Below are 54,390 nucleotides of genomic sequence, written 5' to 3'. Positions count from 1 at the left end.
CCGCCCACCGCCACCCCTTGGCGAGAGGCTCGTGCCGCAGCACCCCGGCCATGTTCAGGCCGACGAGGAAGACGGGCGAGACGAACGCGATGCCGAACGCCAGGACCAGCCGCATGACGAAGCTCAGGTACCCCTGCGCGTCGGTGAAGTTCACGGCCCCGTCGGGGACGAAGCCCGCCAGGATGTCCACCGCGTGCGGCAGCACCCACCAGGCCAGGGCGGCGCCGCCGAGGAACAGCGGGACCGCGGCGCCGAGGAACCCGTACGCGTACCCCTTCTCCCGCCTCGTCAGGCCCGGGGTCACGAAGGACCACAGCTGGTAGAGCCACCACGGGCACGTGACGATGACGCCGAGGAAGAGCGAGACCTTGACCTTCATGTCGAGCGCCGACGCCATGCCCGTGAAGTTGAGCGCGATCGTCTTGCCCTGCTCCTGCGCCGCGACCTCGAGGGGCGACTGGAGCGCGGAGAGCAGCGGTTCGTACAGGACCCATCCGATGACGGCACCCACCACGAGGCCGCACGCGGCGAGGAAGAGCCGCTTGCGCAGCTCCAGCAGGTGCTCGCGCAGGGGCATGCGCCCCTCCGGGTCCCGGGAGTCTCCGGGCACCGACTACGCCCGCGGCTGCTTCGGGTCGATGAGACCCGGGATCTGTTCGCCGCCGTTGTCCGCCCCGGCGTTCGAGGCGCCTGGCGGCGTCGACGGGGTGGTCGTCCCGGCGGAGGGCGCGGTCGGCGTCTGCGCCGTCCTCTCGTCCGACGGCTCGTTCGAGTCGTTGAGCTTGCCGTCGTCCGTGAGGTCCTTGACCTCCTTCTTGAAGATCTTCAGCGACTGGCCGACGCTGCGCGCCAGGTCAGGGAGCCTGCGCGCCCCGAACAGCAGCAGGATCACGACCACCAGCACGATGATGTGCCAGGGCTTGAGCATGCCCATGAGAATGGCTCCTCGTTCTCGTCCGCCCGTGGGCGGGGTGTGTCGGGGTCAACCCTAGTGGGTCCCCGGGGCAGCGAAGGTGACGTTCAGGTGACGACCCGGCGCGCGGCCGTCAGATCGGTCGCCGTCGGGACGGTGGGGCGACACTACCGCCGCCGCCCTGGCGTGCGAGACCGCAGGTCGGCGTGCGCCGCCTTGTCCGCGGTCCTGGCGGCGAGCCAGCCCTCCGAGTCCCACCGGCGCCACGTCGCGGCCTGGCGCTCCCGGCGGACCGCGACGCGCTCGGCCTTCAGCCGGCGGCGCTCGGCCACGCGCTCGCGCAGCAGCACGGGGTCGTCGAGGAGCGTGGGCGACGTGTCGGCGCGGTGCGCCTCGGCCTCCGCGACCGCGGCGGACATGCGGTCGGCGGCCGACCCGAGCACCTCGCCGGCGCGGGACGCCTCGCGCAGCGCGCGCACGCCGGCGCGCCACAGGTGGCGGCCCAGGAAGAACGCGCCCACCAGCGTGCCGACGACGAGCCCCGCCCAGATCCAGCCCCACATGCCGGTCAGCCTACGGGTCCGGGCGGCGCGGTGCGGCCGGCGCCGGTCGGGCTGCCGGCGGCCTCGTCGGCGCTGTCGACGGGGCCCGTGGCGGCGTACGCGTCGAGGGCGGCACGGGCGGACTGCCCGACGTCGCGCGCGACGTCGGGCGGGTCGACGGAGACGACGTCGGGAGCGTTGGCGAGCAGCAGACGACGTAGCCACGCCGGATTCGTGACCCGCAGCCGCACCTCGACGGTCCCGTCGGGCAGGTCGCGCACCGACTCCGCCGGGACCTCCTCCGCGACCCACCGGGCCGCGGACGCGAGCCGCAGCGTCGCCGCGGGGGCGCCGCGGTGCGCGACGGACGCCCACACGTCCGCGCCGAGGTCGCCCGCGACCTCGACGTCCCGCTCGGCGACCGCCGCGTCGAGCACACGGGCGTCGAGGATGCGGTCCACCCGGAAGGTGCGGCGCCCGTCCACGCGCAGGCACCAGCCGACGAGGTACATCGCGCCGTCCTGGGTGAGCAGGCGCAGGGGGTCGACGTCCCGCTCGGTGGTGACGTCGGCGGCGTTGACGTACCGCAGGTGCAGGCGGCGGCCCTCGGCGAGCGCGGTCGTGACGGCGGCCACCACCTGCGGGTCGCCCTCGCCCTCGAGCTGCACGTCGACGGCGCCTGCGGCCTCGCCGGTCGCGGCCGTCAGCTTGTCCAGCGCCGACGCGACGACGGCGGCCCGCCGCCGGTCCGACTGCACCGCGGGCGAGGCGTGCATCGCCCGCAGCGCGGCGACCAGCGCCACGGCCTCCCGGGTGCCCAGGCGCAGGGGCCGCGTCATGCCGCGTGCCCGCGTGAGCGACACGACGCCGTCCTCCAGGGAGAACGCGTCGAAGTCGATGAGGTCGTCCGGCATGTACCCCGGTGTGCCGGACACCCACAGGGCGTCCACGTCCTCGCGCACCTGCCGCGGCGTGACCCCGAACCGGTCCGCGAGCTCCTCCACGCGCACCGGGCCGGCGCCGTCGAGGAACGCCACCAGCCCCAGCAGTCGCACCAGCCGGTCGTCAGCCCGTTCAGCCATCCGTCCCCTCCCTCGCACCGTCGCCGAGATCGTCGAGATCGTCGAGATCGTCGTCGTCCAGCGCCGCGGCCGCCTCCAGGCGGCGCAGCACGTCGGCGCGCAGGTGCGGCGGCTCCAGCACCACGACCGCCGGGCCGTACCCCGCCACCTCGTCCGCCAGCGCGGACAGGCTGCGGAACTCCACCTCGAGCAGATCTCGCCCGTCCGTGCCGTCGCCGCGGGCGGGAACCGCACGCGCCCGCAACGCCTGCGCCCGCTCCGCCACCACGGCAAGCCGCGCCCGCTGCAGCACCCCGACCCGCTCGCCCAGCATGGCGTCCACGTCCACCGCCTCGGGCACGTCGAACGCGCCCGGCCGTGACCCCACACGCACCTTGCCCGCGATCCGCGAGAGGCGGAACACCCGCGCCGCGCCCCGCGCCCGGTCGAAGCCCACCAGGTACCAGCCGCTCCCGCGCGCCGCGATCCGCCACGGCTCCACGTGCCGCATCAGCTCCTGGCCCGTGCTCGCCGCCCGGTACCGGAACGACACGTCGCGCCGCTCCGAGACCGCCTCCAGCAGCGGCACGTACGCGTCACCCGCCGCCCGCACCCGCGGCGCCAGGCCCGCCACCGCGTCCGCGGCGACCTCCCCCGCCCCCGCCGCCCGCAGCTTCGTCATCGCGCGCGACATGTCCGTGCGCAGCGTCTTGTCCGACCACAGCTGCGCCGCCAGCGCCACCACGCCGAGCTCCGCCGGCGTCAGGTCCACCACCCCCAGCGCGTACGCGTCGTTGTCGATCCGGTAGCCGACCTCGTCGCTGTGCCCGCCACCGTCCACCGTGACGATCGGGATGCCCAGCGCCCGCAACGTGTCCTTGTCGCGCTCGAACATCCGCTCGAACGCCTCCGTCGACGGCGCGTCGCCGTACCCGGCCACCCCGGCGCGCACCTGCTGCTTCGTCATCGACGCGCTCGTGTTCACCAACGCGATGACAAGGTTCAGGAGGCGCTCGGCCGGAGGGGTGCCCCGCGACGACGGCGCGGGATCAGCAGGGGTGGCGGCCGCCCGGGCGGCCGGGTCCACGGGGTTCGCAGGCATCGGCACCAACCTAGTCGCCGGTAGCCTCGGACGGGTGACGACAGCGCCGAACCGCACAGACGACCGACGACCGGACGACGGGTCTCGACAGGCTCGACAGGCTCGACCGGCGAACGGTGGTGGGCACGTCACCTGGCGCACCGGCACCGTCACCGCCCGCGGCGCCACCTGGACCGGAGCCCGCGAGGTCTCCCTCCGCCTCGACACCCCCCTGCCCGCGCGCGACCTCACCACCGCACCCTGGGAGGTCCGCGGCCTCGCCTACACCGCCCTCGTGGGGGACCCCGACGTCGGCGACCGGCTGCTCCTCAACGTCTCCGCCCTCGCCCGCGGCCTGGGCACCGGCGGGTACGCGCTCGTCGTCGGCCCCGCCGGCGACGCCCCCACCGCCCTGCCCGCCGACCCCCACTCCGGCCCCGGCCACCTCGTCAAGGCCCGCTACACCCCCCTGCAGGCCATGGTCCTCGGCGTGGACGAGCAGGAGTCCCCCCACCACGACACCCTCCGCGACGCCGACGACCTCACCGGGATGCCCGTCGTCGTCGCCGACCTGCACTCCGCCGTCCCCGCCGTCGTCGCCGGCGCCCGCCACGCCGCAGAGCTCGCCGGCCGCCCCCACCCCCGCGTCGCCTACGTCATGACCGACGGCGGCGCCCTGCCGGCCGCCTTCTCCCGCACCGTCGCCACCCTCCGCGACACCGGATGGCTCGACACCACCGTCACCGTCGGCCAGGCCTTCGGCGGCGACCTCGAGGCCGTCACCGTGCACACCGGCCTCCTCGCCGCCCGCCACGTCGCCGGCGCCGACCTCGTCGTCCTCGCCCAGGGACCCGGCAACCTCGGCACCGGCACCCGCTGGGGCTTCTCCGGCGTCGCCGCCGGCGACGCCGTCAACGCCGTCGCCGCCCTCGCCGGCCGCCCCGTCGCCTCCCTGCGCGTCTCCGGCGCCGACCCCCGCGACCGCCACCGCGGCGTCTCCCACCACAGCCTCACCGCCTACGGTCGCGTGGCGCTCGCGTCCGCCGACGTGCCAGTCCCCCACCCCACCGGGGACCTCGAGGCCCTGCCCGCGTGGGGCGCCGAGCTCACCCGCCAGGTGCACGACCAGGCCGCCGCCCTCGCCGACACCGCCGCCCGCCACCGGATCGTCGACGTCCCCGCGGACACCGCCCTCCTCGACGCCCTCCGCGGCTCCCCCGCCCGGCTGTCCACCATGGGCCGCTCCCTCGACGGCGACCCCGCCGCCTTCGTCGCCGCCGCCGTCGCCGGCGTGCACGCCGCCCGGCTCGCCCACGACCAGCCCCGCACCGAGCCCGCCACCCGATAGCGTCAGCGCATGGCCCCACCGACGCGGACCCGCCGCGCCGCAGCGTCCCGCACCGTCGCACCGCTCGCGGCCCTGCTGCTCGCCGCCCTCGTCGTCCTGGGCGCCGCCACCGCCACCCCCTGGCGCATCCGCATGCCCAGCGTGACCGTCCCCGAGCCCACCGCCAGCGTCCCCGTCCAGCCCCAGGCACCCGGCGAGATCCTCCCCGGCGACCAGCCCCCGCCCTCCTACGACGTCATCACCTGGATCGTCGTCGCCCTCTCCGTGGCCGGCGCGGTCCTCGTCGCCGTCCTCCTGTGGCTCCTCGCCCGGCGCGTCCTGCGGGCCCTCGCCGTCCCCGAGGACGACGACGTCGACGACCTCGCCCCCGGGACCGCCACCACCGGCACCCAGACCGACCTCCCCCTGCCCGAGCTCCAGGACGCCGTCGCCACCGCCCTCGACCGCGTCGACCGGGCCGCCACCCCGCACGACGCCGTCGTCGCCGCCTGGGTCGCGCTCGAGGACGCCGCCGCCCGCCACGGCACCCGGCGCGACCCGGCCCAGACCGCCACCGAGTTCACCGCACGCCTGCTCACGGCACAGCTCCCCACGACGCCCGGGGACGACGGCGCCACCATGCCCGCCGCAGACGTCGACACCCTCCGCCGCCTCTACCAGCGCGCCCGGTTCACCGACCGCCCCGTGGGGCCCGACGCCGTCGACACCGCCCGCGCATCCCTGTCCCGCATCGCCCGCGCCCTCGACCCCGCCGGCCGTCCATGACCCGCACACCGACACGGCGGGCACCGGCACTGCGCACCCTCCTCACCGTCGGCCTCCCGGCGCTCGCGGCCTGCGCCGTCCTCACCGGCACCGGGGTGCTGGACCTGCTGCACGCCGTGCTGCTGGTGGTCGTCGTCGTGACGGCCGTGGCGCTGTGGCGGCGGCTCGACGACGGCGAGGAGGCCCCGTGGCCGGACGTACCCCAGGACCGGCGCGAGGGCGCGCGCAACGACGTCAGCGAGCTGGGCTGGGCGACGTTCACCCGGAGCGGAGCCGTGGGCGACCGCGTGCTGCGCCGGGTGCGGGCTCTCGCGGCCGCCCGGCTCGCGGACCGGGGCGTCGACCTCGCCGCCCCCGACGGCCCCCGGGAGGCGGCGCGGATCCTCGGCACGGAGGTCGTCGAGGGGCTCACGTCCCGACGGCAGGTGGGCCGGGCCGAGGTGCACGGCTGGCTCGACGCGATCGACGCCCTCCTGCCCGCGACGACGGCCCCGACCTCCGCACCCTCCGCACCCCACCCCGCAGGAAGGCCCCAGCCATGACCGTCGACCCGTCCGTCGACCCGCCAGCCGGCACGAACCCGAGCACCCCGCTGCCCGTCGCCGAGGTGGCGGCGCTCGGCCGGCGCGTCCTGGACGAGGTCGGCACCGCCGTCGTCGGGATGCGCGACACGCTCGAGCTCGCCCTCGCCACCGTGCTCGCCGGCGGGCACGTGCTGTTCGAGGACGTGCCGGGGCTCGGCAAGACGCTCGCGGCCCGGTCGCTGGCCACCGCCCTCGGACTCGACTTCGCCCGCCTGCAGTGCACGCCCGACCTGCTGCCCAGCGACATCACCGGCTCGTCCGTCTTCGACCCCGCGACCCGCGAGTTCGTGTTCCGGCCGGGGCCGGTCTTCACGGGCCTCTTCCTCGCGGACGAGATCAACCGCACCCCGCCCAAGACCCAGTCCGCGCTCCTCGAGGCCATGGCGGAGCGCCAGGTCTCCGTGGAGGGCGCCAGCCGCCCGCTGCCCCGCCCCTTCCACGTGATGGCCACCTCCAACCCCGTGGAGTACGAGGGCACGTACCCCCTGCCGGAGGCGCAGCTCGACCGGTTCATGGTGCGCCTCGCGGTGGGCTATCCCGACCGCGCCCAGGAGCAGGACGTGCTGCTGCGCCGCGTGGCCCGGCGCCAGGAGGCGGCCCCCGTGCGCCCGGTCGTCGACGCGGCCACCGTGCTCGGGATGCAGGCCGGTGTCGAGACCACCGAGGTGGACCCCGACGTCGCCGTCTACTGCGTCGACCTCGCTACCGCCACCCGCACCCACGGTGCGCTCGAGGTGGGCGCCTCCCCGCGCGGCTCGCAGAACCTCCTGCTCCTGGCGCGCGCGGTCGCGGTGCTCGACGGGCGCGACTTCGTGCTGCCGGAAGACGTCAAGCGCGTGGCGGTGCCGGTCCTGGCGCACCGGCTCACGCTCACGCCGACCGCGTGGGCGTCGGCGGTCCGGGCCCAGGACGTCGTGACCGAGCTCCTCGCGTCCGTGCCCGGCCCCGCCACGGTGGGCCGGGAGGGGTGACGCGCGGATGACCGGCACCACCTGGCGGCGCAGCCCGCAGGCCGCGGCCGGCCTCGGGGCCGGGGTGCTCGTCCTGGGCCTGGGCCTGCTCACCGGACGGGCGGACGTCGCGCTGCTCGGGGTCGCCCCGCTCCTCGGCGCGCTGTGGACCGGCCGTCCCCGCGCACGGCGGGCGGGCACGCCCGGACGGGCGACCGGGGTCGTGATCGACCCGACCCCGGGTGCCGCCCCGACCGGTGAGCTCACCGCCACCCTGCGGCTCGACCCGGCGCCGGGGGCCGAGCTCGTCCACGCCCGCGTCGCGGCGCCCGGTCACCGCGCCACCGGCGTCGTCGTCCCGGCGACGACCCGGCACCTGCCGCTCACCCTGAGCACGGTCCGCACCGGCCCGCAGCGCACCTTCCACGTCGACGCGCGCGGCTACGGCGCGGGCGGGACGACGGCGGAGGACCCGGTGTCCGTCACCGCGCCCGACCGCCTCGTGCTGCCCACCGCGATGCCGCTCGGGCGCGTCCCGGTGCCCCGGCGGCTGCGCGGCCTCACCGGTCCGCACACCTCCCGGCGCCTCGGCGACGGCGACGAGCTGCGCGACGTGCACCCGTTCACCCCCGGCGACCGGCTGCGGCGCATCGACTGGCGCACCACCGCCCGCCGGTCCCCGGACCTCGCCACCCTGTACGTGCGCCGCACCTATGCCACGGCCGAGGCGACGGCCGTCCTCGTCGTCGACTCGCGGGACGACGTCGGCCCCGACCTGCGCACCTGGCGCGGCACCGGCCCGCAGCGCGTGGACGAGCCGACGTCGCTCGACCTCGCCCGGCACGCCGCGGCCTCCGTGGCCGGCGCGCTGGTCGCCGCCGGCGACCGGGTCGGGGTGGACGACCTCGGCCGGCGCCGTCGCCCCCTGCCGCCCGCCGCGGGCCGCCGGCACCTGCGCCGCGTGCTGCACGCGCTCGCCCTGAGCAGCCCGCGCGGCACCCCCCAGCGCCGGCTGCGTGCCCCGCAGGTGCCCGCCGACGCCATCGTGTACCTGTTCAGCACCGTGCTCGACGACGAGCCCGTCTCCCTCGTGCGGGCGTGGCGTGCCGTCGGGCACCCGGTCGTCCTCGTCGACACGCTGCCCGACGTCCGCGGCGCACGGGAGGAGCACATGCGCCTGGCGTGGCGCGTCACCCGGGCCGAGCGGGACGATCGCCTGCGCCGGATGACAGCCGAGGGGGTACCGGTCGTGCGCTGGGCCGGCGACGCGCGCCGGGAGGCGCCGCTCCGGCTCGAGGCGCTGGTCCGGGCCGACGAGCGGCACCACCGGGGCGAGGTCGGGGCACGATGACCCGCCCACCGGCCCGCACCCTGCCCGCGCGCCTGCGGGCCTGGTGGCGGTCGCGCTACGAGACCGGCCGGCCGCTGCCCGTCGTCGGCGTCGAGGTCGGGCGCTGGCTGCCCGGCGGGGTGCTGCGGGCGGCGTTCGTCGTGGCCGTGGCGGTGCTCCTGCTCGCGTCCGGAGCACGCACCACCCTGGTCTCCGAGCTGGTGGTGGTGATCACCGGCGTGCCGGTCGTGTGGGCGGCGGTCCGCCCGGGCCCGGGCCCCGCGCACGTCGCTCTGGTGACCGTGGCGCTGCTGCTGCTCGGCTCGACGTCCGCGCCGTTCGACCCCGCCGTGCTGTGGCTCGCCCCGCTCGGGTACGTCGTGACGCGGCTCGGGTGGTGGGCGTCCCACGTGGGCGTGACGGAACGGGTGGAGCTCGCCGCCTTGCGGCACAGCCTGGCGCGCGACGGTGCCGTCGTCGCCGGCGCTCTCGCGATCGGGGGCGCGGCGTGGACCCTGGCGGGGCGTCCGGTGCCGTGGCTGGTGGCGCTCGGTGTGGTCGCCCTGGCCGCGCTCGCGTGGACCGCCGTGCGGCGCGACGATGGCGAGGCGGGCTGACCGACCGGCCCGCACGGACCCGACGAGGACGGAGACCCCCGATGGCCGACCGCAGCACCCCGCGCTACACGGTGCCCTCGCTCACGACGCAGCAGGGCGCCACGGTGGCCGCCATCCTGCAGGAGCGGCTCAACTCCCTGACCGACCTGCACCTGACCCTCAAGCACGTGCACTGGAACGTCGTCGGCCCGCACTTCATCGCGGTGCACGAGATGCTCGACCCGCAGGTCGACGCCGTCCGGGCCATGACCGACGCGGTCGCGGAGCGCATCGCGACCCTCGGTACCTCCCCGGTGGGCACGCCCGGCGCCCTGGTCGCGGCCCGCACCTGGGACGACTACGGGCTCCGCCGGGCGTCGGCCATCGAGCACCTGGGAGCCCTGGACGAGGTCTACGAGGGTGTGATCACCGCCCACCGCAAGGCCGCGAAGGACACCGAGCCCCTCGACGACGTGACGAACGACCTCCTCATCGGCCACCTGCACGAGCTCGAGCTGTTCCACTGGTTCGTCCGCGCGCACCTGGAGAGCGCGGGCGGGGAACTGTCGACCGCCGGAGAGACCACCGAGAAGGGCGCGGCCCGGAAGGCCGCCGCCGCGACCGGCTCGGCGGCGTCCGGGAGCTCGAGGACGAGGACCACGACCACAGCCGCCAAGAAGAAGTAGCCGCCGCGCCGACGTCGTGGCCGAGGGCTGCTGTCCGCGCCGGCGGACGGCAGCCCTCCGGCATGATGGCCTCCGTGATCCGTACCTTCCGACCCACCGACCGCGCCGCCGTCGCCGAGGTCTGCGTCCGCACCGCCGCGGGCGGGGCCGACGCCCGCGGCCTCTACTCCGACGACCACCTCATGCCCGAGGTGTTCGCCCTGCCCTACGTCGAGTACGCGCCCGACCTCGCGTTCGTCGTCGTCCGCCCCGACGACGAGCTCGAGCCGGCGCCCGCCGACCCCGCGGACGACGTCCTGCGCGTCGAGGACGGCCGCCTCACCGGGTACGTCATCGGGGTCGCGGACACGCGCGACTTCGTCTCCTGGTGGGAGCGGGCCTGGGGCCCCGGGTTCGCCGAGCGCCACCCGGCGGCCGGCGGCTCCCCGTCGGGGCGCGAGCCCGGCTTCCCCGAGCCCGCCCTCGTCGACGCCGGCAAGGACCCCGGCCGCATGGTGCGCGGCCTGACGGACGACGAGCTCGACCGGTACCCGGCGCACCTGCACATCGACCTGCTGCCCGAGAACCAGGGCCGCGGCCTCGGCCGGACGCTCATGGACACGCTGCGCGCCGCGCTCGCCGCGCGCGGGGTGCCCGGGGTGCACCTCGGGATGGACCCGAACAACACGCGCGCCCGCGCCTTCTACGACAGGTACGGCTTCCACGAGCTGCCGTCGCACTCCCCCGGCGCCCCCCTGCTGGGCATCGCGACCGCCTGACGCACCGCGCACCACACCGGTCCACCCTCCCCGCACGCCCAGGGCCGGCCTCGCGGGCAGCGAGGCCGGCCCTGCTGTCCGTGCTCTGCGGTGACAGGTCTGCGGGAGTACGTGCGCCTGGTTCCGGACGCTTGGCACACTATTTTTCTCGAGGATCGCCATCGGTCGGCAGCAGCTCCCGGCCGAGGTCCGGCACGCCCGCGTCCACCCACGCCCGGCGCACCTGCTCGAACCGTGTCGGGAGCGGCGCCCGCACCGCCCCGTACCGCGCGTTCGTCCGGTGCACGAAGCGTCGCCACGAGAGCACCAGCCCCTGCTTCGTGATCGGCAGCCCGCTCGCGACGGTCGTGCCGTGGTCGTGCGTGTGGTGCACCGTGAGCAGCAGTGCCCGCGGTACCGAGCCCTCCAGCTCGGCGGCCAGCTCCTCCCGGACCACCATCCAGTGCCGCAGGAGCAGCACCGCTTCCGGGGGCAGCCGGTGCTCCCGCACCGTGCGGTGCTTGCCGTGCCGCAGCACGACCCTCCCCTCCCCCGCATCCCGCGAGCCCCCGACCCGACCGCGCCGGCTCGCGGCCTCCGGGTCGGGGCCGAGGTCCAGGTCCTCCGCCCGCACGCGCAGCAGGTCCCCGTACCGCGCGCCCGTGGCCCGGGTCAGGCCGGCGATCACCGCGAGGCGTACCACCTCGGGCTTGCCGCCCGGGCGCAGCGCCTCCACGGACAGCTCGCGCCACACCCACTCCGCCTCGTCCAGCGTCACCGTGGGCCGCGGGTAGCGAGCGGCAGGCTTCGCATCGTCGGACAGGGGCTCCCCCGTGCTCTGCGTCATGCGGTCGATCCTGGCGCTTGGCACACTTTTTCGTAGGGAGGCGGCCCGGCGTGTCGACCTGCGTCGTAGCCTCGTGCGGTGAGCCGACCCGACGCCCCCGTGCCCGCAGCGCTCCCGGGCACGCTCGCCCTCCCCGTCGACCACGAGCTCGTGATCAAGAAGTCGCGCTTCCTGGCGCACCTGGCCCCCGCCCGCACGGTCGAGGAGGCGGACGCCGTGGTCGCCCAGCGGCGCAAGGAGCTCTGGGACGCGCGACACCACTGCGTGGCCCTCGTCGTCGGCACCCACGCCGACCAGCAGCGCTCCTCCGACGACGGCGAGCCGTCGGGCACCGCCGGCGTGCCGATGCTCGAGGTCCTGCGCCGCCGGCACCTGACCGACGTCGTCGCGGTGGTGACGCGGTACTTCGGCGGGGTGCTGCTCGGCGCGGGCGGCCTGGTGCGGGCCTACTCGGGCGCCGTCGCCGAGGCGCTCGACGTCGCGGCGGACCACGGCGTCCTCCGACGTCGCGAGATCCTCACCGAGGTCACCGTCGACGTGCCGCACGCGGACGCCGGCCGGGTGGACCACCTGCTGCGCGACTGGGCCGGGACGCACGGTGCCGTGCTCGAGGAGCCGACGTACGCCGCCGTCGCAAGGCTCGCCCTGCTCGTGCCGCCGGCCGCGCTCCCCCGGCTGCGCGACGACCTGGCCGCCGCCTCGGCGGGCACCCTGACGCCGGTGCCGGGGGCCGACCGCGTGGTCGACGTCCCGGCCTAGCGTCGCGGGCGGTCAGGCCCGGACGCCCTCCGAGGTCACGGTCGCGCCGTCGGGCACGGTGGCGGGCTCGCCGGGGTCCGGCAGCGCGGCATCGCCCTCGGCGGTCACGGCGGCGCCGAAGGTCCAGTCCCCCTCGACCGTGAGCGACGACGCCCCCCGCAGCGACGGCGCCCCCGCGGCGAAGCGCTCGTCGAACGCCGTGATCGCCTTGTACGTCTTCGACAGCTTCACCAGCGGCGCCTCGACCTGCGCGACCAGGCGGTACTCCTCGGTGAGCTCGTACACGTCGGAGCGCATCAGCAGCAGGTCGCCGGTGGTCTTCACCGGCAGGAAGCGCTCGCGCCCCACCTCGATCGCCGTCGCGCCCTCGAACACGGCCACGGCGGCGCCCATCGCGGACTCGATCTGCACGACGGCGGGCGACGACGGGTCCGTCGGGTCCACCGTCTTCTCGTTGCGGATCAGGGGCAGCTCGAGGACCCCGCCGGTGCGGTCCAGCTCGGCTGCGAGCGCCTCGAGGTCGAACCACAGGTTGTTGGTGTGGAAGTACGGGTGCACCGAGGGGTCGAGCGAGACCGTGACGTCGTCCGGGTGCGTCTGCGCGGTCTCCCGCTGCACGATGCGGCCGTCGCGCTTGCGCACGACGAGCTGCCCGCCCTTGACGTCGGCCGGCGACTTGCGGCACATCTCGGCCGCATAGGGGGCGCCGGAGGCGGCGAACCACGCCGCGATCGCGCCGTCGGGGGCGGCCCCGAGATTGTCGGAGTTGGACACGCTCGCGTACCGGAAGCCGGCGTCCAGGAGCGCCCGCACGACGCCCGAGGCGTGCAGCGCGGGGTACAGGTCGCCGTGCCCCGGCGGGCACCACTCGAGCGACGGGTCGGCGGGCCACTCGACGGGCTCGAGCGTGTCGGCGCGGAGCTTGGGCTCGCGGTTCTGCAGGAAGTCCACGGGGAGCCCGTCGACGGCCAGGTCGCCGTACGGGGCGAGCGCGGCGAGCGTGTCGTCGCGGGTGCGGAAGGAGTTCATCAGCACCAGGGGCAGGCGGGCGCCGGTGGCCTCCCGCGCGGCGCGCACCTGGCGGACGATGACGTCGAGGAAGGTCAGCGAGCCGTCGCCCGCGTCCTCCGCGGGCGCGTCGGCGCGCACCGTGAGCAGCGACTTCGCCTTGTCCATGCCCATCGAGGTGCCGAGCCCGCCGTTGAGCTTGATGATCGCGGTCCGGGCGAGGGCCTCCTGCGCGTCGGCCTCGGAGACGTCGAGATCCGCGTGCCGCGGCAGGTCGACCAAAGGCTCGACGTCGGCCTCGCGCACCAGTCCGGTCTCGCCCGAGGAGAGCAGGTGGTAGAAGCGGGTGAAGGTCTCGATCGCGGCGGGGGCGACGCCCTCCGCCTGCATCTTCTCTCGGGCCAGGGCAAGTCCGCGGTCGCTCATGGGCAGCACCCTAACCGGGCCCCGCGCCGCGCGGGCGGGTGTCCGAGCGGGCCGGGAGGTTATTCGAACCGGGTCGTGTCGCCCGCCCCGACCCGGACCACCTCGGGATACCCCTCGGACCAGTCGACGACGGTCGTGGGCTCGGCCAGCACCTCGCCGGCGTCCACCACGGCGTCGACCAGGTGGTCGAGCTCCTCCTTGACCTGCCAGCCGTCGGTGAGCGGCTGCTCGGAGCCCGGCAGGATGAGGGTGGACGACAGCAGGGGCTCCCCGAGCTCGCGCAGCAGGGCCTGCACCACCGGCGAATCGGGGATGCGGACGCCGATGGTCTTCTTCTTGGGGTGGGCGAGGCGCCGGGGCACCTCGGCCGTGGCCGGGAGGATGAAGGTGTACGGGCCAGGGGTCGAGGACTTGATGGCGCGGAACGCGTTGTTGTCGAGTCGGACGAGCTGGCCGAGCTGCGCGAAGTCGCAGCACACGAGCGTGAAGTGGTGGTGTGCGTCCAGGTGCCGGATCTGCCGGATCCGCTCGGTGCCGTCGTGCTGCCCGACCCGGCAGCCGAGCGCGTACCCGGAGTCGGTCGGGTAGGCGATGAGCCCCCCGTCGTTCAGCATCGCGACGACCTGGGAGACCGCCCGGGGCTGCGGGTCGACCGGGTGCACGTCGAAGTAGCGGGCCATGCCCGGCAGCGTATCCCCGGGACCACGTCGTCCACCCGGGGAGCGGCGTGGGCTCAGGCGCCGATCGCGCGCCGGAGCTCGGCCTCGCTGGCGTTGCCGCCGGAGCACATCACGCCCACGCGGTGCCCGGCGAACTCTGCCGGACGGGCCAGGACGGCGGCCAGCGCCGCGGCCCCGGCACCCTCGGCGACCGTGCGGGCGCCGGTCAGGTAGAGGCGCTGCGCCGCGGCGATCGCGTCGTCGTCCACGAGCAGGAAGTCCGCCAGCCGCTCGCGCAGCACCGCCTGGGTGAGGGCGAAGCCGCACCCGACGGCGAGCCCTTCCGCGCGGGTGGCGTTGACCGCGGTGCGCAGCTCGCCCGCACGCCAGGAGTCGTGGGCGGCCGGGGACGCCGCGGCCTGCACCGCGACCACGCGCAGGCCCGGGGCCAGGGCGGCCGCGACGAGACACGCCGCCGCGGCGCCGGATCCGCCGCCCACGGGCACCACGAGGACCTCCAGGTCGGGGGCCTGCTCCAGGAGCTCGAGCGTCGCGGTCGCGACGCCCGCCACGAGGACCGGCTCGTTGGCGGCGCCCACGAGGCGGGCCCCGGTGGCGGCGGCCACCTCGCCGGCACGGGCGCGGGCGTCGTCGAACGTGGCGCCGTGCAGCACGACGTCGGCGCCCAGGTCGCGCACCGCGCGCTCCTTCAGCGGGTTCGGGTGGCGCGGCATGACGATCGTGCAGGCGGTGCCCGTGCGCCGGGCGGCGTGGGCGAGCGCCTGGGCGTGGTTGCCGGTCGAGTACGCGACGATGCCGCGGCGGCGCTCGGAGTCGTCGAAGCCGAGCAGGAGGTTCAGCGCGCCGCGCACCTTGAACGCGCCGGTGTGCTGCAGGTTCTCGTGCTTGACGACGAGGCTCGCCCCGGTGGCACCGGCCGCGGCGGCGGCCCGGTCGAGCTCGGGGTGGCGCAGGGCGGGCGTCCGGACGACGAGCCCGTCGATCCGGCGGGCCGCGGCGAGCACGTCCCGCATCGTCGGGGGCGCGGGCACGTCGGCGGGCTGCGGGGTCGTCGTCGTCATCACCTCAGGATCACCGCCGCCCGACCCATAGGTCCAATGCCTGTTCCGACTACCCGCCATCGAAACGGCCGATGGGTGGCCGTAGGCTGGTCGGCATGTCCGTCGAGCCCGCTCCCCCGCCACACCTGGACCTCACCCGCCTGCGCGTCCTGGCGGCCGTCGCGCGCACCGGCTCGGTGACGGCCGCGGCGCGCGAGCTGCACTACGCGCAACCGTCCGTGAGCCATCACCTCGCGCGCCTGGAGTCGGAGGCGGGGATCGCCCTGCTGCAGCGCGCGGGCCGCGGCGTGCGACTCACGGAGGCGGGCCGGCTGCTGGCCGCCCGTGCCGAGGAGATCCTCGGCCGCGTCGAGGGCGCGCGGCGCGAGCTGGACGCCCTGGTCGGCCTGCGCGCCGGGCGTGCCCGGCTGGCGTCGTTCCCCTCCGCGCTCGCGACCCTCGTGCCCGCGGCCGTGGCCGGGCTGCGGTCGGCACACCCCGGCCTCGGCGTCGGGCTCGTCGAGGCCGAGCCGCCCGAGGCGGTGGCCGCGCTCCAGGCGGGCGACGTGGACGTCGCCCTCGTGTTCCGGCACACCGACGCCCCCCACGCGCGGCCCGCCATGGACCTGGCGCGCTTCGAGGTCACGGTGGTGCACTCCGAGCCGATCGCGCTGGTCCGGCGGGCAGCCGACGTCGGGGGCGCGGGCGACCTCCCGCACGCCCTCCCGGACGACGCGCAGGGCGGCCCACCGCAGCTCGGCGACCTGCGCGACGCGGCATGGATCGCCGGCTGCGAGCGCTGCCGGGCCGACCTGGTCGCGCGCTGCGCGACCGCCGGGTTCGCGCCGCGCATCGCGTTCGAGACCGACGACTACGTGGCCGTGCAGGCGCTCGTCGCGTCCGGGGCCGGCGTGAGCCTGCTGCCGTCGCTCGCCCTGCGCGCGCACCGGAACCCCGACGTCGTCGCGCAACCCCTGCCCGGCGCCACCCGGCAGGTGCTCGCGCTCACGGTGGGCGCGCCGACCCCGGCGGCGCGTGCGCTCGTCGAGCGCCTCGTCGAGGCGGGTGCCGCAGCGCGCGACTAGCGTGGAGCCGTGCCTGAGCAGCTGGGATGGCTCGACGGCTGGTGGGCCAGCGCCGACTACGACGTCGCCCGCGAGGTGCTCCAGCGCGGGGTCGGCGCCCTGCTGTGCCTGGCGTTCCTGCAGGCCCTGGGCCAGTTCCGACCCCTGCTCGGCGAGCACGGCCTCCTGCCCGTGCCGCGGTTCACCGCGCGGGTGGCGTTCCGGGACGCCCCGTCGCTGTTCCACCTGCGGTACAGCGACCGCCTGCTGGTCGTCGTGGGCGGTCTCGGCGTGGGCGGCGGTGCCGCGATCGTGGTCGGGCTGCCGCAGGCCGGCCCGTGGTGGGTCACGACCGCCGTCCTCCTCGTGCTGTGGGCGGGCTACCTCTCGGTCGTGTCCGTGGGGCAGCGCTTCTACGCGTTCGGCTGGGAGACGCTGCTGTGCGAGCTGGCGTTCCTGGCCGCGTGGTTCGGTTCGCCGGCCGTGCCCGTCCCGTTCCTGCTGGTGCTCGCCGCCCGCTGGCTGCTGTTCCGGCTCGAGCTCGGCGCGGGGCTCATCAAGTGGCGGGGCGATCCGGCCTGGCGCGACCTCACCGCCCTCGACTACCACCACGAGACCCAGCCGATGCCCGGCCCGCTGAGCTGGCACGCGCACCACCTGCCGCGCTGGTGGCACCGGGCCGAGGTGGTGGGCAACCACGTGACCCAGCTCCTGGTCCCGTGGCTGCTGTGGCTGCCGCAGCCGCTGCCGAGCGTGGCCGGCGGTGTGGTCGTGCTCACCCAGGGCTGGCTCGTGCTCACCGGGAACTTCGCCTGGCTCAACTGGGCCGCGATCGTGCTGGGCGCCGCGATGGTGTCCGACGACGTGTGGCGAGCCCTCGTCGGCGGGCTCGCGCCGGGCGCAGGGTCCGGCGCCGTCCCGCCCCCGGTCCCCGTGCCCTACCTCGTGACGGCCACGCTCGTCGTCCTGCTCCTCGCAGCGTTGTCCGTGCGCCCGGCGCTCAACCTCGCCTCGCGGCACCAGAAGATGAACGCGAACTTCGAGCCGCTCCGCCTGGTGAACGCGTACGGGGCGTTCGGCAGCGTGACGCGGCGCCGGGACGAGGTGATCCTGGAGGGCACGCTCGCCGACCGTCCGGGCCCGGACGACTGGCGCGAGTACGCGTTCCGCGGCAAACCGGGAGACGTGGGCAGGCGCCCGCCGCAGGTCGCGCCGTACCACCTACGGCTGGACTGGGTGCTGTGGTTCGTGCCCCTCGGGGCGTCGGGCCCGTGGATCCCCCGGCTGTGCGAGCGCCTGCTGGAGGCCGACCCCGCCACCCTGCGCCTGCTACGGCTCGACCCCTTCGACGGCGCCCGGCCGCGGTGGGTGCGGATGCGCCTCTTCCGCTACCGGTACACCACCCGGGACGAGCGCCGCCGGTCCGGGGACTGGTGGGTGCGGCGCGAGCTCGAGGTGATCGTCGAGCCGGTCCGGCTGTCCCCGCGGCCCGGGGGCGGGTTGGCGCGATGACCGCGCGGACGCACGACGCCCCGCCCTCGGGCGAGGGCGGGGCGTCGTCGGACCGGTCCGGCCGGAGAGGGTCAGACCAACGAGTCCTGCCAGGCCGCGTTGAGGGCGGCGTAGTGCCCGTCCCCGGCGGCCAGCTCGTCGGGGGTGCCGTCCTCGATCACCCGCCCGTGCTCCATGACGAGCACCCGGTCGGCGATCGCCACCGTCGACAGCCGGTGCGCGATGATGATCGCCGTCCGGTCGGACAGCAGGGTCTGCAGGCCGTGCTGCACCAGCCGCTCGCCCGGGATGTCGAGCGACGATGTCGCCTCGTCGAGCACCAGCACCGCCGGGTCGGCGAGGAACGCCCGCGCGAACGAGAGCAGCTGGCGCTGCCCCGCCGAGACGCGACCGCCGCGCTTGTTCACGTCGGTGTCGTACCCGTCCGGCATGTCCATGATGAACTCGTGCGCCCCGACGGCGCGGGCCGCGGCCTCGATGTCCGCCTGCGGGGCGCCGGGGCGCCCGAGGGCGATGTTCTCCCGCACGGACCCGCTGAACAGGTACGCCTCCTGCGTCACCATGACCACGGCGCGCCGCAGGTCCGTCGTCGACAGGTCGCGCACGTCGACGCCGTCGAGCTGCACGCGCCCCTCGCTCGCGTCGTAGAAGCGGGTCACGAGCTTGGCGAGCGTGGACTTGCCCGCGCCCGTCGTGCCCACCAGCGCGACCGTCTGTCCCGCCGGGAGGGTGAGGTCGAGGTCGGGCAGCACCACGGGCCCGTCGCCGTAGCGGAACGTGACGTGGTCCAGGCGCAGGGCGCCGCGCGCGTGCGGCAGCGCCACGGGACGGCGCGGCTCGACGACGGTCGGCTCCTCGGCCAGGAGGCCGGACACCTTCTCCAGGGCCGCCGTGGCGGACTGGAACGAGTTGTAGAAGTTCCCGAGCTGCTGGATCGGCTGGAAGAACCGCTTCACGTACAACAGGGCCGCCACCAGCACGCCGACGTCCAGCCCACCGGAGTAGACCCGCCAGCCGCCGAGCGCGAGCGCGACCGCGACCGCGACGTTCCCGATCAGCACGAGGCCCGGCTGGTAGCGGCCGTTGAGCCCCATGGTGTTGAGGTTGGCGTCCCGGTACTGCTCGCTGAGCCGGCCGTAGTCCGCCTCGGTGGTCGACTCCCGGCGGAACGCCTGCACGGCGCGCATCCCGGTCATCGTCTCGACGAACTTCACGATGAGCCGCGCGGAGGTGGTGCGCTGCTCGCGGTAGAAGACCTGCGAGCGCTTCTGGAACCAGCGGGTGAGCAGCCAGGCCGGCACGAGGGCCACCGCGAGCACCAGGCCCGAGCGCCAGTCGAGCAGGAACAGGCTCAGCCCGGTGAAGAGCATGAGCATGAGGGAAGAGACGACGCCCGTGAGTCCGCCGTCGAGCAGCTCGCGCAGCGCCTCGAGGTCGGACGTCTGGCGGCTGATGATGCGGCCGGAGGTGTACGACTCGTGGAACTCCAGGCTCAGCAGCTGCGTGTGCCTGAAGACCCGTCGGCGCAGGTCCAACAGCACCCCCTGGGCGATGCGCGCGGCCTGACGGACGTAGGCCCCGGCGCACAGGCCGCCGACGACCGCGGCGACCAGGTAGGCGGAGCCGACCAGCACGAGGGTGTCGACGTCGCCGTCCATGAGGTCGGGCACCGCGGAGTCGATGGCGAGGGACACGAGCCACGGGCCCGCCACCTGGCCGAGCGTCGAGACCACGACCAGGAGGCCTGCGAGTGCGAGGGCGCCACGGCGCGGCCGCAGCAGCTCGCCCAGCAGGCGCAGCGACCGCGACCTGACCTCTCGGGAGGCCTCGGCGTCGAGCTGGGTGGTGTCGTCCGCGGACGCGTCGGTGGGGCGACGGCGGTCGTCCGGCCGAGACGTCGCGGGCTGGGACGGTTCCGGCTTGCTGGGGCGGCTCACCGCTGGACCTCCTCGGTCTGGGCCTGCTCGGTCTGGTCCGGCTCGGAATCCTCCCGGTCGGAGTGCTCGGCGCACTCCTCCCAGTCCTGCTCCAGGCTGGAGATGACGTGCCGGTAGTGGGCGTCGGTGGCGAGCAGGTCGCGATGGGTACCTACGGCCGTGATCCGGCCGTCCTGCAGCACGGCGACGCGGTCCGCGAGCGCCACGGTGGACGGGCGGTGCGCGATGACGAGGCTGGTCGTGCCGTCGAGCACCTCGCGCAGGCGTGTGGTGACGGCCTCCTCGGTCGCGACGTCGAGCGCGGACAGCGGGTCGTCGAGCACGAGCACGGCCGGCCTGGCCGCGATGGCGCGGGCGAGCGCGAGCCGCTGGCGCTGCCCGCCCGAGAGGGACAACCCCTCCTCGCCGATGCGCGTCTCGACGCCCTGCGGCAGGTCGGCGACGAACCCGGCCTGGGCCACCTCGACCGCCTCGTGCAGCCGCCGCTCGCGCTCGGCCTCGGGGACCGCATCCGGGCCCGACTCGGGGACGCCGAGGAGCACGTTGTCGCGCACCGACGCCGAGAACAGCGTCGGGTCCTCGAACGCGACCGCGACCGCGCGGCGCACGTCGTGCCGGCGCATGCGCCGCAGGTCCACGCCGTCGAGCAGCACCTCGCCGCCGGTGACGTCGAAGATGCGGGGCACCACCATCGCCAGGGTCGACTTGCCCGACCCGGTGAGCCCGACGAGCGCCGTCGTCGTGCCGACGGGCAGCTCGAGGTCGACGTGCTCCAGGACCGGGCGCGCCGAGTCCTCGTAGCGGAAGGTGACGTCGCGCAGCTCCACGTGGCCGCGCGCGTCGGGCGCGTCGACCGGGTCGGCGGGGTCGGCCAGCGGGTTCGGGGTCTCCATGACCTCGAAGAAGCGGTCGACGGCGGTGCGGGCGTTGAGCGTCATCGACAGGGTCATCCCGAGGTCGACCACGGGACCGTTGATCACGGCGGTCGTGAGGAAGAACGCCACGAGGCCGCCGACGGTGATCTGCCCCTGTGCGGCGAGCACCGTGCCGAGCACGAGGCAGACGGCCAGCGTGACCTCGGGGATGAGCTGCAGCGACGTGGTGACCGTGGCCTGGTTGCCCGCCTTGCGGATCTCCGTGCGGCGCAGCTCCTCCGCCTGGTCGGTGAACGAGTCGAGGGCGTCGCGTCCCCGGCCGAACGCCTTGAGCACGCGGATCCCGTGCACGGACTCCTCGACGGTGGTGGCGAGGTCGCCCGACTGGTCCTGCGACAGGCGCGCGATGACGCGGTACCGCCGCGAGAAGCGGAACGCGATGACGGTCACCGGGATCGCGCCCGCGAGGTACACGAGGCCGAGCCAGCCGGCGGTGGCCAGCAGGATGCCCACCCCGACCACGATCGTCACGATGCTGACGATCAGCTGCAGGAGGCCGAAGACCAGCCAGCGTCGCAGCAGGCCGAGGTCGCCCATGATCCGGCTCAGCAGCTGGCCGCCGGGCCAGCGGTCGTGGAACGCGACGGGCAGGTCCTGCAGGTGGCGGAACAGCGCCATCCGCAGCTCGGCCTCGACCCGGGTGCCGGGGTACATCACGAGGTTGCGGCGCAGGAGGACGAGCCCGGCCTCGGCGACGCCGAGGCCGAGCACGAGGAGGACGGGCACGACGAGGGCGCCCAGGTCGTGGGCCGCCGCGCCCTCGGCGAGCGGGCCCTCGACGAGGGTCTGCAGCACGCGCGGGATCGCCAGCGCGGCGAGGCTCGCGCCGAGGGCGGAGATGAGGCCTCCGACCATGCGCGGCATCGCCGGTCGAACGTACGGGTAGAGCCGGCGCACCGACGCGAACGTGGAGAGTTCGGACCCCACCGGGGCGGCGGGGGCCGCGGTTCCCGTCCGGCCGGGCGGGCCCTCGGCGCGGCCCGGCGGGGTGCCGGGCGCGGCGGGCCGATGGGGTGCGGAGGAGGCGGGGCTCCTCCTGGGACTGTCGTAGGGATCGGCGCGGCGTGCGCCTCGGTTGCGGCTGCGCGAAGTGCGCTTCGTGTCGGGCATCACACCTATTCTGTCACTCGCCTCCGACACACTTGCCCCGGTCACGCGGTGCGCCCCCGAACGCGGGACACCGCTTACCGCCGCGGGATCCCGCCGTCGGGGTGCGACGGCGGGATCCTGCGACGGACCTGGGAGGGCCCGGCTCAGCCCGCGACGACGGGCTCCGCGCGACGGCGGTCCGCGCCACGCGCCGCCCCCGAAGGGCCTGGCAGGCCCGTCTGATCGAAGAACGCCAGCTCGTGCTCGCAGGCCGTGCGGAACGCCGCCGCCATCCGGTCACGGGTGCGCGCGTCGGCCGCCGCGGCGGCCCGGCGCAGGATCGCGGCGGCCTCGCGCGTAGCGGCCGCGAAGGACTCGTCCGCGTAGGTGCCCAACCACGCGGCGTACGGGTGGAGCGGGTGGTTGCGGGCGGCGAGCCGCTCCCCCACGTCCTGGTAGATCCAGTAGCAGGGCAGGACGGCGGCCACGAGGGTCGCGTAGTCGTCGCCGGCCGCGCGCAGGTGGTCGAGGTAGGCGGACGTCGTCGGGCTGGCCGGCACGTCCTGCGGCTCACCGCCCAGCCACCGCGTGTGCAGGTCGAGCTCGGTGACCAGGGCGCCGTGCGCCCCGCCGGCCCAGAACGCCTGCTCGGCCCGCGTCGGGGCGAGCTCGCTCGCCCGCGCCAGGCAGCGCGCGTACTCGCGCAGGTAGATCGCGTCCTGCTCGAGGTACGTGCGGAAGTGGTCGGCGCCGAGCGTCCCGTCGCCCAGCGCGCGCACGAAGGCGAGGTCGTCGATCGCGGCGCGCACCGGCGCGGCGTCCTCCCACCACAGGGCCACGAGGTCGCCCCCGGACCCAGGGCCCGCCGGAGCGGGGGCGGTGTCGGCGGGCAGGCCGCGGAGACCCACCAGGTGGTCGACGGGGCCGTGCCCCTCGCCCACGCGCAGCGCCTCGCCCGCGCGGATCGCCGCGGTGAGCCACGCCTTCGTGCCGTGCAGCGCGTCGGCCCAGTCGCCCGTGCGCGCGAACCTGGTGGCCAGGCCGCTCGAGAGCGAGCAGCCGGACCCGTGGGTCGACGTCGTGCGCAGCCGCTCCCCCGCCAGCTCGACCAGCACGCCGTCCGGACCGACCAGGGCGTCGGGGGCACCGTGCTCGGCTCCCGCGGCGCTCCCGGCGGCCTGACCCAGGTGGCCGCCCTTGGCGACGACCAGCACCCCGTGGCGCGCCGCGAGCCGGCGGGCCTGCTCCAGCGCCGCGGCCCAGTCGGTCACCGTCGGCTCCTGTGCCAGCACCGCGAGCTCCGGCAGGTTCGGCGTCACGACGTCGACGCGCCCGAGCAGGTCACGCACCGCGCGCTCCGCCTCCGGGTCGAGCAGCCGGTCGCCGCTCGTGGCCACCATCACCGGGTCGAGGACGACAGCGGGTCGCGTCGTCGTGGCGGCGCGCGGCAGGCCGTCCAACCAGGCGCCCACGGCCTCGGCCACGGGGGCGGAGCCGAGCATCCCGATCTTCACCGCGTCGACGTGGACGTCGTCGGCGAGGGCCTCGAGCTGCGCGGCCAGGAACGTGGCCGGCGGGACGTGCACGTCGCGCACGCCCTGCGTGTTCTGCACGGTCAGCGCGGTGACGGCCGCCATCCCGTAGCCGCCGGCGGCGGCGATCGACTTGAGGTCCGCCTGGATCCCGGCGCCGCCCGACGGGTCGGAGCCCGCGACCGCCAGGACGCGGGGCCGGCTGGGGACCGTACCGGTGGTCACGGTACGGGTGGGGACGGGTGCAGGGCCGGTGGCGCCTGCGGAGCTGTCTTCAGGTGCGCGCGCACTCATGTCGACATCCCTTCGCTAGTACGAGCTAGATCAGGTTCGACGGGTGTGCTCTCAGCGCCCCTGGCGCCGGACGGGTCGGGGACCCGGTCGGCGACGTCGGGACGCACCCCGTGTCGTGCGGCCCACCGTAGCCCAGGTCCGCGCGCCGGCCACGGCGTCCCGCCCGACGCGTCTCCCCCGGTCGGGCGCCGGAGCCGGCCCGTGCGCGCGATAGGGTGCGGGGGTGCCCGTGGTCGTCCGTCGTACGCGCGAGCTCCTCGTCGCCGGCACGACGCTCAGCATCGCTGCCGCCGCCCACCTGCTGGCCGGCGGCTCGCTCCCCGGGGCACCCCTCGCCTGGTTCGTCGTGCTGGCGCTCACCGCGCCGCTCGCGGTGTGGACCGCCCGGCGCCGCCTGACCCTGCGGCGGTTGCTGCCCGCGATGGTCGCGCTGCAGCTGGTGCAGCACACCGCCCTGTCGGTGCTCGGCGCCGCGGGCGACGGCTCCGCCACGGCCATCGTGCTCAGCGGGCACGCCGGGCATGCCCTCGGCCCGGGCTCTCTGTCGCCCGCCACCGGCACCACGCTGCACCTGCACCACGCGGACGACCCGCGCACCACCACCTGGATGCTCGCCGCGCACGCCGCCGCCGTGGTGCTCACGGCCCTGCTGCTCGCGGCAGGCGACCGGGCGGCGGCAAACGTCGCGAGCCACCTGCGGCACGTCGCGGTCCTCGTGCTGGGCCCGCCCGCGCCGCTCGTGGTGCGCGAGCCCGGGGTCGTCGTCGGCCGCGCCTGGCGGCCCCACCCGTGGCGCTCCCGACGGAGCACTCCCCCGCGCGGGCCCCCGCTGCTCCCGGGCGCCCTCGCGCGCGCCGCCTGACCCTGCCCTGGTCCGTCGTCGGACGAGGGCGGGTCCCTCGTCGTCCCACGACCACCTGACACACCAGGAGCAGACAGCCATGCCTACACCCGTGCCCACCATGCCCACCATGCCCACCGCCGCGACCGCCCGCCGCGGCCGCACTTCCCGCCGCCTCGCCGGCGCCGCCGCCCTCGCCGTCCCCGCGCTCGTGCTCGGCGCGGCCGCAGCCTCCGCGCACGTGACCGTGACCCCCGACGCGGTGGAGGCCGGGTCGTACGCGACGCTCACCTTCAAGGTCCCCAACGAGTCCGCCGAGGCGTCCACCACCGCGGTGAAGGTCGACCTCCCGACCGACACGCCGTTCACCAGCGTCTCGGTCGAGCCCGTGCCGGGCTGGACGGCGAAGGTCGTCCAGGCGCCCCTGCCCGAGCCGGTCGAGGTGCACGGCACCGACGTCACCGAGGCCCCGGCGAGCATCGAGTGGACCGCGGACGGCGCCGACGCCGGCATCGCGCCGGGCGAGTTCCTCCGGTTCACCGTGTCGGCAGGCGCGGTCCCCGAGGGCGTCGACGCGCTCATCCTGCCCGCCACGCAGACCTACTCCGACGGCGAGGTCGTCGCGTGGGACCAGGAGGCGTCCGGCGACACCGAGCCCGAGCTGCCCGCCCCTGTCCTGCAGGTCGTCCCGGCGACCGAGGACGCGGCGCAGGGCGCGTCGTCCGACGCCGCCACCGCCACCGCTACCGGCGCCGACACCGGCACGGCCGTCGCGGACGACGGCTCCTCGACCCTGCCCCTGGCGCTGGGCGCGGCGGGCCTGGGGCTCGGCCTCGTGGGCGCGGTGACGGGCGTCGCCGCCCTCGCACGCACGCGGGCCCGCGCCGACCGGACCGAGCAGCGATGACGGCGGGCAGCCGGGTCGCGGGTGCGCGCCGCGCCCTCGCCGTGGGCGGGACGCTCGCCCTCGGCCTCGCCACCCTGGGCGCCGTCGCCGCGGCAGCTCCCGCGAGCGCGCACAACGTCGTGGTCGGCACCGTGCCGGGCACGGGGTCGACCGTCACCGAGGCACCCGAGACGGTCGACGTGACGTTCGACGACGTGGTGCTCGACCTGGCCGCCGAGGGGTCCAGCACGGTCGTCACCGTGACGGACGTCGACGGCACCGACCACGCGACTGGGTGCCCGAGCACGCAGGACCGCACCGTGTCGGTGCCGGTCACCCTCGGCGCCGCCGGCGAGTACACCGTCGACTGGCGGATCGTCTCGGCGGACGGGCACCCGACCTCCGGCGAGTTCTCGTTCACGTACGACCCGCCCGCCGGATCCGCGTCCACCGCCTCCCCGGCCGCGGACGCCACGCCCTGCGGGTCCCCCGCGGCGGCGACCGACGGCGACGCAGACGGCGCTTCCGACGGCGCTGGGGGCGGCGACGCGACGGGCAGCGCGGACGGCGGCGGCGCGTCCGAGCTGGTCGTGGTGCTCGGCATCGCGGGCGGGGTCGTCGCGCTGGCGGGCGCGGCCGTGCTCGTGGCGCTGCGGCTCGCGCGGCGTCGCGACTGACACGCCGACGATCCGTCGGCCACGCTCGCGGGCCGGTGCGGCCGGGTGATCCCGGCCGCACCGGCCCGCACCCGTTGCGGCGGTCCCCGGTCGTGGCCTGCGCCGCCTACGATGCCCACCATGGATGCGGGGCAGATCGTCGGGATCGTGACGGGCCTGGTCGTCGTGGTGGTGCTGGTGACGGCGGTGGCTCTCTGGTCGGTGCGCCGCCGGCGGGCGGCCCGCGGCCGCGCACAGGACCTCGAGGCGGACCTCCAGCGGCTCGCCGTGGAGGCGGGCTCGGCCCTCGTGCGGTCGGACGAGCGAGCACGCCTCGCGGAGGACGAGCTGTCCTTCGCCCAGGCGGAGCTGGGCGAGCGCGAGACCCGCGAGCTGGCCCCCACGCTGCGGCGGGCGCGCGAGCGGCTGGCCGAGGCGTTCCACCTCAACCAGCTCCTGCACGACCACGTGCCGGACACGGACCAGCATCGGCGCGAGTGGTCGGCGCGGGTCGTCGACCTGTGCCGCTCGGCCGACGGCTCCCTCGACGAGCTGGACCGCGGCCTGGCCGGGCTGCGGCAGACGGTCCGGTCGACCCCCGAGGTCGTCGACCGCGTCGACGCGGAGCTCGCGCGGGTGCGCGACGGCGTCCCCGCGGCCCGGACGGACGTCGACCGGCTGCGCGGCCTCTACGCCGAGCGGGCGCTGCTGCCCGTCGCCGACAACCCCGAGCAGGCCGAGCGCCTGCTCGAGTTCGCGGGCCGCAGCACTGCCGCGGCGCGCAAGCGCCTGACGACGCAGCAGGTGGCCGAGGCGGGCGCCGCCGCCCGTGCGGCGGAGGAGGCGGTGCGCCGGGCGGAGGGCCTGCTGCGCGCCGTCGACGACTACGAGGCGGAGGCGCTGCGCGCCGAGGCGGCCCTGGGCGCCCTCGTCGCGGAGTCCCGCGCCGAGCTCGCCCAGGCCCGTGCGCTGCCCGCGGGCGTCCGCGCCGGCCGGGTCGACGACGCCGTCGCCGCGCTCGAGGAGGCGCTGGCGACCCTGCCCGCGCCCGGGGCGCCGGGCGACCCGGTGAGCGCGCTCACCCGCGTCCGGGAGGCGAACACGGCGCTCGACGACGCCGTCGCCGAGCAGTCGGAGCGCGACGAGCGGCTGCGGCGGGCGTCCGCCCACCTGGGGCCGGCGCTCGACGACGCCGAGCGGCAGCTCGCGACGGCGCGGTCGGTGGTCGACGACTACCGCGCGCCCGTGGGCCCGGACGCCCGCACGCGCCTTGCGGAGGCCGAGCGGGAGGTCGCGCAGGCCCGCGCCGCCGAGGACCCGGAGCGCGGGGTCGCGGCCGCGCGCCGAGGCGCCGCGCTCGCCGCGGAGGCCGCCACCCTCGCTCACCGCGACATCGCGCGCGGCGGCCAGGGGCAGCGCTGGGACGGCGGCTACAACGGCGGGTACGGCGGCGGCTGGCAGGGCGACCCGCGACGGCGCCAGCAGCCGGGCCGGAGCGGCTCGGACGTCTTCGGCGCCGTCCTCGGCGGGATGGTCCTGGGCGGGATCCTCGACGACATCGGGGACATCGGCGACATCTTCGACTGACGTCGTCGACGCGACTTCTTCGGCCTGACTTCTTCGACCGACGGGCGCACGGGAGGGCGGATGGCGACCACGGTGCGGCGACGGGTGCGGGTGCACGGCCACGTGCAGGGCGTCGGGTTCCGCTGGGCGACGCGCGAGGCCGCCGCGCGCCTCGGCGTGGTCGGCGCCGTGCGCAATCTGCGCGACGGCACCGTGGAGGCGGAGGTCGAGGGCGGGCCGGACGCCGTGGACGCGATGCTCGCGTTCCTCCGCGAGGGTCCGCCAGCCGCCCTGGTGTCGGCCGTCGACGTCGAGGAGGTGTCGCCGCGGGGCGACACCGCGTTCGTGGTCAGCGGCTGACGTCCGCGCCGGGCCGCACCCCGGGCAGCCGCGCCGCCACGTGCTCGACGACGCCCGCCCGGGTGCGCTCGTGCTCCTCGATCGCGAGCCCCTGGGCGAGCACCCACCGCATCGGGCGCCGCCCGAAGTGCTCCCCCGCCAGCGGCACGCTCACCACGTCCGCGAGCGCCTGCAGGGCGCGGAGCGGCCAGACGCTGGAGGCCACGTGGTCGGCCAGCAGGAGCAGGCCGCCCGGCCGCAGCACCCGCGTCATCTCGGCCAGGGCGGCCCGGTCGTCGCCGATGCCGCACAGCGAGAACGTGCACACGACGGTGTCGAAGGAGTCGTCGGGCAGGTCGAGGGCCTGCGCGTCGCCCCGGCGCAGGTCGGCGTCGGGGTCGATGCCGAGCCCCAGGCCGGCGGCCCGGCGCCGCGCGACGTCGAGCATCCCGGCGCTCTGGTCGACACCCACGAACCCACCGGGGCGCGTGCCGTCGATCACCGCGGGCGGGTAGTGCTCGAGGTTGAGCCCCGTGCCGACGGCGATCTCGAGGGTGCGTCCCTCGGCCAGGGCGCACACGCGCCGTCGCAGGCCGGGGAACATCCGCCGCTCGGCGGCCGTGAACACCTGGTCGTAGCCCGCGGCCTCGCGGTCCCACCGGCGGCGCAGCCGCGCGGCGCGCCGCGCCCCGGCGCGGGGTGCCACGGCGTCGTCGCTGGTCATCGCCCCAGGTTCCCACGACCCCGCGCCGCGCGACAGGGGCGCGGCGGGAGACCCGCCGGGGCGTGGTCCGCGGCCCGCGACCGGGCCGGGGAGCACGTAGCATCGCGCACGTGACGAGTCCCACCCATGCTCGACCCGCCCGACGCCGGGGCGCCGGCAGCGCCGTCGTGGGCGGCGTCGGCGAGATCCTCATCACCCTGGGCGTGGTGCTCGGGCTGTTCGTGGTGTGGCAGCTGTGGTGGACGTCGGTCGAGGCCACCGCGCAGGCCGACAAGGTGCTCACGGAGTTCCGCGCCACGCTCCCGCCGATCAACCCGGCGGCGGCCGAGCTGCGCACCGACGACCCGCCCGTCCCGGACCCGGTCGGGTACGGGGAGACGATCGGCACGCTCGTCGTCCCGGCGTGGTACGGCCTGACCAACAACGCCATGCCGATCGCGGAGGGCACAGGGATGGACGTGCTCGACCAGGCGATGGCCGGGCACTACGAGACGTCGCAGCAGGTGGGCGACGTGGGCAACTTCGCCCTCGCCGGGCACCGGCGCACGCACGGCAACTCGTTCCGGCACGTCGACGACCTGGAGAAGGGCGACCAGATCATCGTCGAGACGGCGCAGACCTGGTACGTCTACGAGGTCACCGACCACGAGATCGTCACCCCCGACCAGGTGGACGTGGTGGCGCCGGTGCCCCATCACCCGGACCAGAAGCCCACGGAGCGCCTGCTGACGCTCACCACCTGCCACTCGCTCACCCTCGGCGAGTACGGCAACGACCACCGCTGGATCACGTACGCGACGTTCGTCGGCTGGATGGACCGGGCCGACGGCACCCCCGACCAGGTTCGCTGACGGACCGCTGAGCAGGAGACGTTCGATGTACGCGTGGATCTTCCGCCACCTGCCGGGCAACACGTTCTGGCGTGTCGTGCAGTCGTTGGTGCTGGTGGCGGCCGTCGTGACGGCCCTGTTCCTGTGGGTCTTCCCTGTCATAGCCCCGTACCTCGAGCTGCTCGGCGGCGACCCCGCCGTCGGCTGAGGGAGGCGCCGGCCGGCCCTGCCCCTCAGGTGCCCTCAGGTGCTGGCCCGGACCACGAGCTCCGGGTCGAAGAGGACCTCCTCCCGCGGGGACGAAGGGTCGTCGATCTCGCGCAGCAGGATCTCCGCGGCGGTGGTCCCGATCGCCGCCGCCGGCTGGCGCACCGTGGTCAGCGGGACGGCGCCGGTCGTGGCGAACGGGATGTCGTCGTAGCCGACGAGCGCGACGTCGTCCGGCACCCGCACCCCGCCGTCCAGCAGGGCGCGCACGAGACCGAGGGCGTGCATGTCGTTGCCCGCCAGGACGGCGTCGGGCCGATCGCCGGGCGCCGCCGCGGCGATGCGGCGCCCCACCTCGGCGCCCTCCGCCAGCCCCAGGTCGTCCGCGTGGACGACGTCGAGGGTCGCCCCGGGCGTGCGGTCCACGACCTCTCGCATCCCTTCGAGCCGGCGCCGCACCTGCTGCACCCGGGCCCGGCCGGTCGCGGCGAGCAGCCGGCGGCGGCCGCCGTCCACCAGGTGCTGCGCGGCGAGGCGTCCGCCCTCCCGGTGCCGCAGGGAGACGGTCGACAGGCGTCCGTCCGGGTCCTGCTGGTCCACCACGACCACCGGGCTGCCCCGCTTCTTGCGCGCCGTCAGCGCGGCCATCTGCGCGTCGTGCGGTGCCACGACCATCCCGTCGAACCGCAGCTGCTCGAACAGGGCCACGAGGCGCTCCTGCTGCTCGGGGGACTCATGGGTGCTGCCCGTGACGAGGGTGAGGTCCGCCCCCGCCACCACACGCTCGACGGCGTTCACGACGTCGGAGAAGAACGGGTTGGACGCGTTGATCACGGACACGCCGACGATCCCCGAGCGCTGCCAGCGCAGCTGCCGGGCGGACAGGCTCGGCACGAACCCCAGCTGCTCGACCGCGGCGCGGATGCGTGCCGTCGTCGCGGGCGCCACCTTCTCCGGGCGGTTGAGGTAGTTGGAGACGGTGGCCGCGGACACGCCGACGTGCCGCGCGACGTCGTGGATGGTCACCATGCCCGTCCTCCCGCCAGGATGGGGCGATGGAACCACGACCGACGCCCGGGACGCTGCTGCGATTCGGGGTCAAGCTCACCCAGGACGCCCCGGTCGAGACCTTTCACCACGTCTGGCGCACCGCCGACGAGGCGGGGTTCGAACACGTGTGGGTGATGGATCATCTCGCCTCCCTGGGCGCGGACGACGACCGTCCGATCTTCGACGCGTGGGCCATGCAGGCGGCGATGGCCGTGGCCACGTCGCGCGTACGGCTCGGGTGCATGGTGTCCGGCAACTCCTACCGCCACCCGGTGATGCTGGCCAAGCTGGCCACCACCGTCGACCACCTGTCGGGCGGGCGGCTCGAGCTCGGGATCGGTGCCGGCTGGAACGAGCACGAGCACACCATGTACGGGCTCGACCTCGGCAGCGTGCGCACCCGGATGGACCGGCTCGAGGAGTCCCTGCAGGTGCTCCGGTCGCTCTTCACCGAGCCGCGCACGACGTTCGAGGGTGAGCACTACCGGCTCACGGACGCCGTGGCCGAGCCGAAGCCCGTGCAGCGCCCGCACCCGCCGATCTGGGTGGGCGGGTCCGGGCCGCGACGCACCCTGCGCCTGGTGGCGCGGTACGCCGACGCGTGGAACGACACGTCCAGCACGCCGGAGCAGGTGGCGGCGCTCGGCGAGGTGCTCGACCGGCACTGCGCCGACGTCGGGCGCGACCCGGCGCAGATCCGCCGCACCGTGCAGCTGCGCCTGCGCGAGCACGCGGTCACCGCGCTGCCCGCCCTGGTCGAGCGGTACGCGGCGGCGGGCGTCACGGAGTTCGTGGTGGTGCTGAGCTCCGGTGAGGCGGCGCTGCGCGAGCTCGACGACCTCGTCGGGACGCTCGGTCGCCTGCGCGCCACCGGCTGACTCGTCGTCCCGGCCCGGCGCAGCGGGCGGAGCGGCCACTAGGCCACCCCCGCCTGGGCCGCGTGCAGCGCGGCGTACCGGCCGCCACGGCGCATCAGCGCGTCGTGGCTGCCGACCTCCACCACCCGGCCGTGCTCCAGGACGACGATGCGGTCGGCCGCGCGCACCGTGGACAGCCGGTGCGCCACGACCAGCGTCGTGCGGTCGCGCATGAGGCGGTCGAGCGCGTCGCGGACGACGGCCTCCGCCTCCGGGTCGAGCGCGCTCGTGGCCTCGTCGAGAAACAGGATGCGCGGGTCGCGCACCAGCGCCCGGGCGATGGCGAGGCGCTGGCGCTGCCCGCCGGAGAGGCGTGCGCCGCGCTGCCCGACGACCGTGTCCCAGCCGTCCGGGAGGGCGTCGACGAACTCGAGCGCGTTGGCGTCGCGCAGGGCGGCGCGGACGCGCTCGTCGGTCGTGGCGTCGTCGTCGCCCGGGTTCTCGAGGCCGTAGGCCACGTTCTCCCGGATCGTGCCCTCGAAGAGCACGGACTCCTGCGGCACGACCGACACCCACCGGCGCACCGTGCGCAGGTCGAGCTCCGCCATGTCCGCGCCGTCGAGCAGGAGACGGCCCGAGGTCGGCCGCACGAACCCGAGCACGAGGTTGAGCAGCGTGGACTTGCCCGAGCCGGACGGCCCGACGAAGGCGACCGTCTCGCCCTCGCGGACCACGAGGTCGACGTCGTGCAGCGCGTCCTGCGACGCGTCCGCGTACCGGTGGTACACGTGCTCGAGCCGCAGGTCCCCGCGCACCGTGTCCACGCGCCGGCGGCCCTCGTTCCGCTCCAGGTCGGGCTCGGCCAGCATCTCCGCGATCGAGCGCACCGACTCCACGCCGCGCGCGGTGACGGGCACGAGGTTGAGCACCTGGGTGAGGCCCTGGGTGAGGAGGGCGAAGTAGGTCGACAGCAGGACCACCTCGCCGGGCGTGACGGCGACGACACCGGTGAGCGACACCACCGCCGCGAGGACCAGGCAGCACACGCCGAGCAGCTGCATCGCGACCCACGAGACGGACGCCACGCGCCCGTTGAGCAGGTCCAGGCGCAGGGCCGAACGCCGCACCCCGTCCGCGCCGTCAGCCACCCTCGAGACGGCGGTGCGCTCGAGCCCGTGCGCACGCGTCACCGGGATGAGGGATGCCATCTCCCCCACCTGGGCCGAGAACCCCTCGATCTCCCGCCGGAACTCCGCGTTGCGTGCCTGCGAGCGCCGCGCCATCGACCGGCGGATCAGCAGCGCCGTCGGGATCGCGAGCGCGTACACCGGCAGGAACTCGGGGACCTTGATCGCCGTCATCGTGACCGCGCCGACCATCACCATCGCCGCCGAGAGCAGCGGGTGCGTGACCTGCTGCAGCATGAGCTCGACGTTCTCGACGTCCCGCACCACCTTGCTCTGCACGACGGCGGAGCTGGCGCGTGCGTAGTACCCGATGGACAGCACCTGGAGGCGTTCGACGAGCGCGTTGCGCAGGGCGGCGCCTGTGCCTCGCACCACGGTCATGAAGTTCCGCGTGTACACGAGGTGGTTCGGGTAGTGCTGCGCGAGCAGCGCCACCGCCAGGGCGAACCAGAGCAGCACGGAGGACACGGGCCCGCCGTCGGCGACGATGTCGATGACGGCACCGGTGATGACCGGCAGGAACCACAGCGGCGTCTCCTTCACCGCGAACGCGAGGAGCGCGACCGTCACGCGGCGCGGCTGCGTGCCCAGCAGGCGCAGCAGCGAGCGCACGGGCCGGCGGCCGTCGAGAAGGGGTTGGTCGGACGTGCTGGCAAGGGCTTTCCGGCGCACGAATCGATTCTAGACAGACCGCCGGCTCGGCACGCGCGCGATCCTCCAGCCGCTCGGCCATGCGGGCATCACCCTGGTCGCCCTCCGTGCGCAGCGACGTGAAGATGACGGCGGTGTACGGCGGGGTGGGTGTGGCGGCGATCACACCGCGATCGTCGCCCGCACCGGCGCGCCGCCCGGCGCGCCGGTGCGGTCCTCGCCACAGTCGACCCGGGACGGTCGGCGCCGGTCCCCCGCACGACTAACCTGAGGCCGTGGCTACCTTCTCGAGCGTGACGCGCCAGCACATCCTCCGGGCGATCGAGGAGTACGACGACCGCGGCCGCGACGCCTTCGTCGGTGTCTACGGGTTCACGCCCACCCCCGGCCACACGTTCGCCCACGAGGAGCGCACCTACGACTCCAAGGCGGTGCTGGGCGTCGCGCACAAGTACGCGACCGGCGTCCCCGCGCGTGCCGAGGACCTGGTGGACGCGAAGTGCGACGACGCCGGCATCCTGCGCAAGCACGGCTTCGTCGCCACCGCACCCGCGACGGTTGCGCCCGCCCCCGTCCGCAAGCAGGCCGCCCCGCGTCGCAAGGCCGCGGCCGCTCCGACCCGCAAGCCTGTCGCGCCGGAGCCGGAGCTCGCGATCTGCCCGACCTGCTACACCGCGCTGCCCGCCACGGGCATCTGCGACGAGTGCGGGTGACCGCCACGGGTCACGTCGTCTCGCGCAGCTCCAGGGTGCCTTCCACCACGAGGCGCTCATCGCGCACGTCGGGGTCGACGAGCATGTCCAGGGCTGACGCGGTCCCCCTCTCGATATGCAGGCGGATGGTCGAGAGCCGGGGATGGGTCTCGATGGGCAGTGCGTCGTCGCATCCCAGCAGGAGCACCTCTTGCGGTACACGGACACCGCGTGAGGTGAGCCCGTCGAGGACTCCGTGGGCGACGATGTCGTCGAAGGCGACCACCGCTCGGGTCTCCGGGCCGATGTCGGACGCGAGGCCGCGCGCGTCGGCGTACGTCCCGGACTCGACCCCCAGGTAGCGCACCCGGAGCCCCAGCTCCCGCTCCATGGCACGCATGGCGTCCCTTCGTTCGCCCTCCGACCAGGACAGGAGCGGTCCGCCGACGTAGCAGAAATCGCGGGCGCCGGCGGCGTGCATGCGGCGGACGCCCTCGACGAGCGCTTCCCGTGACGAGGTGAGCACGCGACCGATCCCGGCGACGTCCCGATTGACCAGGACCGTGCGAATGTGCGCCGCAAGGTCACGTAACCGCGCGTCCGGGAGCCTGGACGACGCCAGGACGAGGCCCTCCACCTGCGGAACCAGCCTCTGCACGAGCTGCTCCTCGCGCACGACGTCACCGTTGGTCTCGACCACGAAGACCCCGAGGCCACGCCGCTCCGCCTCCCGCTGCGCCGTACGGATCAGCGGAGGGAAGAACGGGTTCGTGATGTCCGGGATGACGAGCCCGATCGCGCCGGACCGACCCGTGATCAGGGCACGGGCGTGCTGGTTCGGGGCGTACCCCATCTCCGCGGCCGTCGCGCGCACCCGCTCGACGGTCTCTGGTCTCAGCAGCCGCGGAGTGTTGAAGGCGCGCGACACCGTGGACGGCGCGACCCCGAGCCGCCGCGCCACCTCCACGATCGTCGTCCTACCGGCCATCGTCGGCCCCGACGAGGCGGCACGCCACGGCGACGAGCTGCTCGGCCGCGCCGGGCGCGAACGGGGCCGGCATGTCGTAGTAACGGTGCGCGTCATCGACCTCGTAGCCACCGTGCGCGTACTCCTCCCGGGGCGGGAGGTAGCCAGGGCACCCGTCGCTGTAGCCGAGCACGATCACGGGAGCGCTGCTCGCGGCCCGCACCTGCTCGCCGCTGGCAAGGAACGGCTCGCCGGGCAGCGCGACGAGCGCGACCTCCCCGAGCCGCACGGCGGTGACCCTGGCGCGCCAGGTCGCGCGCTCGGGCACGCCACCGTCCAGCACCCCCCGTGCCCACGAGGCCCAGACGCCGAGCAGCGCAGCCCGGTCGGCGTCGGCCTCCCCCAGGTCGGTCGTCCATCGTGCGAGGTCCCGACGGACCTGCTCCCGGTCGACCGGGAGCAGCGGGAGGTCGACCTCCTCGGTGACTGCCGTCGCCTGGACCTCACCGCCGACCAGGTGACGCGCCGCCCCGCCCAGCGCGTCCGCGAGGACCGCGCCGACACGTTCGGCCTCCGCGTACGTCCGCAGCCCCGTGCCTGACGCGCGGTAGGAGTCCTCGGCACGATGTCCGGTGTTGATGTCTCCGGCCGCGCCGGTGAGGAACATGGTGACGCTCCCGGGGTCTCCGGCCTCGAGCACGGTGCGCACCTGGCCCGGGTAGTCCGCCGACACGAGGAGGTTCGCGGCGTCCAGCACCACGGGGTGGCAGGGATACACGACTAGGCGGCTCACGACGCGGCCGTCCGCAGGGTCCCGGAAGCACAGCGCCTGGAGGCGCAGGTCGACCGAGCGCCCGGGGTGCCGGCGGTTCGCGCCCACGCCAGGACTGCGCACCTCCGTGTACTCGACAGCGCAGGCTCGCCTCTTCGCGTGCGCGTGGCGCACGGCCCGTTCAGCAGCCGCCACGACGTCGTCGTGCACCGCGGCGGCGTGCCGCCCGACCCGGCCCCGGCCGACGCAGGGCCCCGAGTGGGTGTGGGTCGCCGCGACGACGCAGGTGGGCACGACGTCGGCGAGCCGGGCACGCACCTGGGCGCAGGTGTCCTCGTGCAGGGCGCAGACGTCCACGCTCACGAGCGCGACGTCGTCGAGGACCAGCGCGCGCACCGTCGTCGGGTCGTGCACGCCGCGCGACGGATCCTGGCGGGCGGCGAACCCGGCCATGGGCGTCCCCGGCGGCACCTCGACCTCGACGGTCGCGGCGCCGACGAGCAGCCTCGGCACGGGGCCCGGCGACCTGGTCGGCTCCCCCGTCATCCGACCAGCCGTTCGCCGCCCCGCACGACGCCCACGACCGTCCCGTTGGCCGTCAGCCGGACCAGGTCGGCACGGCTGCCCACCTGGATGGTCCCGCGCGGGGCCGTCGCGCCGCCGACGAGGGCGCCCGGCGTGCCGCACACGAGCTCGAGCCCGTCGGCGAGCGCCGTGCCGGTGTGCGCGAGCACGAACCGCAGCCCGTGCACCAGCGAGAGCGCCGCGCCGGCGAGCAGCCCCGTGCCCCCATAGGCGAGGCGTCCGTCGGGCGTCAGCTCGACGTCGCCGCCCACGGGCGTGCGGTAGGTGCCCGGCGGGCTGCCGGCGAGCGCCGTCGAGTCGGAGACGAGGAACGCGCGGCGCGCTCCCTTGGCGCGCAGCATGACCCGCAGGGTGTCGGCCGGCAGGTGGTGCCCGTCGGCGATGAACCCGCACGTCAGCCGGTCGTCCGCGAGCTGCGCCCAGATGGCGTTGGGGTGCCGGGGCAGGTGGGCGTGGACGCCGTTGCCCAGGTGCGTCGACATCGTCGCCCCCGCGTCCACGGCAGCGCGCACCTGGTCGGAGGTCGCGTGGGTGTGGCCGACGGCGACGCGGACGCCGAGCCGCGTGATCCGGGCGATCTCCCGGGGCGCGTCCGCGGCGTGGGGCGAGACGGTGACGTACCCGACCGGGCCGGCGTCCCGCCATCGCGCGACCTCGGCGGCGTCCAGGGGACGGATCTGCACGGCGTCGTGCACCCCCCGCGGCCCGTCCTGGGACGACAGGAAGGGGCCCTCGACATGCGCCCACGGGACCGCCGCGTCCACCGCCGGGTCGGCGGCCTTCGCCGCGGCGACCGCCCGCAGGGAGCGCGCGATGTCGCGCTCCGCGGCGGTCACGACCGTCGGCACCCAGGTGGTCACGCCCTCGCGCGCGAGGGCGTGCGTGATCTCGGCGATCGCGTCGGCGGACACGTCGGCCCCGTTCACGTCGGCATCCCGGTACCCGTTGACCTGCAGGTCGACGAGCCCTGGGGCGAGATAGGGCATGTCGGGGTCGCGCGACGCGAACCGCCGGATCTCGGCGATCGTCCCGTGCTCGACGCCCACCTGGAGCACGTCGCCGGTGGCCGGGTCGCGCCCCTCGACGACGGTGCCGCCTGCCGGGGCGGTCACAGGGACCGCACCCGTCCGCGGAAGCGTCCGAGGAACTCGGCGTTGGCCTCGTCCCCGCCGGGTGCGTTGCCGCTGCGCCAGACCGGCGGCTGCACGCCCCGCTCCCCGAGCAGCTCGATGGTGGCCATCACGAGCCAGTTCAGCGCGTAGGCGTTGGCGAAGGTGGAGACCGGTCCAGTCCTCTGCCGTGCCCCGGGCACGTCCATCACGGCGTCGCCCACGGGCACCTTGGTGTCGACGTGGACGTCGACCACGTCGTGCAGGTTGGCACCCGAGGGGTGGCGGGCCGGGTGGTCGGGGGCCGTCTCTTCCGCGTGCCCCCGGGAGGAGACGCCGATCGTCGTGACGCCACGCTCCCGCGCGGTGAGGGCCGCGTCCAGCAGCGCCGCGTTGATGCCGTAGGCGTTCACCAGGATCAGGACGTCGTCGGCGCCGAGGCCCCAGTCGTCCATGACGATCCGCCCGTAGCCCGGGTGGCGCTCGACCGCCATGGACCGCAGGGCGCCCTGGGACAGCAGGGTCCCCTCGTCGAGGATCGCCGAGACGTGCATCAGACCTCCGGCCCGGAAGAAGATCTCCTGGCTCGCCAGGTTGGAGTGACCTCCCGGACCGTACACGTGCACCAGGTGGTCGGCGGCGATCTGTCTCGCGAGGACGTCCGCGGCGCGCGCGACCGCGTCCCCCTCCTCGTCCAGGATGCGCTGCATGAGCGCGGTCACGTGCCGGAGGTAGCCGGCGCCGGTCGTGTCAGTCATCAGGGTCGGACTCCTCGTCGACGTAGAGGTGGGCGTCGGGATGGGTCTTCAGGGCCGTCCCGGGGAACCGCGGGTCGAGGTCGTGCGCCAGGGTCTGCGCGACGGCGTCCCGCTTCGCCCGACCGGGGACAGACGCGATCACGCATCCGGCCGACAGGAGGCGCGGGATGGTGACCGTCAGGGCCTGCTCGGGCACGTCGTCCAGGCACGCGAAGTGCCCCTCGTCGACCTGCTGGCGGCGCGAGACCGCATCGAGCGTCACGACCTTGACCGCCACGGGGTCCGCGAAGTCGGCCGGCGGGTCGTTGAACGCCAGGTGGCCGTTGACCCCCAGCCCGCACAGGGTCAGGTCGAACGGCTCGGCGCCCATGGCCTCGGCGTACTCGTCGGCGGCCCGCTGCGGCACCGCCGCCGTGTCGATCCGGGCGAACCGGCGCGGCCGGGCGCGGGCGACGAAGTGCCGCTCGAGCCAGTTGCCGAAACCTTGGGGCGCGCCCGCCGGGAGCCCCAGGTAGTCGTCCATGTGGAAGCAGTCCACCCGGGAGAAGTCGACATCGGACGCCGCCAGGGCCGCCAGCGTCTCCTGCTGGCTGGGCGCCGCGGCCAGCATGACGCGGGCCCGGCCCGACTCCCGCACGGCCCGGTTCAGGACGTCCGCGGCGTGGCGGCCGGCCGCCTCGCCCAGCGCCTGCCGGGACTCGTGGGTGTGGAGATGGATGGGGTGCATGTGTTCCTCTTCTCGTGCTGCGTCTGGTGCGACGCCTGGTGCGACGTGTCGGGCTACGCGGGGGCCGGCGCCGTGCCGCGGGCGAGCAGCAGCAGGGCGCGGATGATGTGGAAGGGGTCCTTCACCGGCAGGGCCACCACCCGGTCCAGGGGCCGGCCGTCGCGGGCGCGGACCTGGATCCACTCCCCGCGCTCGCGGTCGGGGAACGTCGCCAGCGTGTACTCGGCGACGCGCTCGTGCCACGTCGTCAGCTCCGCGGAGCCGCTGATCCGGGCCAGCAGCTCGGTCGCGTACATCGCCTCGGCGTGCACCCACCACAGCTTGGTGTCCCAGGTGTCGAGCACCAGCTGCTCGTACCGGCCCGGTTCGCCCGGCGCCAGGAGGGTGCCCCGCGGGGGCCCGCCCGCCTCGTCGCAGTACCGCAGGAGGCCCCCGTGCTCGTCGTCCCAGCCGATCTCGAGCGCCCGGGTCGCGAGGGCCGCGAGCCGGTCGGCGCCGACCGGTCGCCGCGCCCGCTCCTGCGCGTGGACGATCATCCAGAGGCACTCCAGCAGGTGGCCGGGCGTGCGGTGCCGGTCCAGCATCGTGCCCGCGGGTCCCGCGTCGGCGCGGAACTCGGCCCACGTGGTGGCGCCCAGCATCCCGCCGTCGTCGAGCAGGGCCGAGAGCGCGCGGTCCCGCACGCCCTCCGCGGGCGCGCCGCCGCCCGCCCGGGCCAGCTCGTCGGCGACGTGCACGAGCGTCATGGGCCCGGCGAGGTCCCGGTAGCCCGCCGGCACCGGGTAGGGCTCGGTCCTCGCCGTGCGGTCGGCGATCGACCGTTCGGCCACGAGGAGCATCCGGGACGCCGCGTCGAGCCACGGCGCGACGCGCTCGTCCCCCTCCTCCCGCGCGGCCCGCGACCCGCCCGCGATCCCGAGGACCGCGAAGAGGTCGGCGAACACGCTGGTGGAGACCTCGCCGTCGGGCCCGGAAGGCTGGTGCGCCCCCGCCCGGTCGGTCACGAAGGCCGTGCGGGCGTCCGGCGTCGCCGATCGTTCGACGAGGAACGCCGCCGTGCGGGTGGCGCGGTCGGACCAGAGCGGGCCGTCCACGGCGACCTCGCCGCGGGCCGCGGCCTCGGCCAGCTCGGCGCACACCCAGGCCCACCGGCCCTGGGACCACGTGTACTTGTCGTGCGACAGCAGGCGCCCCCGGTTGTCGAAGCACGTGAACACCCCGCCGAGCTCGTCGTCCACGGCGTGCCGCTCCCACCACGGGAGGACGGTGGTCTCGAGGTGCGCGGACCAGGGCGAGGCGCCCAGGCCCGTCACGCGGACACCGGCCGCGTGACGGCGGCGTCCTCGTCCGCCTCGACGACGTCCCGCGACAGGGAGTCGACGAGGGCGTCGGAGGCCGGGTTGCGCTGCGGCGCGACGAGGCCGACCACGACGAAGACGACGATCGACACCAGGACCGGCGAGGCGACGATCACGGCTTCCCCGTTGTCGCCCAGCCCGGCGATCGGGTCGGCGAGCAGGTACCGGTTGACCGCGAAGACCAGCAGACCCGCGGCCCACGAGAGCAGCGCCGCGCTGGAGCCCGACCGCTTGAACCACGGCAGCAGGCCGAGGAGCATCGGCACGGCGATCGGCCCGACGAGCGCGCCGAACCAGAGGATCAGGAGCCCGAGCACGCCGCCGAAGCTGTCCGCGGTGAGGGCGATGCCCATCGACAGCGCGATGAACAGGAACGTCGTGAGCCGCGCGACGGCCAGCTCCGCCTTCTCGGGCAGGAACCCCGCTCCCCGGCGCAGGCTCGGGATGATGTCGCGCACCACGACCGACGAGATGGCGTTCGCGTCCGAGGCGGTCATGGCCATCGTGTGGGCGAACATGCCGGCGAGCACGAGGCCGACGAGTCCCTGCGGCAGCAGCTGCTGCGCCAGCAGCGCGTACGACTCGTCGGGCTGCTGCAGGTTCGGCAGCAGGATCGGAGCCGCCCACATCGGGACGAAGAGGACCAGCGGCCACACCAGGTACAGGACGCCGGAGAACACCATCGAGCGCCGCGCCTCGCGCCCGTTCGGGGTGGCGATCATCCGCATCGCGAGGTTCCAGGTGCCGCCGTTGTACGACAGCGTCGAGATGACGACGTACGCGAGGAAGAACCACATCGTGAGCGTGCCGTTGAACGGCTCGGCGTGCCCCTCCGGCAGCCGGTCCCACATGGTCCAGAGGGTGGGGACGCCGTCGAGCTTCACCAGCACGATGACGAACATCGCCGACGCGGCCACCAGCTGGATGACGAACTGCCCGAAGTCGGTCAGGACGTCGGCCCAGATCCCGCCGATCGTGGAGTAGACCATCGTGACGCCGCCGACCAGCAGCACGCCCCACATCAGGGGCATGCCCGCGAAGACGTTGAGCAGGATGGCGCTGGCGGTCCACTTCGCCGCCACGTCGAAGATCTTGAGCGCGGCTCCTGACCACGCCAGCACCTGCTCCGTGGCGACGTTGAACCGCGTGGAGAGGTACTCCAGCGGCGAGATGATGCCCAGGCGCTGCCGCAGGCGAGGCCAGCGGGGAGCGAACAGCCATGCGCCCACCGAGCAGGCGATCGTGATGGACAGCGCCCACCAGACGTAGACGGCGAATCCCGTCGTGTAGGCGAGCGCGGCGTATCCGACGAACACCGCGGCGGAGTAGCCCGACATGTGGTGCGAGATTCCCGTGAGCCACCAGGGGATCTTCCCGCCGGCGACGTAGAAGTCGCGCGCGTCGGTGATCCGGCGGCGCGACCACACGCCGATCCAGATCATGACGACGAAGTACCCACCGACGACCACCCAGTCGAGAACACCCATGTCTGACTCCTCGCGTCATGGGCCGCCCCCGGAGAGCGGCCGTTGCTCTTGAATCTCGAGGAGGCTGGCATGCAAACGTTTGCATGCCAAGGGCCCCCGGTGAACTTCGTGTGACATCCACCCGGACGTGCGCCCCCCAGGGCGTCGTACCGTGCCGGTATGACCCGCGGAAGACCCGGCGGCAAGTACGCCCGCATGTACCGGCTCGGCATGACGCCGTGGGAGGGCTACGCCGCCGCGGCGGCCCCGAGCGTCGCCGCCGTGCTGGACCGCGAGGAGTCCGGCCGCGAGCGCCCGCCCGGGCGGGCGCTCGACCTCGGGTGCGGGCGCGGACAGTACACGCCCGAGCTCGCGCGCCGCGGGTGGGACGTGGTCGGGGTGGACGTCGTGCCCCGCGCGGTCGAGGAGGCGCGGCGCCGGGACCCCGGCATCCGCTACGAGGTCGCCGACGTCACCGACCTGCCGGTGGGCCTCGGCACCTTCGACCTGTTCCTCGACATCGGCTGCTTCCAGGGCCTCGACCCCGCGCACCGTGCCGCCGAGGCCCGCGGTGTGACGGCGCTGGCGAACCCCGGCGCGACGGTGCTCATGCTCGCGTTCGGCGCTTCGAAGTGGCGGCGGCTCGTCGAGGGCGCCGCCGAGCACGACATCCTGACGGCCTTCACCGCCTGGGAGCTGCTGGACGTGCGCGAGGCGGACACCGCGGGCCTCGGCTTCCCGATGAACCGCACGTCGCCCCGCTGGTACCGGCTCGGGCCGCGGACGGTCCGCGCGTAGCGCTCAGCCCGGCGCGTGACGCAGGCGACCTGCCTGCTTCGTGAGGTGGGTGCGTTCGGCGGCGCTCGTGGCGGCGTCGGCCGCCACGGCGTACCGCCGGGCGGCCTCGTCCAGGTCTCCGGCCCGTTCGTGCAGGTAGGCGGCCGTGGCGTCGCGCCTCGGCAGGCCGGCGTCGAGCGTCTCCACGAGGCGCAGCCCGGCGAGCGGCCCGTCCACGTGCCCGACGGCGACGGCCCGGTTGAGCGCCACCACGGGGTTGCGGGGCTCGAGGCGCGCGAGCTCGTCGTACCACTCGAGGATCTGCGGCCAGTCCGTCTCGTCCGCGGTCGCCGCGTCGTCGTGCAGGGCGGCGATCGCCGCCTGCGCCTGGTAGGGCCCGAGGCGGTCGCGCGCGAGCGCCCGCTGCAGGAGCCCGACGCCCTCGGCGATCGTGGCGGTGTCCCAGCGGGCGCGGTCCTGCCGGTCGAGGGGCACCAGCTCCCCCGCGGCGGTGGTGCGGGCGTCGCGCCGCGCGTGGTGCAGCAGCAGGAGCGCCAGGAGGCCGGCGGCCTCAGCGTCCTCCGGCACCGCGGCGACGAGCTGCCGGGTCAGCCGGATCGCCTCCGCCGCGAGGTCGACGCCGTCGGCGGGGCTGCCCGTGAAGCCCTCGTTGAAGATCAGGTAGAGCACGCGCAGCACGGCGCGCACGTCCCCGGGCTCGGAGAACCGCTCCCCCGTCACCGTCTTCTTGGCGCGCGAGATGCGCTGCGCCATCGTCGCCTCCGGCACCAGGAACGCCCTGGCGATCTGCGCCGTCGTCAGCCCGCCCAGGGCACGCAGCGTGAGCGCGACCGACGACGCCGGGGACAGTGCCGGGTGGCAGCAGCGGCTGAGCAGCAGCAGCGTGTCGTCGGCCTGTTCCGTCGGGCCGGTCGGCGGTTCGAGGGTCACGCGGATCTCCCGCTGCGCGCGCGAGGAGGCGGCGCGCCGGGCGTCGACGAACTTGCGCCAGGCGACGGTGACGAGCCACCCCTTGGGGTCCGACGGCGCGGTGGCGCCCGGCGCGTCCCAGCGCCGCACCGCCTCCAGCAGCGCCTCCTGCACGGCGTCCTCGGCCGTCGCGAAATCGGCGCCCCGCCGGACGAGCACGCCGAGCACCTGGGGGCCCAGGCGCCGCAGCGTGTCGTCCCGCAGGAGCTCGTTCACCCCGTGACCTCGGCGTTGTCGGTGAGGAACGGGCGCACCTCGATCCACTCGTGCAGCGGGCGCCCGCCCGGGCCCGGCGCGGACGACAGGTACGCCGCGGCCTCGTACGCCCGCTCCTGGGACTCCACGTCGATCGCCATCCACCCGGCGATGAGGTCCTTGGTCTCGGCGAACGGGCCGTCCGTCACGGGAGGCTTGTCCTCGCCCCCGTACCGGACGAAGTCCCCCCGCGGCGAGAGCGCCTGGGCGTCGACGAACTCGCCGCGCTCCTTGAGGTCGTCGATGACCTTGCCCATGAACTCCATGTGCGCGGTGACCTCCTCGGGCGTCCAGCGGTCCATCGGCACGTCGGTACCGGGCACCGGCTCCGGGATCCCGCGATAGTGCTTCAGCAGCAGGTACTTGGTCATGGGTTCCATCCTGTCGTCGTGGGCGGTGCCTGTCACCGCCGACACCCCTGGGACGGAGCCGGCCCGCGGTACTCGACATCCCGCGCCGAGAAGGGTCAGCGCCCGAACAGGCGCGCCAGGAAGCCGCCGCCGACGGGACGGTGGCCGGCGGCGGGCTCGTCGTCGTGGCCCGGGCACCACTGCCCGGCGGGGACGGCGCGACGCACGTCGTCGACGTGCTGTCCGCAGCCGTTCCAGGTCGTCTTGCCGCACTGCTTGCAGGTCGCGGGATAGCACACGGTGGGGTTCTCCTCCAAAGTCGTTGTCGTTGTCGTCGTGGCGGGAGTTCAGGCGAGCATGAGGAAGAGCTTCTCCAGCTCCTCGGTGGTGAGGCCGTCCTCGCCGGGGTTGTCCGGGTCGGCGAGGCACTCCTTCATCGCGGTCGAGATCACCGCGAAGCCGGCCCGGTCGAGCGCGGCCGAGACCGCCGCGAGCTGGGTGACGACGTCGCGGCACGAGCGGCCGCCCTCAACGGCGTCGATGACCGCGTTGAGCTGACCTCGCGCGCGGCGCAGGCGGTTGAGGATGCGGCGCTGGGCGTCGCTGTCGGTGGTGAGCATCGTGTCCTCGCTGGGTCGGTGGGCGGGCGATCGGGGGGACTCAGGCAGCCGCGGGTTCGGGGGCCACGAGCAGGGCGTCGGCGTGGACGCCGTGCGTGGCGCGCAGGGTGAGCATCCCGCCGGAGAGCGACGCAGAGTCGAACCCCGCCTGCGCGAGCACGCGGTGGGCGATGGCCGACCGCACGCCGGAGGCGCACATCACGCGCACGGGCCGGCCGGCGGCCGCAGCGCGGACCTCGTCGAGCCGGGCGCGCAGCTCGGTGTGCGGCACGAGCATCGCGCCGGGCAGGTGCCCGGTTCCGACCTCCTGTTCCGTACGGACGTCGAGCACGAGCGCGTCCTCGAGGACGCCGTGGACGTCCTGGGCGTACCAGAGGCGCAGCGTGCCGTCGAGGACGTTGGACCCCACCATCCCGGCGAGGTTCACGGCGTCCTTCGCCTGCCCGTACGGCGGCGCGTACGCGAGGTCGAGGTCGATGAGGTCGGTGACCGTCATGCCGGCGCGCAGCGCGGTGGCGAGCACGTCGATGCGCTTGTCGACGCCGTCGCCGCCTACCGCCTGGGCGCCGAGCAGCAGCCCGTCGTCCGGACGCACGTGCAGCACGAGGTGCAGCTGGCGCGCGCCCGGGAAGTAGCCCGCGTGCTGGTTCGGGTGCAGGTGCAGGGTGCGGAACGCGAGACCCGCCGCCGTCAGAGAGGCCCGGTTGGCCCCGGTGGTGGCGGCGGTGAGCCCGCCGACCCGCACGACCGCGGTGCCCAGGGGGGCGGGCAGCGGGCGGGCCGTCCCCGGCCGCAGCACGTCGTCCGCGACGAGCCGCCCCGCACGGTTCGCCGGGCCGGCCAGGGCCACGGGGCGCCGGGCACCCGTGACGACGTCGGTCTGGACCACCGCGTCGCCCACGGCCCAGACGCCCGGCGCGGACGTGCGGCCGTGCGCGTCGACGACGATCGCGCCGCGCTCGCACTCGAGGCCCGCGGCCTCGAACACCGCGGTGTCGGGCCGCACGCCGGCGGACAGGACCACGACGTCGGCGGGCACCCGTGAGCCGTCGCCGAGCACGACGAGGTCGTGGTCCTGCTCCGCCCGGACCGCCTCCGCACCCACCCCGGCACGCACGGTGACGCCCAGCCGCCGCAGCTCGTCCTCGACGGGGTGCGCGACCTCGTCCTCCAGGGGCGGCAGCACGTGCGGCCCGACCTCGACGAGGGTGACGTCCAGCCCGGCGAGCGCGAGCGCCTCGGCGGCCTCGACGCCGATGAACCCTGCGCCGAGCACGACGGCGCGGCGCGCGCCCGCCTCCACCTGCGACCGCATCACCCGCGCGTCCTCGACGGTGCGCAGCGTCCGCACGCGCGGCGAGTCGAGCCCGTCGACCGGCGGGCGTACCGCTCGGGCGCCCGGCGACAGCACGAGCGCGTCGTAGCGCAGCTCGACGTGGCCGTCGCCGGTCCGTGCGGTGACCACGCGACGGGCGGTGTCGACGGCGGTGACGTCGTGCCCCGTGCGCACGTCGAGGTCGAGGGACGCCCGCAACGACGCGGGCGTCTGGACCAGGAGCCGGTCGGCGTCGGGGATCTCGCCGCCCACGTGGTACGGCAGGCCGCAGTTCGCGAACGACACGTGCGCACCGCGCTCGAGGACGACGATCTCGGCCGTCTCGTCGAGCCGCCGCGCGCGGGCCGCGAAGCTCATGCCGCCTGCCACTCCCCCGACGACGACGATCCGCCGGCCGGGGGCGGGCGTGGCGGGGACGGGCTGGCGGGGGTGGTCGTCGATCATGGACCGACTATACCCCCGGAGGTATTGGGCTCCCGCATCGCCGCAGGCCACGACCGCGGCACCGCACGCAGTGCGACGACCTGCAGCTCGCGTCGTGGGCTTGTACGTTCGATCACATGGTTGCTCACAGGAACAGACGACCGAACGCCCGCCCGGGATCCCCGCGCAGGGCGGCGTGCCTGCTCGGTGCCGCCGCCCTGGCCGCGCCCCTCGCCCTGGCGGCCACCTCGGCGAACGGGGCCGAGACCCCCACCGCCTCCGGCCTCGCACCGCCCGCCACCCCGGGCGATCACGCCGGAACGGCCGCCCACGACCACGACCACGCCGACGTCACCGGGGGGATCGACGGCGCGGCGATGCAGCACCGGATCCTGCACGAGTCCCCCGACCAGGACGCGCCGGGGCTCCGTGCCGCCGACGGCGCCCCGCGCGTGCAGGAGAAGGACGCCGGCGACGCCGTCGACGACGGAGGTGACGGCGCCCAGCGCCTGCCCTCGCCGCGGTCGGTCAGCGGCTGGAAGCTGCGGGTGGACGGCGACCTGGACACGAGGCCCGTCAGCACGCAGGCCGTCGCCCCGAACGAGGAGGACGACGGCGCCATCCCGCTGGCGCGCGACCTCGGCCTCGGCGCGGACCGTCGCGGGGTCTCGACCACCGGCGTCGTCGGCGACGGGCCCCACGGCTCGGAGGGCACCGCGACCGGCGACTACGACTTCTACCGCCTCGAGGCCGCGAAGGGCGAGACCCTCACGGTCGACATCGCACCCGAGGGCGACCTGGTGGCGAACGCGCTCCTGTACGACGCCGAGGGGAACCTCCTGGTCGGCAGCCAGGACATGACCGGCGAGGGCGCCGTGCACCTCTCCCAGCGGATCGAGGAGCGCGGCACCTACTACGTGGCGGTGGGCAACCACTACCCCGACGACCCGTTCGACCCGGCCTCCGGTCCGGCCGTCATCACCGAGGGCCCTTACGAGCTCGACGTCACCCTGCACGCGCGCGGCGCGGCCGACACCGACGTGTACGCCGTGCCGCTGCGCCAGGGCGACGTGCTGGGGGCCACCGTCACCGGCTCCGCCCGACAGATCGCCGTGCACGAGCTCGACGGGGACCTCGTGCAGAGGTCGTCGGTCGACCCGGGGATCATCTACCCCGACGACTCCCCCCTGGCCCGCGGGGGCAACGCCACCGCGAACCACGTCGTCGAACGCACCGGGCTCTACCTCGTGTCGGTCAGCGACGGGGCGGGCGACTACGCCCTCACCGTGGGCGCGCACCGCGCGCCGTCGACGCGGGGTGACACTCCGGGAGAGCGCGTGCAGACCATCCTGCTCGACTTCAGCGGGCCGTCGTTCGACAACCGCGTCTTCGGCGCCAACGCGCTCGAGCCCGGGGTGCGCGACCTCAGCCCGATGCGCGACTTCCTGCCCGGGTGGGGGCTCGAGGCCTCCGACGAGCACGCCGTCGTCGAGGCGACGACGCGGCACGTCCGGGAGATGCTCCGCGACGAGATCCCCGGATCGGACGTCCGGGTCACGAACGACCTGGAGGACCCCGACCTGTTCGGCGAGCCCGGGGTCAGCCGGATCATCGTCGGCGGCACCGTGGCGGAGGCCGGCCTCATGCCCGCGCTGGGCCTGTCCGAGTCGGTGGACCCGGGAAACTTCGTCCGGGAGGAGACGGCGATCGTCATGCCGGAGCTCATGGCCGGTGACCACCCGATCTCCCTCGACCCGTTCCTCACCGAGGACAGCGACCGCGTCCAGGCGGTCGGGCAGTCGCTCGGCAACGTGGCGGCCCACGAGGCCGGCCACTTCCTCGGGAACTTCCACACCGACGACCACGACGACGGCACGAGCGTCATGAACACGGGCAACCTGCTGCACTTCTACGCGATCGGCCCGGACGGCGTCGCCGGTACCGCCGACGACGACCGGATCGCGATGCGCACGGCCCGGTTCGACCGCCTGCAGGGGCTCTCGGGGGTGGAGGACACGCCGTTCCGGACGTCCGTCGCGCTCCGTTGAGCGCCTCGCGCGGCGCCGCCCGCGGCCGGCCCGACCGGTCGGCTCACGGGTGGCGCCGCGCGAGCCCGGCCAGCTCGACGCGGTTGCGCGCCCCGGTCTTCGCCAGCAGGTGGGAGACGTGGGTGCTGACGGTCTTCTCGCCGATGGTGAGCGCGCGGGCGATCTCGGCGTAGGTACGGGATCGAGATCGCGTCGAGCGGAAGACAGGGCGCCCGGAGCGTGACGAGCGGGTGAGATTCCGACGCTGCCCGGATCGCCGCCTCCACCAGCACCGTCTTGCCCACGCCGGCGTCGCCCTCGACGAGCACGGCCCGCGGACCATCGTCCGCCGTCGTGACCAGCAGGGACGACAGACGGGAGAGCTCCGGCTCACGCCCGACGAGCATCGTCGTCGACGGTCCGGCGGTCCCGGCCATGCCCCCAGGATGGCACCGCCGTGGCGGGCTCAGGGGGCGAAGTCGTGATCTCAGGTGCGGATCCCGATGCCCCGGCCCCGGGGTGGGACGGACGATCACGGAAACGACACCGTCCGGAGGCCCATCGTGTCCGCTCGCCGCTTCGCCATCGCCCTGTCCGCCGCCGGCGTCGTGGTCGCCGCCGTGCTCCTGCCGGCACCGGCCCACGCCGTCGAGATCGGGGCCGGCCCGACGACCTCGTCCCCCGTGTGTGCGCTGGAACGCGTCGGGCACCACTTCGTCCGCTGCGACGACCTCACCGGCGACGGCCGGCCGGCACCGGCGCACGTCGCGCAGTGGACCCCAGGGTCGCTCCGGTAGCGGACCCGGCCGTTCCGCCCACGCCGCCGACCGCCCGGCGCCCGCGCCGGGTAGGTTGGCGGCGTGGGCGGACCGGAGGATGCAGGCGACGACGCGGCGCCCCGGCGCGGGTACGCGAAGGGCGCGGCCCGCCGGGCGCAGATCCTGGACCAGGTGCTCCGGATGGTCGCGGAGCACGGGGTCGACGCGTCCTCGCTCCGGTCCGTCGCCGACGCGGTCGGCGTCTCGCACGCCACGCTGCGGCACTACTTCCCCACGCGCGACGACCTGCTCGTGGCCGTCTACCACGAGCACGAGGTCCAGCGGGGCGACGCCGGCGGCCCGCCGTCGTCGGTGGTCGGCGGGATGCGCAAGAGCGCCGTGCTCAACCGCGAGGTGCCCGGCCTCGTCCAGCTCTACACGACCCTCGCCGGGGACGCCGCGGGCGAGGGCCACCCGGTCACGCGCGAGTTCTTCCGCGAGCGCTTCACCCGCCTGCGAGCCGAGCTGTCCGAGCAGGTCCGCGCCGACCAGGAGGCGGGCCGCATCGACCCCGCCGTGGATGCCGGGGACCTCGCCGCCCTGGCGATCGCCGCCTCCGACGGCATCCAGGTGCAGTGGCTGCTCGACCCCGACGCGGTCGACGGCGCGCGGGTGCTGGAGCTCCTCGAGCGGCTGGTGCCGCCGCCGGCCGAGCCCGGCAGCTGACCCCGGGTCCTTCGGTGGTCGAGCTGTCGTGGCCCGGCAGCTCGACCACCCGAGGCCCTGCCTCAGAAGGTCGGCGCCGCCGGGTCGAAGTCCTCCGGCAGCGGCGGCGGCGCGTCGACCGTGGAGGCGACGTCGACCGCCGTCCGGGTCTCCGCGGCGTCGCGCACCGCCAGCAGCACGTCGAGCACGTGCAGCGCGACGGCGCCCGACGCGCGCTCGGGCCGACCCTCGCGGATCGCCCGGGCCAGCTCGACGACGCCCGTGCCGCGGCCCCAGGTGGACCCGGTCGCGGGGATCGCCTCCGGCTCGTCCTGCCCGTACCGCCACAGCGTGGAGTCGCCGTCGAAGTTGTTCGGGTCGGGCAGCGAGATCGTGCCGAGCGTGCCGTTGATCTCGACGAACCCTGCCCGCGGCAGGGCGTGCTGGAACGAGAACGTCGACTGCGCCGACTGGCCCCCGCGGAACTCGATGAGCGCCGCGTGGTGCGTCGGCACCTCCACGGGGAAGGTCGCCCCGGCGCGCGGTCCGGACGCGATCGTCCGCTTCTCCAGCGACTTCGACGACACCGCCTGCACGCGGGACGCGGCGCCCAGCGCGTGCACCAGGGTCGTCACGTAGTACGGCCCCATGTCGAACAGCGGGCCGGCGCCCGTCGCGTACAGGAAGTCGGGGTCCGGGTGCCACGCTTCGGGGCCGGGCACGTGGAACATGGTCGTGGCCGTGAGCGGCTCGCCGATGTCCCCGCGAGCGATGGCCCGCAGCGCCGACTGGATGCCCGCGCCCAGCACGGTGTCGGGCGCGCAGGCGACCCGCAGTCCCTGAGCCTCGGCCGCGGCGAGCAGCGCGGTGGCCGACGCGTGGTCGGTCGCGATCGGCTTCTCGCTCCACACGTGCTTGCCGGCCGCGACGATCTGGTGCCCCACCTCGGCGTGCACCGCGGGGACCGTGAGGTTCACGGCGATCTCGATGTCGTCGCGGGCCAGCAGCTCCTCGACGGTGCCCGACGACGCGACGCCGTAGGCCTCCGCCTGCGCGCGCGCCCGGTCGAGCAGCACGTCGGCGACCATGCGGACCTCGACGTCGGCGAACTGCGTGAGGTTCTCCAGGTACTGCGTCGAGATGTTCCCGGCACCGATGATGCCGACGCCCACGCGGCTCACTTGTCGTTCTCCTGCAGCCAGGCGAGCGAGGAGGCGATGCCCTCGAACACGTCGCCGGCGTAGGAGTCGAACTCCACGACGCGGATGGCCTGCGGCGCGGCGGCGAGGATCGCCGGCACGTCGACGTCCCCCTGGCCGGCGGGCACCTGGTTGTCGTAGGCCGCCTTGAGCGCGGGCGGCACGTCGAGCGCGCTCTCGCTGGACGGCAGCACGGTGGCGATGTCGCCCGACACCTCGCCGTCCTTGACGTGGATGGCGACCACCCGGTCGCCGAGCGTCTTCAGCACGGCCGGCGCGTCGGCGCCGCCCACGGTGGCCCAGAAGGTGTCGACCTCGAGCACCGCCTCGGGGGCGAGGTGCTCGGCGAAGATCTCGAAGACCGGCCGGCCGTCGACCTTGTTCGTGAACTCCCACTGGTGGTTGTGGTAGCCGAAGCGGAGGCCGTGGCCGGCCGCGCGGACCGTCAGCTCGTTGACGCGGTCGGCGAGCTTCTTGGCATCGTCCGCGGTCTGCCAGCGCTCGGTCGGCACGAACGGGTCGATGACGATCCCGATGCCGAGCCGGGCGGCCGCCTCGAAGACGGCGTCGGGCTCGGCGACGTCGATGACGGCGGCATGACCCGATGGCGCGGCGAGGCCCGTCGCGGCGAGGGCGCGCTCGAAGTCGGCGACGCGCTCGACGAACGCGTACGGCTCGACCTGCTCGTACCCGATCTCGCGGACGCGCGCGACGGCGGCGTCGAGGTCGGCGGCGACGGCATCCCGCAGCGAGTACAGCTGCACGGACGTGGTGGGCATCTGGGGCTCCTTTGGCGTGATCTGCGGTCCGACTTCCGTCGACCGGCCATCAAAAGTGACCGGCCGTCTGCCGGAAGCCGCGCCGAGCGTATCGCAAAAACCTCACAGTGGGTGGTTTTTTGCGCGGCCGACCGAACCTCGATCCCTTGGCAGGTCGTGAGTCAACGCTGTACCTTCGACATCGCCGAAGACGGGCTACCGCGCCCGTCAACTGCCCTGACAGGAGACGCAACGTTGCATCACTCCCCGTGGACCTCGACCCTCACCCGACGTGCTGTGCTGGCCGCAGCGGGCGGCCTCGGAGCGGCGGTCGCGCTCAGCGCCGCTCCCAGCGCCACCGCCGCACCGCGCGGGTTCCGGAACCCGGTCGTGCCGACGAACAACCCCGACCCCGCGGTGCTGGCCGCCGACGGCGCCTTCTACCTCTACGCGACCAACGGCGCGGCGGGCGCGATGCCCGTGCTGACGTCCCCCGACCTGGTCGAGTGGACCCCGGCCGGCAACGCCATGCCGCAGCTCGCCACCTGGTGCCGACCCGGCCGGCACTGGGCGCCCGAGGTGATCGCCGTGGGCGACCGCTACCTCTCCTACTACACCGCCTGGCGGGCCGACATCGACCAGCAGGCGGTGTCGGTGGCGGTCTCCGACTCCCCGACGGGGCCGTTCGTCGACGACCGCACCGCGCCGCTGATCGACCAGTCGACCGAGGGCGGGAGCATCGACGCCTCGCCGTTCCAGGACGTCGACGGGTCGCTCTGGCTGCTGTGGAAGAACGACGGCAACCACGACGGCCTTCCCTCGTACATCTACCTCCAGCGGCTGTCCGACGACGGCCTCGAGCTGGTCGGCGAGCCGCAGCGACTGTTCGGGATGGACCAGCCGTACGAGACGTACACGATCGAGGGTGCCTCGGTGGTCGTCCACCAGGGGCGCTACTACTGCTTCTACTCCACCGGCGAGTACTGGAACGACAGCTACGGCGTGTGCTGGGCGAGCGCCCCGTCGCTCACCGGCCCCTGGACCAAGCGGGGTGACGGGCCCATCCTCGCGAGCAACGACGTCGCCGCCGGGTCGGGGCACGGCATGCCGATCAAGGTCGGCCCGCACTGGTGGTACGTCTACCACGCCTGGCAGCCGGACCACGTCAACGAGGACCCGGGCCGGCTCGTCTGGCTGTCCCGGATCACCTTCACCGGCCATGGCCCCGTGATCGACGGACCGTCCGTGGAAAACCCGTTCGCGCCCATGCCCTGAGCACCGAGCGATGACTCCGGGCCGGGCAGGCGGTCTGCACTCCCGACAGGACCGCTGCCCGCCAGGAGGAATTCATGGGCCTCATCCACCTCGAGCTCTTCGCCACCCTCGACCTCGTCGCGCAGGCGCCCGGCGGCCCCGAGGAGGACCCGGAGGGTTTCTCCTTCGGCGGCTGGCAGGCACCCCTGCTCGACGAGGTCGCGGGCGAGCAGATCGCCGCCGCCTACGCGGAGGGCACGGACGCCCTCCTGCTCGGACGGCGGACCTACGACATCTTCGCCGCGTACTGGCCCCACCAGGACGACGACTTCGGCAACCTCTTCAACCGCATCCCGAAGTACGTCGCCTCCCGCGGCACCCCCGACCTCGGCTGGGCCGGGTCGACCCACCTCGGGTCCGACCTGCCCGCCGCCGTGCGCGAGATCCGCGACCGGCACGAGCACGTGCGCGTCGTCGGGAGCCTGGACCTCGTGCAGACGCTCCTGCGGGAGAAGCTCTTCGACCGCCTCGACCTCTGGCTGCACCCGATCGTGCTCGGCGAGGGCAAGAAGGTGTTCGACGGCGGCGAGGTGCCCACGAACCTCACGCTCCTGGAGCCGCCCGCCGCCAGCCCGGCCGGCGTCGTGTTCCTGCACTACGGGCTCGCGGACGGCGTGCCTGCCACGGGCGACATGGCCGCGGACCGCGGCGACGGACGAGCGGACTGAGCCGCCGGCTCAGTCCTCCGGGCGGCGTCGCGCCTTCTTGATCCCCGCACGCCGCTTCTTCGCCTCGATCCGCCGCTGGACGGAGCCACGGGTCGGGCGCGTCTGCCGGCGCCGCGGTCCCGGCGGTGCGAGGGCCTCGGCGACGAGCGCTGCCATGCGGGACCGCGCGGCGTCGCGGTTGCGCAGCTGCGCACGGTGCTCGGACGCCACGACGGTCAGCACGCCACCGGCCACCCGTCGTCCGAGCGCCTCGAGGAGCCGGGCCC

General features: G+C 75.1%; 57 protein-coding genes and 1 riboswitch (2 of these 58 cut by a window edge). Of the genes, 26 read left to right on the top strand and 31 right to left on the bottom strand.

The window, feature by feature from the left end; all coding sequences use genetic code 11:
• From tatC to B5Y66_RS14285, 5 genes are all read right to left on the bottom strand, one after another.
• Positions 1-577, bottom strand: partial view of a twin-arginine translocase subunit TatC gene (gene tatC / locus B5Y66_RS14305; protein WP_079575177.1) — the 5' portion only. It extends 164 nt beyond the left edge of the window; only the first 577 of its 741 coding nucleotides appear in the window; it begins with the start codon at positions 575-577; its stop codon lies beyond the left edge, outside the window.
• Positions 578-613: 36 nt separating this feature from the next.
• Positions 614-934 (bottom strand): Sec-independent protein translocase subunit TatA, encoded by a 321-nt coding sequence (gene tatA / locus B5Y66_RS14300; protein ID WP_079575176.1) that lies wholly within the window; start codon positions 932-934, stop codon positions 614-616.
• A 146-nt stretch (positions 935-1,080) separates the two neighbouring features.
• The gene (locus B5Y66_RS14295; RefSeq protein WP_176168879.1) at positions 1,081-1,476 is read right to left on the bottom strand and encodes a hypothetical protein; all 396 of its coding nucleotides are present in this window, start codon (positions 1,474-1,476) and stop codon (positions 1,081-1,083) included.
• A gap of 5 nt (positions 1,477-1,481) precedes the next feature.
• Positions 1,482-2,537 (bottom strand): helix-turn-helix transcriptional regulator, encoded by a 1,056-nt coding sequence (locus B5Y66_RS14290; RefSeq protein WP_079575175.1) that lies wholly within the window; start codon positions 2,535-2,537, stop codon positions 1,482-1,484.
• Positions 2,530-3,618, bottom strand: coding sequence for a helix-turn-helix transcriptional regulator (locus tag B5Y66_RS14285; RefSeq protein ID WP_079575174.1), 1,089 nt, complete (start codon positions 3,616-3,618; stop codon positions 2,530-2,532). The genes B5Y66_RS14290 and B5Y66_RS14285 overlap by 8 nt, the downstream gene beginning before the upstream one ends.
• Before the next feature lie 34 nt (positions 3,619-3,652).
• On the opposite strand from B5Y66_RS14285, the gene B5Y66_RS14280 reads away from it, so the two are divergent.
• From B5Y66_RS14280 to B5Y66_RS14245, 8 genes are all read left to right on the top strand, one after another.
• Positions 3,653-4,945 (top strand): DUF3866 family protein, encoded by a 1,293-nt coding sequence (locus B5Y66_RS14280; protein ID WP_245807125.1) that lies wholly within the window; start codon positions 3,653-3,655, stop codon positions 4,943-4,945.
• Positions 4,946-4,954: 9 nt separating this feature from the next.
• Positions 4,955-5,710, top strand: coding sequence for a DUF4129 domain-containing protein (locus B5Y66_RS14275; protein WP_079575172.1), 756 nt, complete (start codon positions 4,955-4,957; stop codon positions 5,708-5,710).
• A complete protein-coding gene (locus B5Y66_RS14270) occupies positions 5,707-6,252 on the top strand; it encodes a hypothetical protein (protein ID WP_079575171.1) in 546 nt (181 codons plus the stop codon). Before B5Y66_RS14275 ends, B5Y66_RS14270 begins: the two co-directional genes overlap by 4 nt.
• The gene (locus B5Y66_RS14265; protein ID WP_079575170.1) at positions 6,249-7,265 is read left to right on the top strand and encodes an AAA family ATPase; all 1,017 of its coding nucleotides are present in this window, start codon (positions 6,249-6,251) and stop codon (positions 7,263-7,265) included. Before B5Y66_RS14270 ends, B5Y66_RS14265 begins: the two co-directional genes overlap by 4 nt.
• 7 nt (positions 7,266-7,272) lie before the next feature.
• A complete protein-coding gene (locus tag B5Y66_RS14260; RefSeq protein WP_079575169.1) occupies positions 7,273-8,595 on the top strand; it encodes a DUF58 domain-containing protein in 1,323 nt (440 codons plus the stop codon).
• Complete coding sequence (locus B5Y66_RS14255) at positions 8,592-9,191, top strand: hypothetical protein (RefSeq protein WP_079575168.1); 600 nt, start codon at positions 8,592-8,594, stop codon at positions 9,189-9,191. Before B5Y66_RS14260 ends, B5Y66_RS14255 begins: the two co-directional genes overlap by 4 nt.
• A 41-nt stretch (positions 9,192-9,232) precedes the next feature.
• Positions 9,233-9,856: a Dps family protein gene (locus B5Y66_RS14250; protein ID WP_079575167.1), complete on the top strand. Its 624-nt coding sequence runs from the start codon at positions 9,233-9,235 to the stop codon at positions 9,854-9,856.
• Between the two features lie 65 nt (positions 9,857-9,921).
• Positions 9,922-10,614 (top strand): GNAT family N-acetyltransferase, encoded by a 693-nt coding sequence (locus tag B5Y66_RS14245; RefSeq protein ID WP_176168899.1) that lies wholly within the window; start codon positions 9,922-9,924, stop codon positions 10,612-10,614.
• A gap of 139 nt (positions 10,615-10,753) precedes the next feature.
• Here B5Y66_RS14245 and B5Y66_RS23160 read toward each other — a convergent pair whose 3' ends face one another.
• Positions 10,754-11,440, bottom strand: a complete 687-nt coding sequence (locus B5Y66_RS23160) for a hypothetical protein (protein ID WP_281252013.1) — start codon at positions 11,438-11,440, stop codon at positions 10,754-10,756.
• 78 nt (positions 11,441-11,518) lie between these two features.
• Here B5Y66_RS23160 and B5Y66_RS14235 point away from each other — a divergent pair, with 78 nt between their 5' ends.
• Positions 11,519-12,199 (top strand): IMPACT family protein, encoded by a 681-nt coding sequence (locus B5Y66_RS14235; RefSeq protein WP_245807124.1) that lies wholly within the window; start codon positions 11,519-11,521, stop codon positions 12,197-12,199.
• Positions 12,200-12,211: 12 nt separating this feature from the next.
• Here B5Y66_RS14235 and B5Y66_RS14230 read toward each other — a convergent pair whose 3' ends face one another.
• The 3 genes from B5Y66_RS14230 to B5Y66_RS14220 are packed head-to-tail and all read right to left on the bottom strand — an operon-like array spanning position 12,212 to position 15,374.
• Positions 12,212-13,633: a UTP--glucose-1-phosphate uridylyltransferase gene (locus B5Y66_RS14230; protein WP_079575166.1), complete on the bottom strand. Its 1,422-nt coding sequence runs from the start codon at positions 13,631-13,633 to the stop codon at positions 12,212-12,214.
• A 59-nt stretch (positions 13,634-13,692) separates the two neighbouring features.
• Positions 13,693-14,313: an L-threonylcarbamoyladenylate synthase gene (locus B5Y66_RS14225; RefSeq protein ID WP_079575165.1), complete on the bottom strand. Its 621-nt coding sequence runs from the start codon at positions 14,311-14,313 to the stop codon at positions 13,693-13,695.
• Between the two features lie 53 nt (positions 14,314-14,366).
• Entirely contained in the window at positions 14,367-15,374 is a 1,008-nt protein-coding gene (locus B5Y66_RS14220; protein ID WP_079575164.1) for a threonine ammonia-lyase, read from the bottom strand.
• A 95-nt stretch (positions 15,375-15,469) separates the two neighbouring features.
• Between B5Y66_RS14220 and B5Y66_RS14215 the strand changes: the two genes are divergently transcribed.
• The gene (locus B5Y66_RS14215; RefSeq protein ID WP_079575163.1) at positions 15,470-16,438 is read left to right on the top strand and encodes a LysR family transcriptional regulator; all 969 of its coding nucleotides are present in this window, start codon (positions 15,470-15,472) and stop codon (positions 16,436-16,438) included.
• A gap of 9 nt (positions 16,439-16,447) precedes the next feature.
• Entirely contained in the window at positions 16,448-17,929 is a 1,482-nt protein-coding gene (locus B5Y66_RS14210; RefSeq protein WP_079575162.1) for a lipase maturation factor family protein, read from the top strand.
• 71 nt (positions 17,930-18,000) lie between these two features.
• On the opposite strand, the gene B5Y66_RS14205 is transcribed toward B5Y66_RS14210, so the two are convergent.
• The 3 genes from B5Y66_RS14205 to B5Y66_RS14195 form a co-directional block, all read right to left on the bottom strand.
• On the bottom strand, positions 18,001-19,866 hold the full coding sequence (locus B5Y66_RS14205) for an ABC transporter ATP-binding protein (RefSeq protein ID WP_079575161.1): 1,866 nt from the start codon (positions 19,864-19,866) through the stop codon (positions 18,001-18,003).
• Positions 19,863-21,728 (bottom strand): ABC transporter ATP-binding protein, encoded by a 1,866-nt coding sequence (locus B5Y66_RS14200; protein ID WP_139820897.1) that lies wholly within the window; start codon positions 21,726-21,728, stop codon positions 19,863-19,865. Before B5Y66_RS14200 ends, B5Y66_RS14205 begins: the two co-directional genes overlap by 4 nt.
• A gap of 326 nt (positions 21,729-22,054) precedes the next feature.
• The gene (locus B5Y66_RS14195) at positions 22,055-23,716 is read right to left on the bottom strand and encodes a bifunctional hydroxymethylpyrimidine kinase/phosphomethylpyrimidine kinase (protein ID WP_079575160.1); all 1,662 of its coding nucleotides are present in this window, start codon (positions 23,714-23,716) and stop codon (positions 22,055-22,057) included.
• A riboswitch (TPP riboswitch) is annotated at positions 23,707-23,837 on the bottom strand. It overlaps the preceding gene by 10 nt.
• Before the next feature lie 102 nt (positions 23,838-23,939).
• On the opposite strand from B5Y66_RS14195, the gene B5Y66_RS14190 reads away from it, so the two are divergent.
• From B5Y66_RS14190 to B5Y66_RS14170, 5 genes are all read left to right on the top strand, one after another.
• Positions 23,940-24,578: a hypothetical protein gene (locus tag B5Y66_RS14190; protein WP_079575159.1), complete on the top strand. Its 639-nt coding sequence runs from the start codon at positions 23,940-23,942 to the stop codon at positions 24,576-24,578.
• Positions 24,579-24,657: 79 nt separating this feature from the next.
• The gene (locus tag B5Y66_RS14185) at positions 24,658-25,464 is read left to right on the top strand and encodes a YcnI family copper-binding membrane protein (RefSeq protein ID WP_245807121.1); all 807 of its coding nucleotides are present in this window, start codon (positions 24,658-24,660) and stop codon (positions 25,462-25,464) included.
• A complete protein-coding gene (locus B5Y66_RS14180) occupies positions 25,461-26,120 on the top strand; it encodes a copper resistance CopC family protein (RefSeq protein WP_079575157.1) in 660 nt (219 codons plus the stop codon). The genes B5Y66_RS14185 and B5Y66_RS14180 overlap by 4 nt, the downstream gene beginning before the upstream one ends.
• A 120-nt stretch (positions 26,121-26,240) precedes the next feature.
• On the top strand, positions 26,241-27,686 hold the full coding sequence (locus tag B5Y66_RS14175; RefSeq protein WP_079575156.1) for a hypothetical protein: 1,446 nt from the start codon (positions 26,241-26,243) through the stop codon (positions 27,684-27,686).
• Between the two features lie 60 nt (positions 27,687-27,746).
• A complete protein-coding gene (locus tag B5Y66_RS14170; RefSeq protein ID WP_079575155.1) occupies positions 27,747-28,025 on the top strand; it encodes an acylphosphatase in 279 nt (92 codons plus the stop codon).
• Here the strand turns inward: B5Y66_RS14170 and B5Y66_RS14165 are convergent.
• Positions 28,015-28,728, bottom strand: a complete 714-nt coding sequence (locus B5Y66_RS14165; RefSeq protein WP_079575154.1) for a class I SAM-dependent methyltransferase — start codon at positions 28,726-28,728, stop codon at positions 28,015-28,017. The genes B5Y66_RS14170 and B5Y66_RS14165 overlap by 11 nt on opposite strands.
• A 110-nt stretch (positions 28,729-28,838) precedes the next feature.
• Here B5Y66_RS14165 and B5Y66_RS14160 point away from each other — a divergent pair, with 110 nt between their 5' ends.
• Together B5Y66_RS14160 and B5Y66_RS22565 are read left to right on the top strand one after the other, a co-directional pair.
• On the top strand, positions 28,839-29,579 hold the full coding sequence (locus B5Y66_RS14160) for a class E sortase (protein ID WP_245807120.1): 741 nt from the start codon (positions 28,839-28,841) through the stop codon (positions 29,577-29,579).
• Between the two features lie 25 nt (positions 29,580-29,604).
• Complete coding sequence (locus B5Y66_RS22565) at positions 29,605-29,766, top strand: hypothetical protein (protein WP_176168878.1); 162 nt, start codon at positions 29,605-29,607, stop codon at positions 29,764-29,766.
• 35 nt (positions 29,767-29,801) lie between these two features.
• On the opposite strand, the gene B5Y66_RS14155 is transcribed toward B5Y66_RS22565, so the two are convergent.
• Entirely contained in the window at positions 29,802-30,794 is a 993-nt protein-coding gene (locus B5Y66_RS14155; RefSeq protein WP_079575152.1) for a LacI family DNA-binding transcriptional regulator, read from the bottom strand.
• Positions 30,795-30,820: 26 nt separating this feature from the next.
• Between B5Y66_RS14155 and B5Y66_RS14150 the strand changes: the two genes are divergently transcribed.
• Complete coding sequence (locus tag B5Y66_RS14150; RefSeq protein ID WP_079575151.1) at positions 30,821-31,693, top strand: LLM class F420-dependent oxidoreductase; 873 nt, start codon at positions 30,821-30,823, stop codon at positions 31,691-31,693.
• Positions 31,694-31,731: 38 nt separating this feature from the next.
• On the opposite strand, the gene B5Y66_RS14145 is transcribed toward B5Y66_RS14150, so the two are convergent.
• Positions 31,732-33,531 carry an ABC transporter ATP-binding protein gene (locus B5Y66_RS14145; protein WP_079575150.1) on the bottom strand — a complete coding sequence of 600 codons (1,800 nt, stop codon included), beginning with the start codon at positions 33,529-33,531 and terminating at the stop codon, positions 31,732-31,734.
• Between the two features lie 254 nt (positions 33,532-33,785).
• Here B5Y66_RS14145 and B5Y66_RS14140 point away from each other — a divergent pair, with 254 nt between their 5' ends.
• Positions 33,786-34,223 (top strand): hypothetical protein, encoded by a 438-nt coding sequence (locus tag B5Y66_RS14140; RefSeq protein WP_079575149.1) that lies wholly within the window; start codon positions 33,786-33,788, stop codon positions 34,221-34,223.
• Between the two features lie 10 nt (positions 34,224-34,233).
• Here the strand turns inward: B5Y66_RS14140 and B5Y66_RS14135 are convergent, their stop codons facing one another.
• Genes B5Y66_RS14135 through B5Y66_RS14105 form a run of 7 tightly spaced genes read right to left on the bottom strand, consistent with a single transcriptional unit; the run spans position 34,234 to position 41,965 of the window.
• Entirely contained in the window at positions 34,234-35,190 is a 957-nt protein-coding gene (locus B5Y66_RS14135) for a LacI family DNA-binding transcriptional regulator (RefSeq protein WP_176168876.1), read from the bottom strand.
• Positions 35,180-36,487: a neutral/alkaline non-lysosomal ceramidase N-terminal domain-containing protein gene (locus tag B5Y66_RS14130; RefSeq protein WP_139820896.1), complete on the bottom strand. Its 1,308-nt coding sequence runs from the start codon at positions 36,485-36,487 to the stop codon at positions 35,180-35,182. Before B5Y66_RS14130 ends, B5Y66_RS14135 begins: the two co-directional genes overlap by 11 nt.
• On the bottom strand, positions 36,484-37,638 hold the full coding sequence (locus B5Y66_RS14125; protein ID WP_079575146.1) for an N-acetylglucosamine-6-phosphate deacetylase: 1,155 nt from the start codon (positions 37,636-37,638) through the stop codon (positions 36,484-36,486). The genes B5Y66_RS14130 and B5Y66_RS14125 overlap by 4 nt, the downstream gene beginning before the upstream one ends.
• Positions 37,635-38,393, bottom strand: coding sequence for a sugar isomerase domain-containing protein (locus tag B5Y66_RS14120; protein WP_079575145.1), 759 nt, complete (start codon positions 38,391-38,393; stop codon positions 37,635-37,637). The genes B5Y66_RS14125 and B5Y66_RS14120 overlap by 4 nt, the downstream gene beginning before the upstream one ends.
• Positions 38,386-39,120: a 6-phosphogluconolactonase gene (locus B5Y66_RS14115; protein ID WP_079575144.1), complete on the bottom strand. Its 735-nt coding sequence runs from the start codon at positions 39,118-39,120 to the stop codon at positions 38,386-38,388. The genes B5Y66_RS14120 and B5Y66_RS14115 overlap by 8 nt, the downstream gene beginning before the upstream one ends.
• Positions 39,121-39,173: 53 nt before the next feature.
• Complete coding sequence (locus B5Y66_RS14110) at positions 39,174-40,433, bottom strand: AGE family epimerase/isomerase (RefSeq protein WP_245807119.1); 1,260 nt, start codon at positions 40,431-40,433, stop codon at positions 39,174-39,176.
• On the bottom strand, positions 40,430-41,965 hold the full coding sequence (locus tag B5Y66_RS14105) for a sodium:solute symporter family protein (protein WP_079575143.1): 1,536 nt from the start codon (positions 41,963-41,965) through the stop codon (positions 40,430-40,432). The genes B5Y66_RS14110 and B5Y66_RS14105 overlap by 4 nt, the downstream gene beginning before the upstream one ends.
• 159 nt (positions 41,966-42,124) lie before the next feature.
• Between B5Y66_RS14105 and B5Y66_RS14100 the strand changes: the two genes are divergently transcribed.
• On the top strand, positions 42,125-42,742 hold the full coding sequence (locus B5Y66_RS14100) for a class I SAM-dependent methyltransferase (protein ID WP_217700809.1): 618 nt from the start codon (positions 42,125-42,127) through the stop codon (positions 42,740-42,742).
• Between the two features lie 3 nt (positions 42,743-42,745).
• On the opposite strand, the gene B5Y66_RS14095 is transcribed toward B5Y66_RS14100, so the two are convergent.
• The 5 genes from B5Y66_RS14095 to B5Y66_RS14075 all read right to left on the bottom strand — a co-directional run bounded on the left by B5Y66_RS14095 (position 42,746) and on the right by B5Y66_RS14075 (position 46,716).
• Positions 42,746-43,927, bottom strand: coding sequence for an RNA polymerase sigma factor (locus B5Y66_RS14095; protein WP_245807118.1), 1,182 nt, complete (start codon positions 43,925-43,927; stop codon positions 42,746-42,748).
• Entirely contained in the window at positions 43,924-44,337 is a 414-nt protein-coding gene (locus B5Y66_RS14090) for a YciI family protein (protein WP_079575142.1), read from the bottom strand. Before B5Y66_RS14090 ends, B5Y66_RS14095 begins: the two co-directional genes overlap by 4 nt.
• Before the next feature lie 95 nt (positions 44,338-44,432).
• Complete coding sequence (locus B5Y66_RS14085; RefSeq protein ID WP_079575492.1) at positions 44,433-44,615, bottom strand: hypothetical protein; 183 nt, start codon at positions 44,613-44,615, stop codon at positions 44,433-44,435.
• 48 nt (positions 44,616-44,663) lie between these two features.
• Positions 44,664-44,936 carry a metal-sensitive transcriptional regulator gene (locus tag B5Y66_RS14080; RefSeq protein WP_079575141.1) on the bottom strand — a complete coding sequence of 91 codons (273 nt, stop codon included), beginning with the start codon at positions 44,934-44,936 and terminating at the stop codon, positions 44,664-44,666.
• 40 nt (positions 44,937-44,976) lie between these two features.
• Positions 44,977-46,716, bottom strand: a complete 1,740-nt coding sequence (locus B5Y66_RS14075) for an FAD-dependent oxidoreductase (protein ID WP_079575140.1) — start codon at positions 46,714-46,716, stop codon at positions 44,977-44,979.
• A gap of 116 nt (positions 46,717-46,832) precedes the next feature.
• On the opposite strand from B5Y66_RS14075, the gene B5Y66_RS22560 reads away from it, so the two are divergent.
• Positions 46,833-48,743, top strand: a complete 1,911-nt coding sequence (locus tag B5Y66_RS22560) for a hypothetical protein (RefSeq protein WP_176168875.1) — start codon at positions 46,833-46,835, stop codon at positions 48,741-48,743.
• 43 nt (positions 48,744-48,786) lie between these two features.
• Here B5Y66_RS22560 and B5Y66_RS22270 read toward each other — a convergent pair whose 3' ends face one another.
• Positions 48,787-49,065 (bottom strand): response regulator transcription factor, encoded by a 279-nt coding sequence (locus tag B5Y66_RS22270; protein WP_139820895.1) that lies wholly within the window; start codon positions 49,063-49,065, stop codon positions 48,787-48,789.
• 220 nt (positions 49,066-49,285) lie between these two features.
• Here B5Y66_RS22270 and B5Y66_RS22265 point away from each other — a divergent pair, with 220 nt between their 5' ends.
• Together B5Y66_RS22265 and B5Y66_RS14060 are read left to right on the top strand one after the other, a co-directional pair.
• Positions 49,286-49,519 carry a hypothetical protein gene (locus tag B5Y66_RS22265; RefSeq protein ID WP_139820894.1) on the top strand — a complete coding sequence of 78 codons (234 nt, stop codon included), beginning with the start codon at positions 49,286-49,288 and terminating at the stop codon, positions 49,517-49,519.
• A 63-nt stretch (positions 49,520-49,582) separates the two neighbouring features.
• Positions 49,583-50,206: a TetR/AcrR family transcriptional regulator gene (locus B5Y66_RS14060; RefSeq protein WP_245807117.1), complete on the top strand. Its 624-nt coding sequence runs from the start codon at positions 49,583-49,585 to the stop codon at positions 50,204-50,206.
• 62 nt (positions 50,207-50,268) lie between these two features.
• Here B5Y66_RS14060 and B5Y66_RS14055 read toward each other — a convergent pair whose 3' ends face one another.
• A complete protein-coding gene (locus tag B5Y66_RS14055; protein WP_079575138.1) occupies positions 50,269-51,366 on the bottom strand; it encodes a Gfo/Idh/MocA family protein in 1,098 nt (365 codons plus the stop codon).
• Positions 51,363-52,163, bottom strand: a complete 801-nt coding sequence (locus B5Y66_RS14050; protein ID WP_079575137.1) for a sugar phosphate isomerase/epimerase family protein — start codon at positions 52,161-52,163, stop codon at positions 51,363-51,365. Before B5Y66_RS14050 ends, B5Y66_RS14055 begins: the two co-directional genes overlap by 4 nt.
• A gap of 276 nt (positions 52,164-52,439) precedes the next feature.
• On the opposite strand from B5Y66_RS14050, the gene B5Y66_RS14045 reads away from it, so the two are divergent.
• Complete coding sequence (locus B5Y66_RS14045) at positions 52,440-53,417, top strand: glycoside hydrolase family 43 protein (RefSeq protein ID WP_176168874.1); 978 nt, start codon at positions 52,440-52,442, stop codon at positions 53,415-53,417.
• 74 nt (positions 53,418-53,491) lie between these two features.
• On the top strand, positions 53,492-54,124 hold the full coding sequence (locus B5Y66_RS14040) for a dihydrofolate reductase family protein (protein WP_079575136.1): 633 nt from the start codon (positions 53,492-53,494) through the stop codon (positions 54,122-54,124).
• Between the two features lie 9 nt (positions 54,125-54,133).
• On the opposite strand, the gene arfB is transcribed toward B5Y66_RS14040, so the two are convergent.
• Positions 54,134-54,390, bottom strand: partial view of an alternative ribosome rescue aminoacyl-tRNA hydrolase ArfB gene (gene arfB / locus B5Y66_RS14035; protein WP_079575135.1) — the 3' portion only. Its footprint extends 181 nt past the window's final position; the window shows 257 of its 438 coding nt (coding positions 182-438); its start codon lies beyond the right edge, outside the window; it ends in the stop codon at positions 54,134-54,136.

The organism is Krasilnikoviella flava, assembly GCF_900167525.1.
Taxonomy (GTDB): Bacteria; Actinomycetota; Actinomycetes; order Actinomycetales; family Cellulomonadaceae; genus Isoptericola; species Isoptericola flavus.
Note: the sequence above shows the minus strand (reverse complement) of the source record. Positions and strands in the feature narration are given on the sequence as shown.

Excerpts from the sequence above, each read along its gene's own strand:
- tatA (WP_079575176.1), bottom strand. The coding sequence starts at position 934 with ATGGGCATGCTCAAGCCCTGGCACATCATCGTGCTGGTGGTCGTGATC.
- B5Y66_RS14295 (WP_176168879.1), bottom strand. The coding sequence starts at position 1,476 with ATGTGGGGCTGGATCTGGGCGGGGCTCGTCGTCGGCACGCTGGTGGGC.
- B5Y66_RS14290 (WP_079575175.1), bottom strand. The coding sequence starts at position 2,537 with ATGGCTGAACGGGCTGACGACCGGCTGGTGCGACTGCTGGGGCTGGTG.
- B5Y66_RS14285 (WP_079575174.1), bottom strand. The coding sequence starts at position 3,618 with ATGCCTGCGAACCCCGTGGACCCGGCCGCCCGGGCGGCCGCCACCCCT.
- B5Y66_RS14275 (WP_079575172.1), top strand. The coding sequence starts at position 4,955 with ATGGCCCCACCGACGCGGACCCGCCGCGCCGCAGCGTCCCGCACCGTC.
- B5Y66_RS14270 (WP_079575171.1), top strand. The coding sequence starts at position 5,707 with ATGACCCGCACACCGACACGGCGGGCACCGGCACTGCGCACCCTCCTC.
- B5Y66_RS14265 (WP_079575170.1), top strand. The coding sequence starts at position 6,249 with ATGACCGTCGACCCGTCCGTCGACCCGCCAGCCGGCACGAACCCGAGC.
- B5Y66_RS14260 (WP_079575169.1), top strand. The coding sequence starts at position 7,273 with ATGACCGGCACCACCTGGCGGCGCAGCCCGCAGGCCGCGGCCGGCCTC.
- B5Y66_RS14255 (WP_079575168.1), top strand. The coding sequence starts at position 8,592 with ATGACCCGCCCACCGGCCCGCACCCTGCCCGCGCGCCTGCGGGCCTGG.
- B5Y66_RS14250 (WP_079575167.1), top strand. The coding sequence starts at position 9,233 with ATGGCCGACCGCAGCACCCCGCGCTACACGGTGCCCTCGCTCACGACG.
- B5Y66_RS14245 (WP_176168899.1), top strand. The coding sequence starts at position 9,922 with ATGGCCTCCGTGATCCGTACCTTCCGACCCACCGACCGCGCCGCCGTC.
- B5Y66_RS23160 (WP_281252013.1), bottom strand. The coding sequence starts at position 11,440 with ATGACGCAGAGCACGGGGGAGCCCCTGTCCGACGATGCGAAGCCTGCC.
- B5Y66_RS14230 (WP_079575166.1), bottom strand. The coding sequence starts at position 13,633 with ATGAGCGACCGCGGACTTGCCCTGGCCCGAGAGAAGATGCAGGCGGAG.
- B5Y66_RS14225 (WP_079575165.1), bottom strand. The coding sequence starts at position 14,313 with ATGGCCCGCTACTTCGACGTGCACCCGGTCGACCCGCAGCCCCGGGCG.
- B5Y66_RS14220 (WP_079575164.1), bottom strand. The coding sequence starts at position 15,374 with ATGACGACGACGACCCCGCAGCCCGCCGACGTGCCCGCGCCCCCGACG.
- B5Y66_RS14215 (WP_079575163.1), top strand. The coding sequence starts at position 15,470 with ATGTCCGTCGAGCCCGCTCCCCCGCCACACCTGGACCTCACCCGCCTG.
- B5Y66_RS14195 (WP_079575160.1), bottom strand. The coding sequence starts at position 23,716 with ATGAGTGCGCGCGCACCTGAAGACAGCTCCGCAGGCGCCACCGGCCCT.
- B5Y66_RS14185 (WP_245807121.1), top strand. The coding sequence starts at position 24,658 with ATGCCTACACCCGTGCCCACCATGCCCACCATGCCCACCGCCGCGACC.
- B5Y66_RS14180 (WP_079575157.1), top strand. The coding sequence starts at position 25,461 with ATGACGGCGGGCAGCCGGGTCGCGGGTGCGCGCCGCGCCCTCGCCGTG.
- B5Y66_RS14175 (WP_079575156.1), top strand. The coding sequence starts at position 26,241 with ATGGATGCGGGGCAGATCGTCGGGATCGTGACGGGCCTGGTCGTCGTG.
- B5Y66_RS14170 (WP_079575155.1), top strand. The coding sequence starts at position 27,747 with ATGGCGACCACGGTGCGGCGACGGGTGCGGGTGCACGGCCACGTGCAG.
- B5Y66_RS14165 (WP_079575154.1), bottom strand. The coding sequence starts at position 28,728 with ATGACCAGCGACGACGCCGTGGCACCCCGCGCCGGGGCGCGGCGCGCC.
- B5Y66_RS22565 (WP_176168878.1), top strand. The coding sequence starts at position 29,605 with ATGTACGCGTGGATCTTCCGCCACCTGCCGGGCAACACGTTCTGGCGT.
- B5Y66_RS14155 (WP_079575152.1), bottom strand. The coding sequence starts at position 30,794 with ATGGTGACCATCCACGACGTCGCGCGGCACGTCGGCGTGTCCGCGGCC.
- B5Y66_RS14150 (WP_079575151.1), top strand. The coding sequence starts at position 30,821 with ATGGAACCACGACCGACGCCCGGGACGCTGCTGCGATTCGGGGTCAAG.
- B5Y66_RS14135 (WP_176168876.1), bottom strand. The coding sequence starts at position 35,190 with ATGGCCGGTAGGACGACGATCGTGGAGGTGGCGCGGCGGCTCGGGGTC.
- B5Y66_RS14130 (WP_139820896.1), bottom strand. The coding sequence starts at position 36,487 with ATGACGGGGGAGCCGACCAGGTCGCCGGGCCCCGTGCCGAGGCTGCTC.
- B5Y66_RS14120 (WP_079575145.1), bottom strand. The coding sequence starts at position 38,393 with ATGACTGACACGACCGGCGCCGGCTACCTCCGGCACGTGACCGCGCTC.
- B5Y66_RS14115 (WP_079575144.1), bottom strand. The coding sequence starts at position 39,120 with ATGCACCCCATCCATCTCCACACCCACGAGTCCCGGCAGGCGCTGGGC.
- B5Y66_RS14105 (WP_079575143.1), bottom strand. The coding sequence starts at position 41,965 with ATGGGTGTTCTCGACTGGGTGGTCGTCGGTGGGTACTTCGTCGTCATG.
- B5Y66_RS14100 (WP_217700809.1), top strand. The coding sequence starts at position 42,125 with ATGACCCGCGGAAGACCCGGCGGCAAGTACGCCCGCATGTACCGGCTC.
- B5Y66_RS14090 (WP_079575142.1), bottom strand. The coding sequence starts at position 44,337 with ATGACCAAGTACCTGCTGCTGAAGCACTATCGCGGGATCCCGGAGCCG.
- B5Y66_RS14080 (WP_079575141.1), bottom strand. The coding sequence starts at position 44,936 with ATGCTCACCACCGACAGCGACGCCCAGCGCCGCATCCTCAACCGCCTG.
- B5Y66_RS14075 (WP_079575140.1), bottom strand. The coding sequence starts at position 46,716 with ATGATCGACGACCACCCCCGCCAGCCCGTCCCCGCCACGCCCGCCCCC.
- B5Y66_RS22560 (WP_176168875.1), top strand. The coding sequence starts at position 46,833 with ATGGTTGCTCACAGGAACAGACGACCGAACGCCCGCCCGGGATCCCCG.
- B5Y66_RS22270 (WP_139820895.1), bottom strand. The coding sequence starts at position 49,065 with ATGGTCCGCGGGCCGTGCTCGTCGAGGGCGACGCCGGCGTGGGCAAGA.
- B5Y66_RS14050 (WP_079575137.1), bottom strand. The coding sequence starts at position 52,163 with ATGCCCACCACGTCCGTGCAGCTGTACTCGCTGCGGGATGCCGTCGCC.
- B5Y66_RS14040 (WP_079575136.1), top strand. The coding sequence starts at position 53,492 with ATGGGCCTCATCCACCTCGAGCTCTTCGCCACCCTCGACCTCGTCGCG.